Origin of the sequence: uncultured Roseobacter sp., from assembly GCF_947501835.1 — a bacterium.
GTDB lineage: Bacteria > Pseudomonadota > Alphaproteobacteria > Rhodobacterales > Rhodobacteraceae > Roseobacter.
Genome location: NZ_CANMXR010000006.1, coordinates 1 through 55,081 on the forward strand (window position 1 = coordinate 1; position 55,081 = coordinate 55,081).

54 protein-coding genes, 1 tRNA gene and 2 riboswitches (1 of these 57 cut by a window edge) are annotated in these 55,081 nt (G+C 59.7%); of the genes, 26 read left to right on the plus strand and 29 right to left on the minus strand.

Going from position 1 to position 55,081, the window contains the following annotated elements:
- Positions 1-213: 213 nt before the first annotated feature.
- Positions 214-289, minus strand: a tRNA-Lys gene (locus Q1A20_RS13295).
- Between the two features lie 106 nt (positions 290-395).
- Here Q1A20_RS13295 and dapF point away from each other — a divergent pair.
- The 5 genes from dapF to Q1A20_RS13320 all read left to right on the plus strand — a co-directional run bounded on the left by dapF (position 396) and on the right by Q1A20_RS13320 (position 4,026).
- Positions 396-1,229, plus strand: coding sequence for a diaminopimelate epimerase (gene dapF / locus Q1A20_RS13300; RefSeq protein WP_299401862.1), 834 nt, complete (start codon positions 396-398; stop codon positions 1,227-1,229).
- Positions 1,226-2,479 (plus strand): tRNA (N(6)-L-threonylcarbamoyladenosine(37)-C(2))-methylthiotransferase MtaB, encoded by a 1,254-nt coding sequence (gene mtaB, locus Q1A20_RS13305; protein ID WP_299401863.1) that lies wholly within the window; start codon positions 1,226-1,228, stop codon positions 2,477-2,479. The genes dapF and mtaB overlap by 4 nt, the downstream gene beginning before the upstream one ends.
- 92 nt (positions 2,480-2,571) lie before the next feature.
- Positions 2,572-2,931, plus strand: a complete 360-nt coding sequence (locus Q1A20_RS13310; protein ID WP_298969138.1) for an antibiotic biosynthesis monooxygenase — start codon at positions 2,572-2,574, stop codon at positions 2,929-2,931.
- Between the two features lie 143 nt (positions 2,932-3,074).
- Positions 3,075-3,749 (plus strand): Crp/Fnr family transcriptional regulator, encoded by a 675-nt coding sequence (locus Q1A20_RS13315; protein WP_298969140.1) that lies wholly within the window; start codon positions 3,075-3,077, stop codon positions 3,747-3,749.
- 127 nt (positions 3,750-3,876) lie between these two features.
- Complete coding sequence (locus tag Q1A20_RS13320) at positions 3,877-4,026, plus strand: hypothetical protein (protein WP_298969141.1); 150 nt, start codon at positions 3,877-3,879, stop codon at positions 4,024-4,026.
- A gap of 432 nt (positions 4,027-4,458) precedes the next feature.
- Here the strand turns inward: Q1A20_RS13320 and Q1A20_RS13325 are convergent, their stop codons facing one another.
- The 5 genes from Q1A20_RS13325 to Q1A20_RS13345 form a co-directional block, all read right to left on the minus strand.
- Complete coding sequence (locus Q1A20_RS13325; protein WP_298969143.1) at positions 4,459-5,244, minus strand: cytochrome c1; 786 nt, start codon at positions 5,242-5,244, stop codon at positions 4,459-4,461.
- Positions 5,245-5,258: 14 nt separating this feature from the next.
- The gene (petB, locus tag Q1A20_RS13330; protein ID WP_298969145.1) at positions 5,259-6,587 is read right to left on the minus strand and encodes a cytochrome b; all 1,329 of its coding nucleotides are present in this window, start codon (positions 6,585-6,587) and stop codon (positions 5,259-5,261) included.
- Between the two features lie 14 nt (positions 6,588-6,601).
- Positions 6,602-7,162: a ubiquinol-cytochrome c reductase iron-sulfur subunit gene (gene petA, locus Q1A20_RS13335; RefSeq protein ID WP_298969147.1), complete on the minus strand. Its 561-nt coding sequence runs from the start codon at positions 7,160-7,162 to the stop codon at positions 6,602-6,604.
- Between the two features lie 198 nt (positions 7,163-7,360).
- A complete protein-coding gene (locus Q1A20_RS13340; RefSeq protein ID WP_299401865.1) occupies positions 7,361-7,972 on the minus strand; it encodes a glutathione S-transferase in 612 nt (203 codons plus the stop codon).
- 39 nt (positions 7,973-8,011) lie between these two features.
- Entirely contained in the window at positions 8,012-8,644 is a 633-nt protein-coding gene (locus Q1A20_RS13345) for an FMN-binding negative transcriptional regulator (RefSeq protein WP_299401866.1), read from the minus strand.
- A 63-nt stretch (positions 8,645-8,707) separates the two neighbouring features.
- A riboswitch (FMN riboswitch) is annotated at positions 8,708-8,866 on the plus strand.
- A 74-nt stretch (positions 8,867-8,940) separates the two neighbouring features.
- On the opposite strand from Q1A20_RS13345, the gene Q1A20_RS13350 reads away from it, so the two are divergent.
- Positions 8,941-9,384, plus strand: a complete 444-nt coding sequence (locus tag Q1A20_RS13350) for a 6,7-dimethyl-8-ribityllumazine synthase (protein WP_299401867.1) — start codon at positions 8,941-8,943, stop codon at positions 9,382-9,384.
- Here Q1A20_RS13350 and Q1A20_RS13355 read toward each other — a convergent pair.
- From Q1A20_RS13355 to Q1A20_RS13365, 3 genes are read right to left on the minus strand one after another with little or no spacing between them, the layout of a single operon-like run.
- Positions 9,381-10,073, minus strand: coding sequence for an ATP-binding cassette domain-containing protein (locus tag Q1A20_RS13355; protein ID WP_299401868.1), 693 nt, complete (start codon positions 10,071-10,073; stop codon positions 9,381-9,383). The genes Q1A20_RS13350 and Q1A20_RS13355 overlap by 4 nt on opposite strands.
- Entirely contained in the window at positions 10,060-11,616 is a 1,557-nt protein-coding gene (locus tag Q1A20_RS13360) for a thiamine/thiamine pyrophosphate ABC transporter permease ThiP (RefSeq protein ID WP_299917101.1), read from the minus strand. The genes Q1A20_RS13355 and Q1A20_RS13360 overlap by 14 nt, the downstream gene beginning before the upstream one ends.
- A complete protein-coding gene (locus tag Q1A20_RS13365; protein WP_299401870.1) occupies positions 11,592-12,572 on the minus strand; it encodes a thiamine ABC transporter substrate binding subunit in 981 nt (326 codons plus the stop codon). The genes Q1A20_RS13360 and Q1A20_RS13365 overlap by 25 nt, the downstream gene beginning before the upstream one ends.
- A gap of 34 nt (positions 12,573-12,606) precedes the next feature.
- Positions 12,607-12,708: riboswitch (TPP riboswitch) on the minus strand.
- A 92-nt stretch (positions 12,709-12,800) separates the two neighbouring features.
- Here Q1A20_RS13365 and aroC point away from each other — a divergent pair.
- On the plus strand, positions 12,801-13,901 hold the full coding sequence (gene aroC, locus Q1A20_RS13370; RefSeq protein ID WP_299401871.1) for a chorismate synthase: 1,101 nt from the start codon (positions 12,801-12,803) through the stop codon (positions 13,899-13,901).
- Here aroC and Q1A20_RS13375 read toward each other — a convergent pair.
- Positions 13,898-14,491, minus strand: coding sequence for a TetR/AcrR family transcriptional regulator (locus Q1A20_RS13375; protein WP_299401872.1), 594 nt, complete (start codon positions 14,489-14,491; stop codon positions 13,898-13,900). The genes aroC and Q1A20_RS13375 overlap by 4 nt on opposite strands.
- Before the next feature lie 143 nt (positions 14,492-14,634).
- On the opposite strand from Q1A20_RS13375, the gene Q1A20_RS13380 reads away from it, so the two are divergent.
- The 4 genes from Q1A20_RS13380 to Q1A20_RS13395 all read left to right on the plus strand — a co-directional run bounded on the left by Q1A20_RS13380 (position 14,635) and on the right by Q1A20_RS13395 (position 17,334).
- Entirely contained in the window at positions 14,635-15,015 is a 381-nt protein-coding gene (locus Q1A20_RS13380; protein WP_299401873.1) for a DM13 domain-containing protein, read from the plus strand.
- A gap of 71 nt (positions 15,016-15,086) precedes the next feature.
- A complete protein-coding gene (locus tag Q1A20_RS13385; protein WP_299401874.1) occupies positions 15,087-16,061 on the plus strand; it encodes a DMT family transporter in 975 nt (324 codons plus the stop codon).
- Positions 16,062-16,077: 16 nt separating this feature from the next.
- Entirely contained in the window at positions 16,078-16,677 is a 600-nt protein-coding gene (gene cobO, locus Q1A20_RS13390) for a cob(I)yrinic acid a,c-diamide adenosyltransferase (protein WP_299401875.1), read from the plus strand.
- Between the two features lie 42 nt (positions 16,678-16,719).
- Positions 16,720-17,334 carry a DUF6434 domain-containing protein gene (locus tag Q1A20_RS13395; protein WP_299401876.1) on the plus strand — a complete coding sequence of 205 codons (615 nt, stop codon included), beginning with the start codon at positions 16,720-16,722 and terminating at the stop codon, positions 17,332-17,334.
- Here the strand turns inward: Q1A20_RS13395 and Q1A20_RS13400 are convergent.
- Positions 17,331-18,899 carry an alkaline phosphatase D family protein gene (locus tag Q1A20_RS13400; protein ID WP_299917105.1) on the minus strand — a complete coding sequence of 523 codons (1,569 nt, stop codon included), beginning with the start codon at positions 18,897-18,899 and terminating at the stop codon, positions 17,331-17,333. The two genes, Q1A20_RS13395 and Q1A20_RS13400, sit on opposite strands and share 4 nt — an antisense overlap.
- A gap of 132 nt (positions 18,900-19,031) precedes the next feature.
- Positions 19,032-19,901, minus strand: coding sequence for a branched-chain amino acid aminotransferase (locus Q1A20_RS13405; protein ID WP_299401878.1), 870 nt, complete (start codon positions 19,899-19,901; stop codon positions 19,032-19,034).
- A 170-nt stretch (positions 19,902-20,071) separates the two neighbouring features.
- On the opposite strand from Q1A20_RS13405, the gene Q1A20_RS13410 reads away from it, so the two are divergent.
- The 5 genes from Q1A20_RS13410 to dxs all read left to right on the plus strand — a co-directional run bounded on the left by Q1A20_RS13410 (position 20,072) and on the right by dxs (position 24,487).
- On the plus strand, positions 20,072-20,584 hold the full coding sequence (locus Q1A20_RS13410) for a MarR family transcriptional regulator (protein WP_298969168.1): 513 nt from the start codon (positions 20,072-20,074) through the stop codon (positions 20,582-20,584).
- Positions 20,581-21,282, plus strand: a complete 702-nt coding sequence (locus Q1A20_RS13415) for a response regulator (protein WP_298969169.1) — start codon at positions 20,581-20,583, stop codon at positions 21,280-21,282. The genes Q1A20_RS13410 and Q1A20_RS13415 overlap by 4 nt, the downstream gene beginning before the upstream one ends.
- Before the next feature lie 148 nt (positions 21,283-21,430).
- The gene (locus tag Q1A20_RS13420; protein ID WP_298969171.1) at positions 21,431-21,673 is read left to right on the plus strand and encodes an exodeoxyribonuclease VII small subunit; all 243 of its coding nucleotides are present in this window, start codon (positions 21,431-21,433) and stop codon (positions 21,671-21,673) included.
- Between the two features lie 2 nt (positions 21,674-21,675).
- A complete protein-coding gene (locus tag Q1A20_RS13425) occupies positions 21,676-22,545 on the plus strand; it encodes a polyprenyl synthetase family protein (protein ID WP_299917107.1) in 870 nt (289 codons plus the stop codon).
- Between the two features lie 10 nt (positions 22,546-22,555).
- A complete protein-coding gene (gene dxs / locus Q1A20_RS13430) occupies positions 22,556-24,487 on the plus strand; it encodes a 1-deoxy-D-xylulose-5-phosphate synthase (RefSeq protein ID WP_299737404.1) in 1,932 nt (643 codons plus the stop codon).
- Positions 24,488-24,562: 75 nt separating this feature from the next.
- Here the strand turns inward: dxs and Q1A20_RS13435 are convergent, their stop codons facing one another.
- The 6 genes from Q1A20_RS13435 to Q1A20_RS13460 are packed head-to-tail and all read right to left on the minus strand — an operon-like array spanning position 24,563 to position 30,527.
- Entirely contained in the window at positions 24,563-25,441 is an 879-nt protein-coding gene (locus Q1A20_RS13435) for an SDR family oxidoreductase (RefSeq protein WP_299401882.1), read from the minus strand.
- Between the two features lie 53 nt (positions 25,442-25,494).
- Positions 25,495-26,274: a carnitinyl-CoA dehydratase gene (locus tag Q1A20_RS13440; protein WP_299401883.1), complete on the minus strand. Its 780-nt coding sequence runs from the start codon at positions 26,272-26,274 to the stop codon at positions 25,495-25,497.
- Entirely contained in the window at positions 26,271-28,310 is a 2,040-nt protein-coding gene (locus tag Q1A20_RS13445) for an acetate--CoA ligase family protein (protein WP_299401884.1), read from the minus strand. Before Q1A20_RS13445 ends, Q1A20_RS13440 begins: the two co-directional genes overlap by 4 nt.
- A 55-nt stretch (positions 28,311-28,365) precedes the next feature.
- On the minus strand, positions 28,366-29,529 hold the full coding sequence (locus tag Q1A20_RS13450) for an acyl-CoA dehydrogenase family protein (protein WP_299401885.1): 1,164 nt from the start codon (positions 29,527-29,529) through the stop codon (positions 28,366-28,368).
- A 46-nt stretch (positions 29,530-29,575) separates the two neighbouring features.
- Positions 29,576-29,782 (minus strand): hypothetical protein, encoded by a 207-nt coding sequence (locus Q1A20_RS13455; protein WP_299401886.1) that lies wholly within the window; start codon positions 29,780-29,782, stop codon positions 29,576-29,578.
- Positions 29,772-30,527, minus strand: a complete 756-nt coding sequence (locus tag Q1A20_RS13460) for a class II aldolase and adducin N-terminal domain-containing protein (RefSeq protein WP_299401887.1) — start codon at positions 30,525-30,527, stop codon at positions 29,772-29,774. Before Q1A20_RS13460 ends, Q1A20_RS13455 begins: the two co-directional genes overlap by 11 nt.
- A gap of 107 nt (positions 30,528-30,634) precedes the next feature.
- Between Q1A20_RS13460 and Q1A20_RS13465 the strand changes: the two genes are divergently transcribed.
- Positions 30,635-31,519, plus strand: coding sequence for a LysR family transcriptional regulator (locus tag Q1A20_RS13465; protein ID WP_367180901.1), 885 nt, complete (start codon positions 30,635-30,637; stop codon positions 31,517-31,519).
- Positions 31,520-31,521: 2 nt separating this feature from the next.
- Here the strand turns inward: Q1A20_RS13465 and Q1A20_RS13470 are convergent, their stop codons facing one another.
- Positions 31,522-31,941, minus strand: a complete 420-nt coding sequence (locus Q1A20_RS13470) for a glyoxalase (RefSeq protein ID WP_299401888.1) — start codon at positions 31,939-31,941, stop codon at positions 31,522-31,524.
- A 50-nt stretch (positions 31,942-31,991) separates the two neighbouring features.
- Between Q1A20_RS13470 and ade the strand changes: the two genes are divergently transcribed.
- From ade to Q1A20_RS13485, 3 genes are all read left to right on the plus strand, one after another.
- Positions 31,992-33,794 (plus strand): adenine deaminase, encoded by a 1,803-nt coding sequence (gene ade / locus Q1A20_RS13475; protein ID WP_299917108.1) that lies wholly within the window; start codon positions 31,992-31,994, stop codon positions 33,792-33,794.
- Positions 33,791-35,254 (plus strand): AMP nucleosidase, encoded by a 1,464-nt coding sequence (locus tag Q1A20_RS13480; RefSeq protein WP_299401890.1) that lies wholly within the window; start codon positions 33,791-33,793, stop codon positions 35,252-35,254. The genes ade and Q1A20_RS13480 overlap by 4 nt, the downstream gene beginning before the upstream one ends.
- A gap of 140 nt (positions 35,255-35,394) precedes the next feature.
- Positions 35,395-35,682 (plus strand): HU family DNA-binding protein, encoded by a 288-nt coding sequence (locus Q1A20_RS13485; RefSeq protein WP_298969197.1) that lies wholly within the window; start codon positions 35,395-35,397, stop codon positions 35,680-35,682.
- Positions 35,683-35,804: 122 nt separating this feature from the next.
- On the opposite strand, the gene Q1A20_RS13490 is transcribed toward Q1A20_RS13485, so the two are convergent.
- Entirely contained in the window at positions 35,805-36,398 is a 594-nt protein-coding gene (locus tag Q1A20_RS13490) for an ATP-dependent Clp protease proteolytic subunit (RefSeq protein WP_299401891.1), read from the minus strand.
- 188 nt (positions 36,399-36,586) lie between these two features.
- Here Q1A20_RS13490 and Q1A20_RS13495 point away from each other — a divergent pair, with 188 nt between their 5' ends.
- Both Q1A20_RS13495 and Q1A20_RS13500 read left to right on the plus strand, forming a co-directional pair.
- Positions 36,587-37,456: a DMT family transporter gene (locus tag Q1A20_RS13495; protein WP_299917363.1), complete on the plus strand. Its 870-nt coding sequence runs from the start codon at positions 36,587-36,589 to the stop codon at positions 37,454-37,456.
- A 79-nt stretch (positions 37,457-37,535) separates the two neighbouring features.
- Positions 37,536-38,519 carry a GlxA family transcriptional regulator gene (locus Q1A20_RS13500; protein ID WP_299401892.1) on the plus strand — a complete coding sequence of 328 codons (984 nt, stop codon included), beginning with the start codon at positions 37,536-37,538 and terminating at the stop codon, positions 38,517-38,519.
- Positions 38,520-38,544: 25 nt separating this feature from the next.
- On the opposite strand, the gene Q1A20_RS13505 is transcribed toward Q1A20_RS13500, so the two are convergent.
- Positions 38,545-39,042, minus strand: coding sequence for a glutathione peroxidase (locus tag Q1A20_RS13505; RefSeq protein WP_299403184.1), 498 nt, complete (start codon positions 39,040-39,042; stop codon positions 38,545-38,547).
- A gap of 160 nt (positions 39,043-39,202) precedes the next feature.
- On the opposite strand from Q1A20_RS13505, the gene msrB reads away from it, so the two are divergent.
- From msrB to Q1A20_RS13520, 3 genes are all read left to right on the plus strand, one after another.
- Positions 39,203-39,652 (plus strand): peptide-methionine (R)-S-oxide reductase MsrB, encoded by a 450-nt coding sequence (gene msrB / locus Q1A20_RS13510; protein WP_299917109.1) that lies wholly within the window; start codon positions 39,203-39,205, stop codon positions 39,650-39,652.
- Complete coding sequence (gene msrA / locus Q1A20_RS13515) at positions 39,649-40,170, plus strand: peptide-methionine (S)-S-oxide reductase MsrA (protein ID WP_299917111.1); 522 nt, start codon at positions 39,649-39,651, stop codon at positions 40,168-40,170. Before msrB ends, msrA begins: the two co-directional genes overlap by 4 nt.
- Before the next feature lie 161 nt (positions 40,171-40,331).
- A complete protein-coding gene (locus Q1A20_RS13520) occupies positions 40,332-42,353 on the plus strand; it encodes a methyl-accepting chemotaxis protein (RefSeq protein ID WP_299917365.1) in 2,022 nt (673 codons plus the stop codon).
- 18 nt (positions 42,354-42,371) lie between these two features.
- On the opposite strand, the gene Q1A20_RS13525 is transcribed toward Q1A20_RS13520, so the two are convergent.
- The 8 genes from Q1A20_RS13525 to Q1A20_RS13560 all read right to left on the minus strand — a co-directional run bounded on the left by Q1A20_RS13525 (position 42,372) and on the right by Q1A20_RS13560 (position 54,186).
- On the minus strand, positions 42,372-44,378 hold the full coding sequence (locus Q1A20_RS13525; RefSeq protein ID WP_299401893.1) for a hydantoinase/oxoprolinase family protein: 2,007 nt from the start codon (positions 44,376-44,378) through the stop codon (positions 42,372-42,374).
- 64 nt (positions 44,379-44,442) lie between these two features.
- The gene (gene queG, locus Q1A20_RS13530) at positions 44,443-45,483 is read right to left on the minus strand and encodes a tRNA epoxyqueuosine(34) reductase QueG (protein ID WP_299917367.1); all 1,041 of its coding nucleotides are present in this window, start codon (positions 45,481-45,483) and stop codon (positions 44,443-44,445) included.
- A 60-nt stretch (positions 45,484-45,543) separates the two neighbouring features.
- Positions 45,544-46,209: a glutathione S-transferase family protein gene (locus tag Q1A20_RS13535; protein ID WP_298969209.1), complete on the minus strand. Its 666-nt coding sequence runs from the start codon at positions 46,207-46,209 to the stop codon at positions 45,544-45,546.
- A 55-nt stretch (positions 46,210-46,264) separates the two neighbouring features.
- On the minus strand, positions 46,265-46,945 hold the full coding sequence (gene mtgA / locus Q1A20_RS13540) for a monofunctional biosynthetic peptidoglycan transglycosylase (protein ID WP_299917113.1): 681 nt from the start codon (positions 46,943-46,945) through the stop codon (positions 46,265-46,267).
- Between the two features lie 133 nt (positions 46,946-47,078).
- On the minus strand, positions 47,079-51,611 hold the full coding sequence (gene gltB, locus Q1A20_RS13545) for a glutamate synthase large subunit (RefSeq protein ID WP_299917115.1): 4,533 nt from the start codon (positions 51,609-51,611) through the stop codon (positions 47,079-47,081).
- Entirely contained in the window at positions 51,611-52,090 is a 480-nt protein-coding gene (locus tag Q1A20_RS13550; RefSeq protein WP_299401897.1) for a GFA family protein, read from the minus strand. The genes gltB and Q1A20_RS13550 overlap by 1 nt, the downstream gene beginning before the upstream one ends.
- Positions 52,087-52,512, minus strand: a complete 426-nt coding sequence (locus Q1A20_RS13555) for a GFA family protein (RefSeq protein WP_299401898.1) — start codon at positions 52,510-52,512, stop codon at positions 52,087-52,089. Before Q1A20_RS13555 ends, Q1A20_RS13550 begins: the two co-directional genes overlap by 4 nt.
- Positions 52,513-52,752: 240 nt before the next feature.
- A complete protein-coding gene (locus Q1A20_RS13560; RefSeq protein WP_299917117.1) occupies positions 52,753-54,186 on the minus strand; it encodes an NAD(P)-dependent oxidoreductase in 1,434 nt (477 codons plus the stop codon).
- Positions 54,187-54,406: 220 nt separating this feature from the next.
- Between Q1A20_RS13560 and Q1A20_RS13565 the strand changes: the two genes are divergently transcribed.
- Positions 54,407-55,081: the 5' portion of an undecaprenyl-diphosphate phosphatase gene (locus Q1A20_RS13565; protein WP_299917119.1), read on the plus strand. The gene runs 129 nt beyond the window's last position; 675 of the gene's 804 nt are visible here — the first part of the coding sequence; its start codon is at positions 54,407-54,409; the stop codon falls past the right edge of the window.

The window sequence follows — 55,081 nt, forward strand, 5'->3', positions numbered from 1 at the left end:
AAAATCCTCCCCCAATCTACAATAGCGAGTGAATCAAAGGACTTGCTTCAAAGCAACAAGACTTCTTCAACAAAATACGCCCATTGCACCTATCAACACGGGTCTTGCAAACTTTAATCAAGACTACCGAGTGACTAGAATTAATGACCAAAATGACCAAAAACGTGATCAAAATGGTCAACGATCATAAGTCGTCACACACACTTGATTTAGTGGTGAGCCGTGCAGGATTCGAACCTGCGACCCACTGATTAAAAGTCAGTTGCTCTACCAACTGAGCTAACGGCCCACTAGAGCGCCTACTTAGAAAGGTGGTGCGTAAGGGTCAAGCCCTTATTCAGTGTTTTCGCAAGGACATACTGGATAGTTTTGCCGCATCGGCTTATACGCGCGAAATGACCAAAGAGGATCATACCGGTTTGCCCTTCATGAAGATGCACGGGCTGGGAAACGACTTTGTCGTTCTGGACGCGCGCGCGCGGAAAATCGACGTGACCCCGGCGTTGGCACAGGCTCTTGGCGACCGGCATAACGGCGTGGGTTTCGACCAGTTGGCGATCATGACAAATGAGACCGATGATCTCCATCTGAAGTTTTACAATGCCGACGGATCCGTTTCCGGCGCTTGCGGGAATGCCACGCGGTGCATCGCCAGGCATGTGATGCAGGAAACCGGGCAGAGTTCCTTGCGACTGATCACCGAGCGCGGGGTCCTCACCGCCGAAGACGCCGGTGAGGGCCTGACATCCGTGAACATGGGTCACCCTCAATTCGATTGGGCGGATATCCCGCTGGCGCATAAGGTGGATACGCTTTCGTTGCCAATCGATGGCACGCCGGTGGCGACCGGTATGGGCAATCCGCACTGTACCTTCTTTGTCGATGACGTCGATGTGGTCGATCTGGCCACCTTCGGCGCGGCCCACGAAAACCATCCGCTCTATCCTGAACGCACCAATGTGCAGGTCGCGCAAATCATCGAGGATGATCACATCCGTATGCGGGTTTGGGAGCGCGGGGTCGGCATTACCCTGGCTTCCGGCTCTTCAAGCTGCGCCACGGCTGTCGCTGCCGCGCGCCGTGGGCTCACCGGCCGATCCGTTCAGATCGATCTGGATGGCGGCACGCTCCACGTGGATTGGCGCGAGGATGGTGTCTGGATGACGGGCCCGACGACCCATGTTTTCTCCGGCACCCTGACATCTGCTTTTCTGGCTGGTCTGACATGAACACACCCGTCTTCTCCACCATGGGCTGCCGTCTGAATGCCTATGAAACCGAAGCCATGAAAGAACTGGCAACCGCTGCGGGCCTGGAAAACGCCGTGGTGGTCAACACCTGTGCGGTGACGGCTGAAGCGGTTCGCAAAGCCCGGCAGGACATTCGGAAACTTCGGCGTGCGCACCCGGGTGCGCGGTTGATAGTGACCGGCTGCGCGGCGCAAACGGAACCGGACACCTTCGCCCAAATGGCCGAGGTCGATGCGGTGATCGGCAATACCGAAAAGATGCAGGGCGCGACGTGGCAGGGGCTTGCCGCAGATTTCATCGGTGACACCGAGACCGTACAGGTCGACGACATTATGTCGGTGACCGAGACCGCAGGCCACCTGATCGATGGTTTTGGGACCCGCAGCAGGGCCTATGTCCAGGTGCAGAACGGCTGCGATCATCGCTGCACCTTCTGCATCATTCCTTACGGGCGGGGTAATTCGCGATCAGTGCCCGCCGGTGTCGTTGTGGATCAGATCAAACGGCTGGTGGACAAGGGTTATAACGAAGTGGTCCTGACGGGCGTCGACCTGACCAGTTGGGGCGCGGATTTACCGTCCGAGCCGAAGCTGGGGGATCTGGTTATGCGGATCCTCAAACTCGTGCCGGATTTGCCGCGGTTGCGGATCAGCTCCATCGACAGCATCGAAGTCGACGATAACCTGATGCAGGCCATTGCCACGGAACCACGGCTCATGCCGCATCTGCATTTGTCGCTGCAACACGGCGATGACATGATCCTCAAACGGATGAAGCGGCGGCATCTACGACAGGATGCCATCCTTTTTGCGCAGGAGGCACGCCGGCTGCGCCCGGAAATGACCTTTGGCGCGGATATCATCGCGGGCTTCCCGACCGAGACCGACGCCATGTTCCAGAACTCTCTGGCTCTGGTGGAGGCATGTGATCTGACGTGGCTGCATGTGTTCCCCTATTCTGCGCGCCCCGGTACGCCCGCCGCGCGCATGCCAGCCGTAGACGGCAAGGCCATCAAGGCGCGTGCGGCCCGCTTGCGGCAAACAGGTGCCGCGCAGGTACAGCGGCATCTGGAAAAGCAGGTCGGACACAGCCACAGGATATTGATGGAAAGCCCGACCATGGGCCGGACAGAGCAGTTTTGCGAGGTGCGGTTTTCTACGCCTCAGCAAGAGGGAAGCATCGTCCAGGCGCCGATTACAGGGCATGATCAGACAAGGTTGCTGGCCTGATCGCGGGATCGCCAAACTCAGCTATTTTAGAAAAGCCGTGACAAATACCGGCACGGGTCGCTACTCTGAGCCTACCTTGTGGGAGAGGTACTTTGAGCGATCACATCGAATGGGTCCTGGAAATGGATGTCCAGGACGGCATGTCCGAGGCTGTTTTACCACTGATCAGTGAAATGGTTATAGCGACCCGGGAGAATGAGCCGGGGGCGCTCACATACGAATACTATCTGACGGAAGACAAATCACGCTGCACTGTGCTGGAGCGCTATGCGGACAGTGACGCGCTCATGACGCATCTGGGAAACTTCGGTACCCATTTTGCTGAAAGGTTCTTCAAAACCTTTGCCCCGGTTCGGTTCACGGTGTATGGCCCTGCCAATGACACGGTTCGATCCGCACTTTCTGAGCTTGGGGCAACTTTCGACACACGTATTGGCGGCTTTCACAGGTAAAGCCCCACTGGTTAACCATTCCAAATCCCATAGGTTACACGCAGACGGTTAACCGGCTGTGCCCGTTTTGATTGAAACTGCGTGTCTGACAAGTTACTTTGAGCGGCCATGACTGCTGAGTGGCCGGAACTGGAGAGGGTGAGATGGATACTGTATTGCTGCCGAATACCGGGTTCTTGGCACATGCCTCCAAAGACCTTTCCGATCTGATGGCCTCGGTCGCAACCGAGGTCCAGCTTTCCGAAGGCGAAGTGCTGTTTGAGCAGGGCGATGACGGGGACACGCTTTATGCGATCATCTCGGGCTCGCTGGAATTCAGCGTCCTGTCGCGTGAGGGGCGCAAGCTGTCTCTGGACGTGATGCGCCCCGGTGCCCTGTTTGGCGAGATTGCCCTTTTCGACCCCGGCACACGAACGGCCACCGTCACGGCTTTGGAGCCCACACGGCTGCGCGGTGTCAAAAACGCGGATATGCTGCGGGCGATCCGCGAGGCGCCCGATCTCGGCATTGATATGATCCAGCTCGCCGGGGAACGCATGCGCTGGATGAGCAGCCAGCTGAATGAGCAGGTCTTTCTGCCAATGCCCGCCCGTCTGGCCCGCAAAATCCTCTATCTGACCGTTGCCGGATCCGAGCAGCTTTCGATGTTGACCCTGTCGCAATCGGAACTGGCCGAGTTTGTGGGCGCGACCCGCGAAGCCGTTTCAAAAACGCTTGCCCTGTGGAAACGGGCAGGTGTGATCGAGGCGACGCGGGGCGGTGTGCAAGTGCTGGACCGTGAAGCCCTGCAGGTCATGGCGGATCTACATCAAATTTAACGCCGACATGTGATCGGTTTCACAGACCCCGATTCGATTTTGCGTCATGTTAGGTGCATTGAAGGGCGCTTTGCCTGAACCTAACGACCAGTATTTTCTGGACCAGACACGCAAAAGGGGCTGCGAAATGGAACATGAACATAGATTTGAGATGGATCGCATGCGAACCACTCCGAACACCTCCCGGGTAAAGGCCGTGATTGCATGGTTGCTGGAGGCGGACCGCGAATTTCGGGTGGCTCAATCGATGGTCGACAAGACCAAGAACCGGTTCTGAGGGCTGATCGATGTCTGTTGCCGTCAAGCTTTCAATCCGGATTGGCTCTGTCGTGTCTGAGGCCAAATTGAGAGCGGCAAATAAGGCGGCTCAGGCATCAAAAGAGCCAGCAAATGCGACGAATGTGATCCAGTTCACATACAACGATTCTACATTAATCTATTCTAAACTTATTAGTGGTGACCGGTAAAAAGTAATCGCCTTGGATTGCAAGGCACACGATCTGGTAAATCAAGACATTGTAACGATCAGGGACAGGAAAGAGATCACGGCAAAAGATGCTTACGCTGCCGATTAACCGTGAACCCTTGGACCCCCCTATTCTGACTCTCCCCAGGGTCTGTCATTAGCCTTTGTGACTGAAGGTGCAGACAGGAAACCCCCCGCGCAGATGCACGGGGGGTTTTTTAATTTCAACAGTAGGGATGAGCGTTAGAGGGTTTTCTTGCCCTTCACCGGCGCCCAGAGACGCTTGTTGGTCAGATAGAGCAGAACCGACAGCAGGGTCAGGAACACAACGCCGACGAACCCGGCCTGTTTCCGCGCCATCATCTTGGGCTCGGCCGTCCACATCAGAAACGCGGATACGTCTTCGGCAATGTGGTGCAGGTCATTGGCATGACCATCGGCAAATTCGACGTCCTCACCGTAAAGCGGCGGGGCCATGGAGATCCAGCCGCCCGGGAATGCCTTGTTCTCATAAAGCGTCACACCGGCCTCTTCTCTCTCCTCACCGGTGTATTCGGTCAGCAGGGACGCGATGTATTCAGCACCGCCGATCCCTTTGAAGAACTGGTTGATGCCCAGGCCGTAAGGTCCGTGGAAACCCGCCCGCGCCTTGGCCATCAGGCTGAGGTCCGGCGCATTCTCCAACCCGGAGGCTGGGAAGTGATCCGCGGGAAGCGCTGGGCGGAAATCATCAAGCTCTGCGTCAAAGACTTCGAAGTTCTCCGCATAAGCGCGCACCTGATCTTCTGGCAGCGATGGGCCACCTTCCTCAGACAGCGACCGGATCGGCACAAATTTCAGCCCGTGGCAGGCCGAGCAAATCTCGGTATAGACCTGAAGGCCGCGTTGCAGCTGGTTCTGGTCATATTTGCCAAAGGGGCCTTCGAAGGAGAAATCAAAGTCCTCAACATGGCCTTCGCCGCCAGCCGCCAAACCCGCGGTGGCCAGCCCGAAAGCCGCCACAGCACTAAGTGTAAGTGTTCTGAACATGATCATTTGGTCCTTTATTCAGCGGGCGTGCCGTCGGAAGACTTCGGATAGTGCGCGGTGAAGTCCTCTTCGATCGTATCCGGGCTTGCGAGCGGTTTTTCAACCACGCCCAGCAGCGGCAGGATCACGAGGAAATACGCGAACCAATAAGCCGAAGCGATCAGTGAGAAGGTCGCGTAGGGTTCTTCCGCAGGCATGGCACCCAGCCACATCAGCGCGAAGAAGTCGACGACCAACAGGGCGAACCACCATTTGAACATCGGGCGATACCGGCCCGAGCGCACGGAGGATGTGTCCAGCCAGGGCGCCAGCGCCATCACCGCAATCGCACCGAACATCGCCAGAACGCCGAAGAACTTGGCGTCGATGATGCCCGCGGTCAGGAAAGATGCAATCTGTACAACCCAGACCTCGCTCGTGAAGGCCCGCAGGATCGCGTAGAACGGCAGGAAGTACCATTCCGGCACGATGTGTGCGGGCGTCGCCAGAGCATTCGCCTCGATGTAGTTATCGGGGTGGCCCAGGTAGTTTGGCATGAAGCCCACCACAGCAAAGAACACAGCCAGGATCACCGCCAGTGCGAACAGGTCCTTGATCACGAAATAGGGCCAGAACGGCAGCGTGTCTTTCTCGGCTTCTTCTTTCGAGGAACGGCGTACTTCAACGCCCGTGGGGTTGTTGTTGCCGGTGGTGTGGAAGGCCCAGATGTGCACGATCACAAGGCCCGCAATCACGAAGGGCAGCAGGTAGTGCAGCGAGAAGAAACGGTTCAGCGTGGCGTTATCCACCGCAGGTCCGCCCAGCAGCCAGGTCTGGATGCTCTCCCCCACAAAGGGGATCGCGCCAAAGAGGCCGGTGATCACGGTCGCACCCCAGAAGGACATCTGCCCCCATGGCAGCACGTAGCCCATAAAGGCGGTGCCCATCATCATCAGATAGATCAGCATGCCGATGATCCACGTGATCTCGCGCGGGGCCTTGTAGGACCCGTAGTAGAGACCGCGGAAAATATGCGCATAGACCGCGATAAAGAACAGAGACGCGCCATTGGCGTGCATGTAGCGCAGCATGTAGCCGCCATTCACGTTGCGCATGATGTGCTCAACGGAGGCGAAGGCCATATCCACATGCGGCGTATAGTGCATGGCCAGCACGATACCGGTGACGATTTGCAGTGCCAGACAGAAGGTCAGAACAATGCCCCAGATCCACATCCAGTTCAGGTTCTTGGGGGTCGGGATCATCAGCGTGTCATAAAGCAGGCCAACAACGGGGAGACGGCTGTGCAGCCACTTCTCGCCCCCGGATTTTGGTTCGTAATGGTCGTGAGGAATTCCAGCCATATCAGATTTCTCCCTTAACCCAATTTGATCGTGGTTTCGTCCACGAATTCTGCTGTTGGCACCGGCAGGTTAGTGGGTGCCGGCCCTTTACGAATGCGTCCTGCGGTATCGTAGTGTGACCCGTGGCAGGGGCAGAACCATCCGCCAAAATCACCCGCGTCGCCCAGGGGCACACAGCCAAGGTGCGTACAGACACCCATCATCACCAGCCATTCACCGGTCTCATCCAATGCGCGGTTCTCGTCGGAGGCATCGGCATCCGCGGCGATATTCGCGTTTTCCGCGCCCTGATCCGGCAGATCGGAGAGGGCAACGTCACGTGCCGCGGCGATCTCTTCCTCGGTCCGGCGGCGGATGAACACCGGCTTGCCCAGCCATTTCACCGTCAATTGCGTGCCTGGCTCGACATCGCTCACGTCAACGCGAATGGATGACAGGGCACGCACGTCAGCAGAGGGGTTCATTTGATGGACCAGAGGCCAAATCGCGGCACCTGCGGTAACAGCACCAGCACCAGCCGTGGCGTAATAAAGGAAATCCCTCCGGGTGCCTTCGTGATCTTCTGCGTGGGACACGGGTTTACTCCATTTCCGGGGCCGGTGATCGGCCAAAAGACAGATCGGCCGCAAAATAGCAGCCACACTCATGCGGGTATGTAGCGTCGTGCTGACGCGCCGTCCAGTGATCAAACGCGCGCAAACGGTCGCAGGCATGCCCGGCAGCCGCGATTTCTAGGCGTAACCCGCGTCGATTCGGTTAAGCTTTGGCGGTTTCTAAGCTTCTGGCGGTTTTGTCGCATGCATTGAGGCGCGCGAATCAAATTCGGCATGCCATGCCGCCAGGGCCTCGTTGCCCTTGCGCCAGTTGCGCGCGCCGTGGCGAAAATCGACGTAGGACAAGGCACAGCCGACCGAGATGTGGCCCATGTCCATGGGGCCGGACAGATGGCTCATCCAACGTGCATTCAAAACAGAAATGGCCCGCGCGACTTTTGCCCATTGGGCTTCGATCCAGTCGCCATATTGCATCTCCGCCGGACGCAGGCGCGCCTCATACGACATGGAAACCGCCGCATCCATGATACCGTCGCCGGTGGCTTCAAGCGTCAATGTCTCCCACCGCGACGTGCCGGTCGGGTACATGTTGCCGCCGTAAAGATCGTTGAGAAACGCGGTGATCACCCGGCTGTCATAGAGCGTGGTGCCGTTGTCGCGCACAAGGGATGGCAGTTTCGCCAAGGGGTTGCTGGCCGCCAGGGCGTCATCCGACGCAAAGGCCGTCGACGCGACATCGAGCAGTTCAACGTCATCTGCTTTGTCCAACTCATGCAGCAGGACAACAACTTTGCGCACGAACGGGGACGCCGAGGAATGAAACAGCTTCATGAGATTTCCTTTCACGATTCGCTCGCGACCCTAACAGAGCTAACCGCCCTGTCTATCGGCGCCGCGCATCAGAGCCGCCAGCACCGCCAGATCCGTGCCCTGACCGTAGGCTTCCACATGATCGGCGGTCCGCAGGCGCACCGCGTCGGGTTTGTTCTGGTTGAGTTTCCAGGTGCCATCAACGCCCGTGACCGACATCCGGCAGGGCACGATGGCGCGCATCATCTTCTCCATCACCCCCTCCGACATCTTTGACGGGGTCCAGGGGGGTTTCGGCAGCAGCCGGTCTTCGAAGAATGCCGATTGGCGATCCAGCAGGTCATGCAATTCTTCCTGTGGCCGCACCTCCAGGGTCCCCGTCACATGCACAGCGATGTAGTTCCAGGTCGGGACCTGATCATCAACGCCGTACCAATCGGGCGAGATATAGCTGTCAGGACCGGAAACGGCGATCCGGGCAGGCAGGGGTGCTGCCTTCAAGGCACGTGCAATGGGGTTGGAGCGCAGCAAGTGCAGCCAAAGGGTCTGGCCATCCTCATCCAGCAGAAACGGAATATGCGACATCCACGGCCCATCTGCGCCACTTGCCGCCAGAACACCAAAGGCGCGCTCCCGTGCATAGGCCAGGTTGGCGTCATCTTCTTGAGTGTGGAAAATCGGATTCGGGTGCATCGTTTTGCCTTTGCGATGTGTCGTATTTTCTCTTGCAGGCTTTGATACAGATTGGCAAGCTGGCGGTATTCTCAGGGCGGGGTGAAATTCCCCACCGGCGGTATGCAGCCTTGTGCTGCGAGCCCGCGAGCGCAAGGGATTTCCGCTGGAAACCCCCTTGGTCAAGCAGATCTGGTGAGACGCCAGAGCCGACGGTCACAGTCCGGATGAAAGAGAATGCGGATGCACGCGGGTCTTGGCCCGTGCGCAATCGTGATCGCCTTGGGTGGACGTGTCTGAACCTAAAGGAGATCACCATGACACACACCCGTTTCGCCTTTGTCAAAGCACAGTGGCACGCTGATATCGTGGACCGCGCCTATGACGGCTTTACCCAGACCATTGCCCCCGCGCAGGTGGATGTTTTTGACGTGCCGGGCGCCTTTGAAATGCCGCTGATGGCGCGAGACCTTGCGGCGTCGGGGCGGTATAGCGCGGTGATATGCGCCGCCTTTGTGGTGGATGGCGGCATCTACCGACATGATTTTGTGGCTCAGAGCGTGGTTGACGGGCTGATGCGCGCCGGCCTTGAGACGGGCGTGCCCGTGTTGTCGTTGTCGCTCACGCCACATAACTATCAGGAAACCGATCACCACACTGCCATCTACCGCGACCATTTTGTCACCAAAGGCAAAGAGGCGGCAGCTGCAGCGCTTGGCATTCTCAAAGCGCGCGAGGGGCTGCAGGCAAAAGCGGCCTAGCCCAGATAGGCCTGCAAGGCAGGCGGCGGGTTCTCCAACAGAGCGCCCGCCGGTTGCGGTGCTGCCGCCCGACCACCCTCGACAAAGATCACGTCATCGGCAATACGGCGCACATCCTGCGGGTCATGCGTGACCATCAGCAAGGTGGCATTGGCCTCCTCGCTGAGGTCATGCACAAGATCGAGCATCTCATGGCGCAACGCGGGGCCGAGCGCCGCGAAGGGCTCGTCCAGCAAGACAACGGGTCGATCCTGCACCAATACCCGGGCCAGCGCCGCGCGGCTTTGCTGACCGCCGGAGAGTTCACCGGGTTTGCGGTCGGCCATACCCACCAGGCCGACACGCTTCAGGGCCTGTTCCACCCGCAGGTGATCCTCCGGTGTGAGTTTCAGGTCGGACCGGATGCCTAATCCTATATTCTTGGCAATGGAGAGATGCGGAAACAGGTTGTTATCTTGAAACAGCATCGCAATCGGGCGATCCCCTGGTGTGGCATCGGTGATGTCGACATCGTTCCACCAAAGCTTGCCGCCGCCCAAAGGCAGAAAACCACCAAGCGCTCCAAGCAAGGTAGATTTCCCGGCGCCCGAGGGGCCGATGACAGCGGTCTTGCGCCCTTGTTGAACCTCGAAGTCGGCACGCAACAAGAATCCACCTTGCGAAATGGTGACGTTTTCAAGCCTCAGCATGCCAGCGCCCCGCTTTGTCAAAAATCCAGAACAGCGCAAGCGCCATGACCAGCAGCAGCAGGGCGGCGCCGGCGGCAGCCTCGGTGCGGTAGGCGCCCATCAAGCGGTACATTTGCAAGGGCAGCGTGGCGCGATCCGGATCTGCAAAGAGCGCAATCACGCCAAGATCGCCAACCGAGAGTGCACCGGTCAGCCCGGCGGTAAAGCCGATTTGCGCCCGCAACCGCGGCAGCACCAGCCAGCGCCACGCGGGCCAGCCGTTCAACCCCAGAGATCGCGACAAACGGTCATAGGTGGTCAGCACATCGCGCATCGGCGGCGCAAGTATGCGCAGGGCAAAGGGCAAGGCCATCAAAGCGTTGATCAGCGCGGTGACCGGCAATGCCAGCGGCACCGGATCGGCAATCGGGTTGATCAGGATGAACCAGCCGGTGCCGATCATCAGCGGCGAGGCAGAGAGGCCGATCAGACCAATAGCCTCTGCGCCGCCTGCCCGCCGGGTGCTGATCCAGCCCGCCATCGGCAGGGCTATGGCAAGGAGCAAGGCAATGCTGAGCATGGCCACGCCCAGCGAATTCCCCGCTGTTTTCCACACACCGATGGGCATTTGCGGCAGACCCTGCACGCCCGCCAACGTGATCGCGAAAAGCGGCAGCAACAGAAATGCGCTGCCCAGGGCGATTACACAGGCGTCGATTGCCGATTGGAGACCCCCGCGCGCATCCCAACGCCGTACCGCGCGGTCAAGACCAGCGCTCAGCGGAATGTTCGGGATCACCCAAAGCGCAACAAGGGCCGCGCTGCCCGCCAGAAACAGCTGAATAAAGGACAAGAGAGCGGCCCGCGCGAGATCGAAGTCGAAGCGAAACGCCTGATAGATGGCCAGTTCGATGGTTGTCGCGCGCGGTCCGCCCCCAAGCGTCAACGCGACGGCGAAGCTGGTCAGGCAAATGACAAAGATCAACGCGGCGGCCCCCGGTACAACCTGCACCAACAAGGGCATTTCCAGAGTGCGGCAGACCATCCGGGGCGGCAGGTTGAGCTGCGCGGCCAGCCGAAACCGTTCCGCGGGAATGCTTTGCCACCCTTGCAACAAGAGCCGCGTGGCCAGCGGGAGATTAAAGAAGACATGGGCCAGAACCACACCGTGCAGCCCGTAAATCGACAGGGTCGGCAACCCGATGGCCTCAAAGGCTGTATTGACCCACCCGGTGCGCCCAAAGACGGTGAGCAGGCCCAGAACCGCGACGATAACCGGCAAGATGAAAGGGGCGCCCAGCAGGGTGATCAGCACCCCGCGCCCCATAAAGCGACGCCGGGCCAGGGCACGCGCCAGGGGAATCGCGCAGGCGACGGATATGAGGGCGGAGAGGGCCGCCTGCAGCAGGGTAAACCGTATTGCCGCCCATTCCGCGGGCCCGATGCCGCGCCCCACTTCCGCGCGCAGGCCGATGCCGAGAAAGGACAAAAGGACCGCCACGACGACAAAGCCTCCCGCGGCGATCCCTGTCGTGCCGACTATTGGCTGAGCGCGTTGCGCCATGTCTCAATCGCCTGATCCTTGCGGCTTTCAGCCTCTTCTTCCGAGTAGAAGAGAACTTTTTCCGGCAGCGCCAGTTGCGCCCAGCCGTCGGGCCATTGATCTTCGGGCAAGGCGGCGGGCAGCGACCAGTTCGCGGTTGGGATCATTTGCTGAAAATCCTGGGACAACACATAGGCCATGAAGGCGTCAGCGAGTTCAGGCTCCTGAGTTTGTGCAATCTTGCCCACGGTTTCGACCATGAAATAGTGCCCTTCGGGGAAGATCGCGGCCTTTTTGGTGAAATCCTCTTCGGCGAACATGTGATAGGCGGGCGAGGTGGTGTAGCTCAGCACCATATCGACTTCACCATCGGTGAACATGCCGTAGCTGGCGGACCAGTCCTTGGTCACAGTCAGGATTTTCGGCGCAAGTTTGGTCCAGACTTCACCGGATTTTTCACCGTAAACAGCCTCGACCCAGAGCACCAACGCGAGACCGGAAATCGACGTGCGTGGGTCCTGAATGACCAGCTTCACATCATCATCCATCTCCAGCAGCGCATCAAAGCTCGCGGGCGGCGCGTCCATCGTTGTCTCATTATAGATAAACGCCGTGTGGCCATAGTTGAACGGCAGGAAGGTGTCGTCTGTCCAGTCAATCGGCAGGGTGAGGGCGGAATTATCCTGACCGTGCGGGGCAAAGAGCCCGGTGGCGCGCGCCTTGGCGGTCACGTCGGAGGTCAGACCGATGACCACATCTGCCTTGGTGCGCTCCCCTTCGAGCAGCAGGCGCGGCAACAGATCGCCCGTAGCAAATTGCAGATCGCAGGCGCAGGTTTCTTCAAACCCCGCTTCGATCATCGGGCCGGGGCCCCATTCAGACGTGAAGTAATCGCCTGCATAGACAGTCAGCACGGGGGTATCGGCCCCGGCCTGCGTGGCCAGCAGCAGCGTTTTAGCAAGTAGGGTTCTCCGCATGATCAATCCTTTCAAATGCGACGAACGGATGAGAGGATGATCAGCTCACCTTCCCTCCGCCGGTCTTAACCGGTTCAGGTTCTACGGGTCCGCGATACATCGCATCTCAGCCGGAAAGGCCCCCCGAGGTATGCCCAGACCTAAAGCCGCGCCCGGAGATTGGCAAGCGATAAGCTCTTGAGGCGGCAGGCCCGCCCGGCTAAGCACCGTCGCAAAGGAGCGTTTGCGATGTCGATCAACAGTTTTGGCCATCTTTTCCGCGTGACCACATGGGGGGAAAGCCACGGGCCTGCCCTGGGCGCGACGGTAGATGGTTGCCCGCCCGGTGTGGCGATTGACGCGGCGATGATCCAGCATTGGATGGACAAGCGCAAACCGGGACAGAACAAATACACCACGCAGCGCCGCGAGGCGGATGAGGTGCGTATTCTGTCAGGTGTGTTCGAAGGGGTGACGACAGGCACCCCGGTGCAGCTGATGATCGAGAACACGGATCAACGCTCGAAAGACTATGGAGATATCAAGGACAAGTTCCGCCCGGGTCATGCGGATATCACCTATTACCAGAAGTACGGGGTGCGTGATTATCGCGGGGGCGGTCGGTCAAGCGCGCGCGAAACGGCGGCGCGCGTTGCTGCGGGCGGTCTTGCGCGCGCGGTGATTGCGTCGCTTGTCCCGGGCGTCTGGATTAAGGGGTATATGACCCAGATGGGGCCGCACGCCATCGACCGGGACCGGTTTGATTGGGATCAGATTGATCAGAACCCGTTCTGGGTGCCCGATGGGCAGGCGGCGGAGGACTGGGCCGGTTATCTGGATGGGTTGCGCAAATCCGGCAGTTCCGTGGGTGCGATCATCGAAGTTGTCGCACGGGGTGTGCCCGCTGGCTTGGGCGCCCCGGTCTACGGCAAGCTCGACACCGATCTGGCCGCGGCGATGATGAGCATCAATGCCGTCAAGGGCGTGGAGATCGGCGAGGGCATGTCCGCTGCCATGCTGACGGGTGAGCTCAATGCGGATGAAATCACCATGGGGCCGGACGGGCCAATCTATTCATCCAATCATGCGGGCGGCATCTTGGGCGGGATCAGCACCGGACAGGACATCGTGGTACGGTTTGCGGTGAAACCGACTTCGAGCATCCTGACCACACGGCGTACGATCACGACATCAGGCGAAGAGACCGAAATCATCACCAAGGGTCGGCATGACCCCTGTGTCGGCATTCGCGCGGTGCCAGTGGGTGAGGCGATGATGGCCTGCGTTCTGCTGGACCACATGTTGCTGCACCGCGGTCAGGTTGGCGAAAATCAGGGGCTTATCGGCTAGGTGCTTTCAACGTCGAGAAGCCGCGCGATGCTCTCGATACTTTGCTCAACAATGCCCAGCGGCATGCGGGACCGGGCCAGCACACGCAACCCGATGTATTGCGTGAGCAGGACGTTGGCCAGGGCACGCTGCTCCGCTTCCGGCAGGCCGGCATGCACCGGCGACGCACGTAAAGCCGCCTCCAGACCTTCGCGAATACCGCTCATCCCCTTTTCAACCGCCGCCGCGATGTCCGGGTCCGACATTTCAAACCCAGCGGCGGCTGAGCACAGCAGACACCCGCGCGTGTCCCCCGCCGCCACGGCGGCATAAAGGGCGGCGAAAAGGCTGACAATTCGGTCACGACCGTCCGGTACGGATGCATTGGTCAGCCGCGCTTTGGCTGCCCCTACCGCTTCGTCGTCGTAATGGGCGAGCACCAGCAGGAACAGGTTCTTCTTATCCTTGAAAGCCTTGTAAAGACTGCCCCGGGTCAACCCCATGCCCTCCAGCAGGTCAGGCAAGGACGCGTCAAGATAGCCCTTTTCCCAGAAAACGGCTGTCGCCTTCCTAATCGCATCATCCGTGTCGAATTCTCTGGGTCGGGCCATCTGCGTCTCCTTCCGATAGGCATGATATAGTTCGGAACTGATTGTTACACAACTCACGCAGACGTGTATTGTACTGTTCGGTTCCAAACCATAGTTTGCCTGCATCACCAACCGCAACCGCACAAAACAGAAAGACCGACCCCATGAAAATCCTCATCAACGCTTTCCTCGCCTTGAGCCTCACAGTGCTTGCCACCTTTGGCGCATCCGCGGGCACTTCCGGCAGCTTTATCGGCAAGAGCGATCACATCACCACCGGTGGTGTCACCATCGTCAAAAACGCCGACGGCACGGCAACGGTCACGCTGGACGAAAATTTCTCGCTGGACGGTGCGCCAGACCCCCGTGTCGCCTTTGGCAAGGACGGCAGCTACGCCCCTGAGGCGGATCTGGGTGTGTTGCAAAAACTGAACGGCAAGCAGGTCTATACCGTGCCCGCATCCGTGAACATCGAAGACTACAACGAAATCTACATCTGGTGTCTGAAATTCTCGGTGCCGCTTGGCGTCGCCGCTTTGAACTGATGTGACGAAAGGTCGGGCGCGGCTTCCCTTGCGCGCTTGATCTTTCCCTTCCAGGGGCGCAAGAGATGCCCATGGCCCAAGACCTCACCGAACATCGTCCCGGCCGCGCAATTGCCCTCAAGCTTTGCGCGGTTTTTCTGTTCATGGTCATGGCCGCGATCATCAAGAGCGTGTCGGGCAAGGTCCCACCAGGTGAAGCCGTCTTCTTCCGATCGTTCTTTGCCATTCCGGTGATCGCGGTCTGGCTGGCGCAACGGGGTCAGCTGCGCCAGGGCCTGATCCCCTCAAACCTCATGGGCCACGTGTGGCGCGGCATCTTCGGCACCTCGGCCATGGGATTGACCTTTGCCGGGCTGGGGTTGCTGCCACTGCCGGAAGTCACCGCCATCGGCTACGCCACACCGATGTTCGCAGTCCTTTTTGCCGCGCTCTTTCTGGGGGAGCGGGTGCGTCTGATCCGCCTCTCTGCGGTAGCACTTGGCCTTGTTGGGGTGATGATTGTCATCGCACCACGCCTGAGCGTGGGGGCCGATGAGATGTCGCGCGCCGCGACTTTGGGTGCGGCGATGGTTCTGATCGCATCGATCCTGCGCGCGATGGTACAGATCCACGTACGCCGGCTGGTGCAAACCGATCATACCGCAGCCATCGTGTTTTACTTCTCCGTGACAGCGACCGGCCTTGCGCTTTTGTCCGCGCCGATTGGCTGGGTTGTGGATCATCCCGCATTTGTCTGGGTCTGGCCGGAGACCTCCGTGGTGCTGATGCTGATCGCTGCCGGTCTCATCGGCGGCATTGCCCAGATCATGGTGACTTCCTCCTATCGCTTCGGTGGTGCGTCTATGCTCGCACCCTTTGACTACGCGTCGATGATCTTTGCGAGTATCATCGGGTATGTGGCCTTTGACGAAGTGCCGACCGGGCCCATTGTGCTTGGCGCCAGCCTTGTGATTGCAGGCGGTGTTCTGATCATTTGGCGCGAACGCCAATTGGGGCTGGACCGCAGCAAATCGAAGCCCAATATGCCACCCTCAGGTGCCCCTTAACCAAAGGATGATCAGGATGAGTGACGCGGAGACCCACAAGGAAGAAATGAAGAAGGTGCAGGCCAAGCACCGCGCCAAGGTTGCCGAAGCCCAGGATCCGGAAAAGGGTCTTGTGCTGGTGCACACTGGCAAGGGTAAGGGCAAATCCTCCAGCGCTTTTGGCGTGGTCATTCGCGCGCTGGGCTGGAAACAGACTGTGGGCGTGGTGCAGTTCATCAAAGGCAAGTGGATCACCGGCGAACGTCGGTTTTTTGACCAGTTGGGGAATGTGACCTGGCACACCATGGGCGAGGGTTTCACCTGGGATACGCAGGACAAGGAGCGCGACATCGCTGCGGCCCAGGCGGCTTTTGCCAAGGCGGTCGAGATGATGGAGAGCGGGGATTACGACCTGGTCGTGCTGGATGAGATCAACATCGCACTGCGGTATGACTATCTCGACGTGCACGAGGTGATCAACAACCTGAAGGGTCGCCACAAACGCACTGGCGTGATCCTCACCGGACGCGATGCCAAGCCCGAGTTGATGGAATATGCCGATCTGGTCACCGAGATGACCGAAGTCAAACATCCCTACCAAGCTGGCATAAAGGCACAGCGCGGGGTGGATTTCTGAGGCTGGCGAAACATCTTGCCCTCAAAATCCAGGATGTGAGCGATGCCAAGGAAAGCAGAAAACCGACCTGACATCGCGTCGATCACCAGCGGTGCGGAATTGCGCCGCTGGTATTGGCTGAAGGCCGAACTCGACGTGCAAGCCAAGGCCTGTGGGCTGCGCCGATCGGGCGGCAAATTCACGATACTGGAGCGTTTGGCGCATTTTCTCGATACGGGTGAGACCTCCTGGCCCGGTGACGTGAAGCTCACGCCCAGGTCAAAATTTGACTGGCACAGCGCCGATCTGACGCCGCAGACGGTGATCACCGACAGCTACCGAAACTCACAGAATGTGCGGCGGTTTTTTAAGCAGCATGCCGATCCCAAATTCAAGTTCAACATCGCTTTCATGGCGTGGATGAAAGAAAATACCGGCAAAACGCTTGCTGACGCCGTTGCCGAATACAAACGGCAACGGGTGGAGGTCGCGAGACCGGGCTATCAAAGCGATATTGCCCACCACAATCAGTTCAACCAATACACGCGTGATTTTCTGGCGGATAACCCGGATATGGGCATGTCCGACGTGCGCAAATACTGGGCCCTGAAACGCGACATGCCGTCCGAGAATGGACGGCATGCCTATTCGAGGTCGGACTTGGACCTTACTGATTAAATGCTGACCCCTTTCGGATCCAGCGTCACCGCGTAAAGCTCTGTGTCTGCGCGATCCATCAGCCGTACTTTCATCTGCTGCGTCTGCGCATCGATATCCACCAACCCGAAAAACTGCAGGCCAGCGCTGGGCGGCAGGTTGACACCTTGCTCTTCTGTCGGCGCTTTGATGAATTTCACTTCGGCGCCAAAGGTGCCGTCCATCTCATTCGGCCCGAAGGTGCCCGCGTGCAGTGGGCCGGACACGAACTCCCAGAAGGGCTCGAAATCCTGGAACTGCGCCTTGTCCGGATTGTAGTAATGCGCGGCGGTGTAATGCACATCCGCGGTGAACCAGACCGTATTGTCGATCTTGGCGGTCTTGATAAAGCGCAGCAGTTCTGCGACCTCAACCTCGCGCCCCATCGCCGGGCCGCTGGTACCATCCGCGATGCCTTCCGCGCCCGCCTGTTCGCGGAAATTGTCCCAGACAATCAGGCCGATGGGTTGGTCGGAGGCGATCACCTTCCACGTGGCCTTGGATGCGGCCAGTTCGCGTTTCAGCCATGCCATCTGCTCCGCGCCCAGTACCCGCTGATCATCGGTCAATTCGGTGGTCGGCGTGGCCGTGTTCGGCCCCCGGTAGCTGCGCAAATCGAGGAAGAAGACATCCAGCATCGGGCCATAGTTGATCTTGCGATAGACGCGGTTCGGCTCTTCGGGTGTGATCCGCAGCGGGGTCATCTCATGGAAGGCGCGTGTGGCGCGGGCCTGCAACAAATGCACCGATTTCTCGGTGTAGCGGTCATCGGCCATCATGTCCTTGCTGTCGGACCAGTTGTTCACCACCTCATGGTCGTCCCACTGCATGAAAGTTGGCACGGTTGCGTTCATCTGACGGACGTGTTCGTCGAGCAGGTTGTACTTCCATTGACCGCGGAATTCGTCCAGCGTCTCGGCCACCTTGCGCTTTTCATCGGGCAGCACGACGTTTTTCCAGATGACCTCGCCGTCTTTTTCCACCTCGTCCTGCATCGGCCCATCGGCATAGATGGTATCCCCGGAATGGATGAAGAAATCGGGCTGGTGTTGCGCCATCGTGGTATAGGTGGCCATGCCCTGATCGTCGATGCCCCAGCCCTGACCGGCGGTATCGCCGGACCAGGCAAACCGGATGTCACGCCGGGCCATCGGTGCGGTGCGGAAGCGCCCGACCAGCGGCTCAGAGACCGCGTTCACATCACTGAGATCGGTCGCGACAAAGCGGTAAAAGATGTCCTGATCCGATGGCAGGTCACGCACCAGGCGTTTGATCGCCATGTCGCTGGAGGGGATGGCGTCCATTGAGGCCAGGCGCCGCACATCGGCAAAGCTCTCCGTGGTGGACACCTCCATGCTGACGCGCGCGGGTCGATCCGTGCGCGTCCAGATCATGCCTGACGACGTATCGACGTCCCCCGATTGAACACCATGCGTGAAAACCGGGCGTGACCCTGCACGGCTGAGGCTGGGCATGGCGAGGCTGGCGGCAAAGGCGGTGGAGCCGGCCAGAACGGCGCGGCGGGTGGGACGAATGAGTCGTGTCATGAAGGTCTCCATGTGGCGATTGGCTACCGCGACATGGGACACCTTCTCTGTGACGTCCGTGGCACACCCGTGTAACGGGTATGAAAAACTTTTGTGACGCCTGCGTTTGTGCACAGGCGTCACAGTGTTCCATTAGCTGCGCACGAGCGTCTCATAGCTTTCGGCAATCTCGCGGGTGATGCTGCCGACCTCGAAGTTATAGTCGCCGATCTGACCCACGGGTGTGACTTCAGCCGCCGTCCCGGTCAGCCAGCATTGCTCAAACCCTTCCAGCTCTTCCGGCATGATGTGGCGCTCATGCACCTTGATCTGACGGTCCTTCAGCATACCGATCACGGTCTGCCGGGTGATCCCGTTGAGGAAGCAATCCGGGTCCGGCGTGTGCACTTCGCCGTCTTTGACAAAGAAGATATTGGCGCCCGTCGCTTCGGCCACATAGCCGCGGTAGTCGAACATCATCGCGTCCGAGCACCCCTTGGCTTCTGCCGCGTGCTTGGACATGGTACAGATCATATAGAGGCCCGCAGCCTTGGCATGACTGGGGATCGTCTCCGGGCTTGGGCGCTTCCATTTGGAGATGTCGAGCTTGGCACCCTTCATCTTGGCGTCCCCGTAATAGGCGCCCCATTCCCAGGCGGCGATGGCCAGTTGCACCGGGTTGCGGGCGGAGGCAACCCCCATGTCCTCACCGGCACCACGCCAGGCGATGGCGCGCACATAGGCATCCTGCAGGCCACTGGCGGCAAGCACCTCGACCTTGGCCGCCTCGATTTCATCCACGGTGTAGGGGATTTCGAAGTCGATCATCTGGGCCGATCGGACCAAACGTTCGGAATGCTCGCGGCTTTTGAAAATCTTGCCGTTATAGGCGCGCTCCCCCTCGAAGACCGAGGAGGCATAGTGCATTGCATGGGTCAGAATATGGACGTTGGCCTCGCGCCATTCGGTCATTTGACCGTTCATCCAGATCTTGCCATCGCGATCATTGTAAGCGCCTGCCATCGTCTTTCCTTCCTGGGTTCGTCGCAAACTTTTCAAATATTGCGCAAAATACGTCCGATACGGTCATAAAGTTGCGCAAAAGATGCGATTCGATAGCCCTTCACCCTTGGAATGTCAACAACACTGACATATGCTGACACAGATTAGAGCGATAGTTATTGAGGCATGGTATGGCAGACGGTCGGAGCACGACGGCCCAGAGCGGTGAAAACCTTCTGTTTTTGACCGACGAACAATTGCGACAGGGGATCGAGGCGATGTTCTTTGCCTATCGTGGTTTCACCGCCGACCCGGATCGCATTCTGGCCGATATGGCATACGGCCGCGCACATCACCGTGCCGTGCACTTCATCAATCGCGCGCCGGGCACCACGGTCAATAATTTGCTCAACATTCTTGGCGTTACGAAACAATCGCTCAACCGTGTCTTGCGCACGTTGATCGAGGATGGTCTGGTAGAGAGCAAAGTTGGCAAGCTCGACAAACGCGAGCGGCATTTGTTTTTGACAGAGGAAGGGCAGGCGCTGGAACAGAAACTCTCGGATGCGCAGCGCGCGCGGATGCGGATGGCCTTTCGCGATGCGGGGCCGGACGCGGTTGCCGGCTTTCGGCAGGTGCTGGAAGCCATGATGGACCGCGAAATGCGCTATGCCTATACGCGGCTGCGGGATAGCGGCACATGAGCGACATGGATGCACATCTGCTGATCGTTGACGACGATGAACGTATTCGGACCTTGTTGCAGAAATTCCTGATGCGGAGCGGTTTTCTGGTGACTGCCGCACGAGATGCAGCCCATGCGCGGCGCATTCTGTCGGGTCTGGATTTCGATCTGATCGTCCTGGACGTGATGATGCCGGGCGAAGACGGTCTGACGCTGACGAAATCGCTGCGGGAAACCCGCGCCGTGCCGATCCTTCTGCTGACGGCCAAGGGGGAGACCGGCAATCGGATCGAAGGGTTGGAGGCCGGGGCAGATGATTACCTCGCCAAACCGTTCGAGCCCAAGGAGTTGTTGTTGCGGATCAACGCCATCCTGCGCCGTATGCCGGAGGCGCCTGTTGACCAGACAGCGCCCAAGGTGCTTACGCTGGGCACCATCCGCTACGACATGGAGCGCGGCGAGATGTGGCAGGGCGAGGATCTTGTGCGGTTGACCGCAACCGAGATGCAGTTGATGAAAATCTTCTCCGCCAGCTGCAATGAACCCATCAGCCGCGCGAAGCTGGTGGAAGAGCTGGGGCGTGACCGCGGGCAGGCGCAGGAACGTGCGGTGGATGTTCAGATCACCCGGTTGCGGCGCAAGATCGAAGAAGACCCCAAGCAGCCGCGCTATCTGCAAACCGTGCGCGGCGCGGGGTACATGCTGGCGCCGGAATAGGAGGCCGGGGGCATTGGGGGCTGTCTGCCCCCGGCCCTGACGGGCCTCCCCCGAGGATATTTCTGGCCAGAAGAAAGGGGCGGTGGGCTGGCACCGCGCTGAAATACCCGCTAGAAAACTGCCAGCGCACAGACAGGACGTTCCAACCATGACCGATACACCCGTAGATCAGATGAGTTTCGAGCAGGCGATGGCCGAGCTGGAAAAAGTGCTGGGTCAGTTGGAGCGCGGGGATGTGGCGCTGGATGAGAGCATCGCACTTTATGAACGGGGCGCGGCCCTGAAAGCGCGCTGCGAGACGAAGCTGAAAGAGGCCGAAGAAAAGGTGGCCGCCATCACCCTGGACGGTGAGGGTACCCCGACGGGAACAAAACCGGCTGAAGGGCTCTGAGCATGTTTGCCGACCGTCTGGGCGACGCCGCCCAGACCATTCAACACCACTTTGATCTGATCCTTGGCGCTTTGGACGCTCTGCCCGTGGTGGAGGCCATGGCGCATGCAACACATGGCGGCAAACGCTTGCGCGGTTTTCTGGTGTTGGAAAGCGCGCGGCTGCATGGGATTGATGCGTCACGGGCGATCTGGCCCGCGACCGGTATCGAAGCCTTGCATGCCTATTCTTTGGTGCATGATGACCTGCCCTGCATGGACGATGATGATCTGCGCCGTGGGCAACCGACGGTTCACAAGAAATGGGACGAGGCGACAGCGGTGCTGGCAGGGGACGCGCTGCAAACGCTGGCGTTTGAATTGGTCAGCCGGGAAGAAACCAGCCCCAACGCTGCGGTACGCGCGGAATTGGCGCTGCGCCTGGCACGGGCAAGTGGGGCACAGGGGATGGTGCTGGGGCAGGCGCTGGATATCGCCGCTGAAACCGCGCAAACACCACTGACATTGCAGGAAATCACCGCACTGCAACAAGGCAAGACCGGCGCATTGATCGAATGGTCGGCAACCGCAGGCGCTTGCATGGCGCAGGCTGATACGACCGCGTTGCAGGCCTATGCGCGCGCGCTTGGGCTGGCCTTTCAGATTGCGGATGATGTTCTGGATGTCACGGGCGATACTATCACGGTCGGTAAAGCGGTGGGCAAAGACGCGGATGCGGGCAAAGCAACCTTCGTGTCCCTTTTGGGCCTTGAAGCGGCGCGCAAACGCGCGTCTGAACTGGTGGAGACGGCCTGCGACAGCCTGGCGGGTTACGGAAAAGACGCAGACACTTTAAAAGAGGCTGCGCGCTTCGTTGTGACACGCGCGCATTGAGAGACAGATCATGACGTCAAAGCGACCCGATACCCCCTTGCTCGACACCGTTCAGCGGCCTGCCGATATGAAACAGCTGACGGACCGGCAGTTGACGCAGCTGGCGCATGAATTGCGGTCCGAGACGGTGTCGGCGGTCTCCGTCACCGGTGGCCATCTGGGCGCGGGGCTTGGCGTTGTGGAACTGACCGTGGCGTTGCATGCGATCTTCGACACGCCGCGCGACAAGATCATCTGGGACGTCGGCCACCAGTGTTACCCACACAAGATCCTGACGGAGCGCCGGGATCGCATCCGAACCCTGCGCATGAAGGACGGGTTGAGCGGATTCACCAAGCGTAAAGAATCGCCCTACGATCCCTTTGGCGCGGCGCATAGTTCGACCTCGATCTCGGCGGCTTTGGGGTTTGCCGTGGCACGGGATCTGGGCGGGGTGGTGCCCGAAGGTCTGGGCGACGCCATCGCGGTGATTGGTGATGGTTCGATGAGCGCGGGCATGGCCTATGAGGCAATGAACAACGCAGGCCATTTGGGCAAACGTCTGATCGTGATCCTGAACGACAATGAAATGTCCATCGCGCCACCGGTGGGCGCGATGTCGACCTATCTCAGTCGGCTCTATGCGGAAGAACCGTTCCAGGATCTTAAGGCCGCAGCCAAAGGCGCCGTGAGCCTGCTGCCGGAACCCTTCCGCGAAGGGGCCAAGCGGGCCAAGGACATTCTCAAGGGCATGGCCGTAGGCGGGACTCTGTTTGAGCAACTGGGGTTTTCCTATCTGGGCCCCATCGACGGACATGACATGGACCAGCTGCTGCCGGTCCTGCGCACGGTCAAGGCGCGCGCCACGGGTCCGATCCTCATCCATGTGCTAACCAAGAAGGGCAAAGGCTACGAACCCGCCGAAACCGCCCGCGACAAGGGCCACGCCACGGCCAAATTCGATGTGGTAACGGGCGAGCAGAAAAAAGCCCCCTCCAATGCGCCAAGCTACACCCGCGTCTTTGCCGACAGCCTGCTGCAGGAGGCTGCGGAGGACGACAAGATTTGCGCGATCACTGCGGCAATGCCGGATGGAACTGGCCTGAACCTCTTTGCTGAACGCTATCCCAGCCGCTGCTTTGATGTGGGCATCGCGGAGCAGCATGGTGTGACCTTCTCCGCCGGGCTGGCGGCGGGCGGTATGAAACCCTTCTGCGCGCTTTACTCGACCTTCTTGCAGCGCGGGTACGATCAGGTGGTGCATGACGTGGCCATTCAACGGCTGCCTGTACGCTTTGCCATTGACCGTGCCGGATTGGTCGGGGCGGATGGGGCCACCCACGCGGGTGCATTTGATGTGGCCTATCTGGCCAATCTGCCCGGCTTTGTGGTGATGGCGGCTGCGGATGAGGCGGAACTCAAACATATGGTGGCCACTGCCGCCGCCTACGACGACGGACCCATCGCCTTTCGTTTCCCCCGTGGCGAGGGTCAGGGTGTGGAAATGCCGGAGCGCGGCACGCCGCTTGAGATTGGCAAGGGGCGGATCATCTCTGCGGGCGCCCGCGTTGCGCTCTTGTCTTTTGGTACCCGTCTGGCAGAAGTCGAAAAAGCGGCCGAGGCGTTGTCGGCGCGTGGAATCACCCCGACCGTCGCCGATGCGCGGTTTGCCAAGCCGCTGGATCGCGAGTTGATCCTCAATCTCGCGGCAGAGCATGAAGCGTTGATCACCATCGAAGAAGGGGCGGTGGGCGGTTTCGGCAGCCACGTCGCCCAATTGCTGAGCGAGGAGGCGGTTTTCGACACCGGCCTGAAATACCGCTCCATGGTGCTGCCCGATATTTTCATTGATCAGGCGAGCCCGGCGGACATGTACGCGGTGGCAGGCATGAATGCCTCGGATATCGAGAGCAAAGTTCTGGACGTTCTGGGTGTCGCGCAGATTGGCGAAGCGCGGGCCTGAGAGCAACCGCCCGGAAGGTGATGCGAGGAGGCGCCGACGCCACCCCTGTTCACCCAACGCCCATTTTAAACACGCTCACGCTTTTCCAGCAGACTCGTTCTGGCTTTCTGCACGCAGTAAAGCCGCCAATCCGGCGCGGTAATCCGGGTACAGCAAGGTCACGCCAAGTTCGTGTTTGATCCGGTCGTTCCGCACCTTCTTGCTTTCGGCATAAAAGCTGCGCGCCATCGGCGTCATATCCGCAGTCTCGAAATCCACCGCTGGCGGCAAGGGCAGTCCCAGAAGCTCAGCCGCATGGGCGATGACATCCTGCGGCGGCGCGGGATCGTCATCACAGAGGTTATAGACCGCGCCGGGATTGGGCTGCGCCAGCGAGGCCTCCAGCACCTGGGCGATATCTTCAACATGAATGCGCGAAAACACCTGCCCTTTCTTGATAATCCGGCGCGCCGTGCCATTGCGGACCTTGGCAAAGGGGCCACGCCCGGGCCCGTAGATGCCAGCAAGCCGAAAGATATGCAGCTTCAGGCCCGGGACCCCCTGCCACGCGGCCTCTGCCTCAACGCGTGCCAGTCCGCGCGCCGTTGAGGGGGTCAGCGGGGAGGTTTCATCCACCCATCCCCCCTGGTGATCGCCGTAAACGCCGGTGGTGGAGAGATATCCAGCCCAATCCAACCGGCGCGCTGCGGCCTCGATTTCGGGGCGCATCACGGCCAGTGTCGGATCGCCCTCCGGCCCCGGCCCGGCGGAAACCAGCAGGGCATCTGCCTGTTCCAGCGCGGCGTTCAAATCCGTGCCGGGCCAAATCACCGGCTCAACCCCCGTTGCGGCGATCTCTTCGGCCTTGTCTGCGCTGCGGGTTGTCCCGATCACGCGCCATCCGTTCGGGATCAATCGCGCCGCAAGCGCGCGCGCACTAAAACCGTGGCCAATGGAAAGAAGTGTCTTTGTCATGCGCTCAAAGTGAACGTCTCAGCGGCAAGGTTCAAGCGCGGAACGCGAGGAGGCTAACGCCCTTTCCACACGGGATCGCGTTTTTCGGCAAAGGCGCGCGCGCCCTCAAGCTGATCCTCGGAGGCATAGAGGCGATCCACCGTTTCCAGCTGACGTTTGGTGATACGGTTCATCGCGTCCTGGAACTTCGCATCTTCCGCATCACGCACGATTTCCTTGATCGCCGCATAGACAAGCGGCGGCCCGGAGGCGAGCAATTCCGCCAGCGCCCAGGCGCGGTCCATCAGCGCATCCGCAGGCAGGATTTCATTGACCAGCCCCCAGTTTTTAGCCTCGGAAGCGTCAAACCAGCGCCCGGTCAGCAAAAGCTCCATCGCAATGTGATAGGGGATGCGTTTCGGTAATTTCACAGAAGCAGCGTCAGCCACGGTCCCGGAACGGATCTCGGGCAGTGCAAATGTCGCATGGTCTGCGGCCAGAATCATATCCGCACTCAGCGCCAGTTCCAGCCCGCCGCCACAGGCAATACCGTTCACCGCCGCGATCACGGGTTTGTTCATCCCGCGCAATTCCTGCAATCCGCCAAAGCCGCCGACACCGTAATCGCCATCCACCGCGTCGCCCTCCGCTGCCGCCTTCAGGTCCCATCCGGGACAGAAAAACTTCTCACCACCGCCGGTCAGGATGGCGACGCGCAGGTCGGGATCGTCCCGAAAATCTGCAAAGACCTGCCCCATGATGCGGGAGGTTTCCAGATCAATGGCGTTCGCTTTGGGCCGGTCCAATGTGACCAGCAAGACGGCCCCTTTTCGGGTGGTTTTGATCGGGTTCATTTAAGCCTCCTTGGACGTGTGGGGGGGGACATTAGGACCAGCGCATCCGCCGCCACGGCGCGTTCCGGGGTACATATGAGCGGATTGACCTCAACCTCGCTGATTGCGTCTGCATGCGCAATGACGCAAGCCTGCACAGCCATGACGGCGGCGATGATTGCATCCATATGCGCAGCGGGCCTGCCCCGATATCCGGTTAGAAGCGGATAGGTTTTGAGCGTTTTCAGCGCGTCTGCGACCTGCGCTTCCGTCACGGGCAACAAGAGCGATACGCTGTCCTGCCACAGTTCGGTCAAGACACCGCCTGTCCCGAGGGTCAGCACAAAACCATGGGCCGCATCGCGCGTCACTCCAACGAGCAGTTCCGCAACCGCCCCCTGCACCATTTCCTCTACGAGAAAGCTGTTGGCCGACATTTCCCGGGCGGCCTTGGTCAGCGCCTCGTGGGTCAGATTCAGCCGAACCGCCCCCGCTTCGGATTTATGCGCGCTACCTTGCCCTTTCAAAACCAGCGGCGCTGCCAGCCCGCGTGCCTTGCTTGCATCCGGGGCGCGATCAGAAACGATGCTGTTCGGCGTTGGCAAACCGTATCGCCGTAGCAGCGTTTTGGCCTCGGCCTCGCTCAGCATGATGGACGCCCGTTCAGCCCCCGGGGGTACGGGCGGAACATCATCCGGTGGCCTTATGCTGGCGGCTGCCTCGGCGGCGCGCATGGCCTCGCACAGACCGCATATCGGTGTCACACCCGCAGCCATCAGGCGATCCGACACATCCGGTGGCATCAGCTCAGGCAGTGTCGCGACCACGGCCACGGGGCGTCCGCTGCGCGCGCGCACGGCAATGGCCGCTTGCGTCGCACTTTCCCAATCACTTGCGTCGGTGTGCGGGTAATCAATGACCAGCATCAGCAAACCGATGTGGGATGCCGCCATCGGCAGCCAGGCCGCCGTCATTTTTGCGACATCTCCCCAGATATAAGTATGATAATCCAAGGGGTTGGAAAGTGCCACCATTGGACCCAGCGCATCAGACAATTCAGTCTTTTGCACCGCCTCTAGGGGTGGAAAATGCAGGTGCATATTGGTCGCCGTATCTGCCGCCAGACTGGCCTCACCCCCCGAGCAACTGATGCAAGACAGCGCGTTGGTCTCAAGCGGGCCATTGCAGTGCAGCAGCTTCAAGGTCTCCAGAAAACTGGGCAGATCGTCCAGACGGGCGATGCCGAGCCGCCGCAAAAGTGCGGTGGCGCCCGCATCGCTCCCAGCCAAAGACGCGGTATGGGAGACGGTTGCGGTTTGCGCCTGCTCCGATGCACCAACCTTCAGCGCGATCAATGGCACCGCCTTATCGCGCGCCTTCAGCGCCAGGGCATGCCATGCACTGGGATCCCCAAACCCCTCGACATGCAGGCCGATGGCCGTGATCCGTGGATCATCCAGCAGGGCCATCGCGATCTCGGCCTGGCCGATCTGCGCCATGTTTCCGCAGGTCACGACGGCGGCAATCGGCAGCCCCCGCCGCTGCATGGTCAGGTTGATCGCGATGTTGGAACTTTGCGTCAGGATGGCGACGCCCCGATCGACCCGCTTGCACCCGTGCTGATCCGGCCAGAGCAGCGCGCCATCCAATGCATTGATGAACCCATAGCAATTGGGGCCAAGGATTGGCATGTCGCCCGCTGCGGCAACAAGCTCGGCCTGCAATTTTTTGCTCTGCGCATCTTCAGATGCCGCTTCGGAAAAGCCCGAGGCGAAACACACCGCCCCGCCTGCCCTCATGTCCGACAGAGCTTTTACGGTCTGAATGGTGGCATTCCGGTTGACCCCAATAAAAACCGCATCGGGCGGTCCCGGCAAATCTCTAACATCCACAACTGCCTTGACGCCTGCAACCTCGATCCGCTCCGGATGCACCAACCAGATCTGTCCCGAAAAGCCTATTTTCTGCGCCTGCATGATGACCTGACGACACCACGCACCACCACCAATCACCGCAATGGACTGCGGCGCCAGCAACCGCGAAAGATCACGCCTCATCACGGCCCTGCCGGTTTCTTCTGGCCCAAAATATCCCCGCCGGAGGCATAAAACCTCATGCGCCCAGCGCCCGCAGCAAATCGCGGCTGATGATATGGCGTTGAATCTCAGATGTCCCGTCCCAGATCCGCTCGACCCGCGCATCACGCCAGAACCGTTCCAGCGGATAGTCATCCATCAGTCCCATGCCGCCATGGATCTGGATCGCGGCGTCGGTTACCCGTGCCAGCATCTCCGAAGCATAGAGCTTGGCACTCGCAATCTCCCGGTTTGCAGGCAGCCCTTTGTCCAACCTATCCGCGCTGGCCAGCGTCAACAGATCTGCGGCATCGATTTCGGTGACCATATCGGCAAGCTGAAAACTGACGCCCTGAAACTTGCCTATCTTCTGGCCGAACTGCTCCCGCTCCGCGGCATAAGTCAGCGCATAGTCAAACACGCGACGCGCACGGCCCACCGACATGGTCGCAACCGTGATCCGCGTGGCATAAAGCCAAGTGTTCATCACCTCGAAACCGCCGTCCACCTCCCCAAGAACCTGCGCGTCCGGTAGCCTGCAGTCATCGAAATCGAGGATCATGTTCTTGTAGCCGCGATGGCTGACGGATTTATACCCGTCGCGGATGGTGAACCCCGGCGTGCCACGATCGACCAGAAACGCTGTGATCCGTTTTTTCGGCCCTTTTGGCGTCTGATCCTCACCGGTTGCGATGAAAACGATGATGAAATCGGCATGCTCCGCGCCCGAGATGAAGTGCTTGGTCCCGTTCACCACCCAGTCGCCGCCGTCGCGCACGGCGGCGCATTTCATGCCCCGCACATCAGATCCGGCCCCGGGTTCGGTCATCGCCAATGCGTCCATCTTCTCGCCGCGCACCGCCGGCATCAGGTAGCGCTCCACCTGTTCACCTTCACAGGCCATCAGGATGTTCTGCGGACGACCAAAGAAGTGATTGAGCGCCATGGAACCACGGCCCAACTCCCGCTCCACCAACGCAAACTCAAGGTGGTTCAGCCCCGCACAACCGACGCTTTCGGGGAAGTTGCAGGCGTAAAACCCCAACTCAAGGGTCTTGCGCTTGATCTCCTGCGCGATTTCGGCGGGCACTTCACCGGTGCGTTCGACGAGCTCTTCATGCGGGTAGATTTCGTTTTCGACAAAGCTGCGGACAGTCTCCGCAATCATCTGGTGTTCGTCAGTCAGGCCGTAGGCGGTCATGGGATCAGGTCTTTCATAAACATGGGAAAAAAGCGCAGGGATGCGCTTATCTCCCCAGACGCCGTGTGCTCGTCCAGACCGACAGATCGTCAATGACCACCCGATGCCCCATCACGTATACATCTGCTTCTTTATGCGTGCGCGCTTCATCCCGTGGGTGCAGCGGCGATTGAAACAGCGGGGTCTGCACCAGTGGCGTCGGGGGGCGGTAGTTCAGGCACCCGGCTTCCCGGGCTTCGGCGTCATTGGGCATAGGTTGACCCTTCTTCATCCAGAATGGCCTTGAGTTCCGCCAAATGACGCGCGTCCTGTTCGGGATAGGTCTCCAGCTCCTGCGCTGTCTTCTCGGCCACATCATCCGACAATACGCGCAAGGGCTGTCCGGTTTGCAGGGCCATGATATAGGTCATACAGGCCCGCTCGAAGTAATAGAGCCGGTTGAAGGTGTCCGCGACGGTGTCCCCGATGATCATGATCCCGTGGTTGCCCATGATCATGACCTTCTTTTTTGGATCATCAAAGAGTTGCGCGCAGCGCTCCCCTTCCTCTTCAAAGGCCAACCCGCCGTAGTTTTCATCGATGACATAACGATTGAAGAAGGTGCAGGCGTTCTGATCCACCGGCGGCAGGCGGCTGTCGGCCAGGGCTGCCAAAGCCGTGGCATAGGGCGAATGCACATGCATCGCGCAGCGGGCGTGGGCGCAGTGCCTGTGCAACCCGCCGTGCAACCCCCAGGCAGTCGGGTCGGGCGCATCCGGCCCTTTCAGTGTTTCCGGATCATTGGCATCCACCACGATCAGATCGGACGCCCTGATGCGCGAAAAATGCATTTGGTTGGGGTTCATCAGGAATTTGGTACCATCGTCATTGATCGCCAGGCTGAAGTGGTTTGCCACCGCCTCGTGCATGTTCAGCCGCACCGTCCAGCGGAAGGCGGCGGCAAGGTCCACGCGTTCCTGCCAGTGTTCCATATTCGGGCGCATCTCGGTCACAGACATGGGGCTTCCTCCGCTCAGGCTCGACCATATGACAACACCGCCACGCCTTGCTTGACCAACGAAAAAAACGCAATCTGTCCATAAGTTAAACTAATGCACGAGTTATAATGGCTGACTTGCCGCCCCTGAACTGGCTGCGCGCTTTTGAGGCTTCCGCCCGGAACCTCAGCTTTACCGGCGCCGCACGGGATCTGAACATGACGCAAAGTGCCGTGAGCCAGCAGATCAAATCGCTTGAGGCCTTTCTGGGGCGTCCCCTGTTTCACCGCCGAACCCGGGCGCTGGAACTGACCCAGACCGGCATCAGTTACCTGCCCGTGGTGCGCGACGCCTTTCGCACGCTGGCCCATGGCACCCGCGCGCTGACGCGGAAGGAAGGCGACGTGCTGCAGGTGCAATCCAACCTCAGCTTTGCCATTCATTGGCTGGCACCACGGCTGATCGATTTTCGCCGCAAGCATCCTGAGGTTCAGATCAACATCGAAACCGAGCTTTGGGAGCCGCGCGAGATGGCCGAGGGCGCGGATGTCGAGATCCGGTTTTCCCTGCGCCCCTCCGACCGCGTGCACGCCGAGTTGCTGCTCACGGATCACTACTATCCCGTCTGCGCGCCCGGCTATCCTGTCACGCTGGACACGCTGGCTGCACAGCCGCTCTATGATTGCTCCAACATGATGGGGACATGGGCGGTTTGGGCCGAAGAACAGGGATTGCGATGGCCCGACCCGCCGGTCACCTATGCCACCACCTATTCGGTTCCCCTGTCTGTTGCGATGACGGGAGGTGGCATGGCGCTGGGCCATGACGCCATAGCGCAGGGGCCGATCAAAGCGGGACACCTGATCGCACCTTTCGCGCATCGCGCGGAGATGCAGGAAGCCTACTATCTGATCCTATCGCCCCGCGCGCAGGAGATGAGCGCGGCAGATGCCTTTACCAGCTGGCTGAGAGCGGAAATCGCACAACAGAAAGCGGCCCGCACCTCGCCTTAGGTTCAAAGCGGACGGCTCGGCACCCAGGCGTAGCCATCGTTGCACAGGATATAAGCCTCGCGCAGGCCATGTGGTTTGTCGGTGGGCGGTTGCAGGATCATGGCACCCTGCGCTTTGGCCCGGGCGACGGCCACTTCTGGGTCGCTGTCGTAGAGGCGGATTTCGATCCCCGCCCCGCGCGGCGGGTTTTCCGGCAACAGACCCAGGAGCGGGTTTTCAGCATAGGTGCCGTCGCTGTGCAGTTGAAACACCTCTGCGCCATAGGTGATGATCGCAAAATCATCGCTCAACCGGTGCACGCCCACTGCAAAGACCGCCTCCAGAAACGCGCAGGTTGCCCGCACATCCCGCACCAACAGGTTCAGCCCGATGCCGCGCAGGCTTTTGCCGAAATCATCCGCCGAGACCGTTTCATAGTCCATCCGTTGCGCTCCCCGCTTGAACATCCCCAAAACCCGTGGCACCTAGGGACATGACGCATGCATCTTTCCCTTCATGGCCCTCATCCGCAGCTCAGCTGGTCGCCGTCGCCACGGGACGCAGCCCAGCCGATACCGTCATTCGCGCAGGCAAATGGGTCAATGTCCATACCCGCGAAATCCTGCCCGATCATGATATCGCGATTGTCGCCGGGCGCATTGCCTGCGTGGTGCCCGATGCCTCTCATTGTCTGGGTCCTGAAACGCAGATGATCGAGGCCGATGGCCGCTACATGATCCCCGGCCTGTGCGACGGGCATATGCATATTGAATCCGGCATGCTGACCCCGGCGGAATTCGCCCGTGCGGTGATCCCGCATGGCACGACCAGCATGTTCACCGACCCGCATGAGATTGCCAATGTACTGGGCCTCGACGGCGTGCGCATGATGCATGATGAGGCGTTGATGCAGCCGGTGAATATCTTCACCCAGATGCCCTCCTGCGCGCCTTCGGCGCCGGGGATGGAGACGACAGGGTTTGAAATCACGGCTGAAGATGTCGCCGAGGCGATGCAATGGCCGGGGATCATTGGATTGGGCGAGATGATGAATTTCCCCGGCGTATCCAATGCCGATTCAAAAATGCTGGCCGAGATGGCAGCAACGCAAAACGCAGACAAAACCGTGGGTGGGCATTATGCCTCGCCCGATCTGGGGCCCGCCTTTGCGGGCTATGTGGCGGGCGGCCCGGCGGATGATCACGAAGGCACTTGCGAGGCCGATGCGATTGCGCGGATGCGGCAGGGCATGCGGTCGATGATCCGCCTGGGCTCAGCCTGGTATGACGTGGAAAGCCAGATCACCGCGATCACCGAAAAGGGCCTCGATCCGCGCAACATGATCCTCTGCACAGATGACAGCCACTCCGGCACGCTGGTGAATGACGGGCATATGAACCGCGTGGTGCGCCACGCCATCGACTGCGGCTGCGACCCGCTGGTGGCACTGCAGATGGCCACGATCAATACGGCCACGCATTTCGGGCTGGAACGCGAGATCGGCTCCCTGACGCCCGGCAGGCGGGCCGACGTGATCCTGACATCCGACCTGAAAACCCTACCCATCGAGACCGTGATCGCCCGCGGCCAGATCGTCGCGGAAAATGGCACCTGCCTCGTTGAGTGCCCGCATTACGACTGGCCCTCCGCGGCGCGACAGACCGTGCACTTGGGCAAGACCCTCGCCGCAGATGATTTCACGATCGCGGCGCCCACGGGGGCCAATGCCGTACGCGCCAATGTCATCGGCGTGGTAGAGAACCAAGCGCCTACCAAAGCGCTGCAGTTCGAACTACCGGTCACCGAAGGCCACGTGCAGGCCACGGGTGAGGTCTGCCAGATCGCGCTGGTCGAGCGCCATCGCGCCACTGGAAAGGTTACCAACGCCTTTGTGTCCGGCTTCGGCTATGACGGGCCGATGGCCATGGCCTCCACGGTGGCTCATGACAGCCACCATATGATCGTTGTGGGGACCGATGCCGATCATATGGCGATGGCCGCGAACCGGCTGGGCACGGTCGGCGGCGGTATCGTGATCTTCAAAGACGGTGCCGAGCTGGCGCTGGTAGAGCTGCCCATCGCGGGCCTCATGTCCGACCGTCCGGCGGCGGACGTCGCAGCCAAAGCCGACCAGATGATGCAGGCCATGCGCGCCTGTGGCTGCACCCTAAACAATGCCTTTATGCAGCACTCGCTGCTGGCGCTCGTCGTCATCCCCGAGCTGCGCATCTCCGACCTCGGATTGGTCGATGTCCGCAGCTTTGAATTCATTCCCGTGGTGGAACCCCTCTCATGACCGATATCCTGACCCCCGATGCCCCAGCGGCCGAAGAATTCCTCGATGCCAAAGCCGCCGTCGCGCGATTGGAGGCGCTCTATACCCAGGCCACCGAGTTTCTGTGCAGCCATTTCATGAAGGCGATGTCAGACGGCGCACCCGCCGCGCGGATCCGGGCGTTTTATCCCGAAGTGCTGTTCAAGACCTCCAGCTATGCGCAGGTCGACACCCGCCTCAGCTTCGGTCATGTCTCCGCGCCGGGCAGTTTCCGCGCCACGATCACCCGGCCCGACCTTTTCCGCAGCTACCTGACCCAGCAGATTGGCCTGCTCATCGAAAACCACGGCCAGCCGGTCAGTATTGGCGCCTCTGCCACCCCGATGCCGGTCCATTTCGCCGTGGCCCATGATGCCAGCATGACCGTCCCGCAAGAAGGCGCGGCGGATTTCACGCTGCGCGACGTCTTTGACGTGCCGGACCTGACCACCACGAACGATGACATCGTGAATGGTACCTATGTGTCGCCAGATGGTATCGGGCCGCTCGCCCCCTTCACCGCGCAACGGGTGGATTATTCTCTGGCCCGGCTTTCGCATTACACGGCGACGGACGCCGCGCATTTCCAGAATCATGTGCTCTTTACCAACTACCAGTTCTATGTGGCCGAGTTTGAAAGCTACGCCCGCGCGCAACTGGATGACCCGCAATCGGGCTACACCGCTTTTGTCTCGACCGACAACGCCACGATCACCGCCGGGGACGCGCCGCTGGCCGCCCCGGTCAAGACGCCACAGATGCCGACCTACCATCTGAAACGCGAAGATGGGTCTGGTATTACGCTGGTGAACATCGGTGTGGGTCCCTCCAACGCCAAAACTGCGACGGACCACATTGCCGTGCTGCGTCCGCACGCTTGGCTGATGGTCGGGCATTGTGCGGGATTGCGGAATTCCCAGGCGCTGGGGGATTTTGTGCTCGCCCATGCCTATCTGCGTGAAGATCACGTGCTGGACGATGACCTGCCCGTCTGGGTGCCGATCCCGGCGCTGGCGGAAATTCAGATCGCGCTGGAGCAGGCCGTGGCGCAGGTGACCAACCTGGAAGGCTACGAGTTGAAACGCATCATGCGCACGGGCACGGTTGCCACCCACGACGACCGCAACTGGGAGCTGCGCGACCAGTCCGGCCCGGTGCAGCGGCTCAGCCAGTCCCGCGCCGTCGCACTGGATATGGAAAGCGCTACGATCGCCGCCAATGGCTACCGGTTCCGCGTCCCCTATGGCACGCTGCTCTGTGTCTCCGACAAGCCTTTGCACGGCGAATTGAAGCTCCCGGGCATGGCCTCTGACTTCTACAAAACGCAGGTCGCGCGGCATTTGATGATCGGAATTCACGCGATGGAACATCTGCGCACCATGCCGCTGGAGCGCATCCACAGTCGGAAATTACGCTCCTTTGAGGAGACAGCCTTCCTTTGAGACCGGAAAACCCAATAAAATAGGTTAATTTTGCATGTTTTTCCTTGCATTGCTCTACTAATCGTTGTGTTCATACACAACATCCGGGTAGATTTCGGTTATGAGGCCCTACTGTTCGGGCAGCGAAGGAGAATAAGAACATGGCAAAACCAATGACAAAGACACAACTCGTCGCGGCACTGGCCGATGAAATGGGTGGTGACAAGAAGTCTGCAGGTGCGGCGCTGGAAGCGGTCTGCAACCTGATCACACGTGAAGTTTCCGGCGGTGGTGCTGTCACCCTGCCCGGCGTTGGCAAAATCTACTGCCGCGAACGCCCGGAGCGCATGGTGCGGAACCCTGCCACTGGCGAGCAATTCAAAAAAGACGCGGACAAGGTGGTCAAAATGACCATCGCCAAAGCGCTCAAGGACAGCGTGAACGGCTAATTGCCGGTCATGTGAGACTACGTCAGGGTCGCCTTCGGGCGACCCTTTTTTGTGCGTTGAGCCGGGGTTTCCAAGGACCGGGTACCGGGGCAAATGCCCCGCCCGATACCCGCAGCGTTTTGTCAGGACAGCTCGTTTATCGACGAAACCACCCGCCCGACCAGGCCATAATCCAGCGCTTCCTGTGTCGTCAGCCAGAAATCGCGACGGATATCGGCTTCGATCTTTTCGCGTGTCTGGCCGGTGGCCGCTGCGAAAAGCGAATAAAAGCGTTCCGTCATGATGCGGATTTGCTCTGCCTGAATCATCATGTCGGTGGCCTGCCCACCGATGCCGCCCCGCGGTTGGTGCAACAGAAACCGTGTGTTGGGCAGGCAATAGCGGTTCTCCTGCGCGGCACCGACAAAGATGAGCGCACCGGCACTGGCCACCCAACCCGACCCGATGGTCCGCACGGTGGGGCGGATGAATTTGATGACGTCATGCACCATATCACCGCTTTCCACATGCCCGCCTGGCGACGAGATATAGACATTGATCGGATCGTCGCTTTCCTCGGCCAGCGCCAGCAGATGGGTTACCGTGCGCTGCGCCAGCTTGTCGGTGATCTCACCGGTGATGATCACATTGCGGCTTTTGAAAAACAGCGCCTCAATGCGCCCGTCACCGGGCTTTTCAGGCTCCTGACTTGTGTCGTCGAGCATCTTTTCGGACATGGCAGTTCTCCGCAAAATTAAACCTATGCGGGAAGTCTAGCCAGCTCTGCAGGATTGTCCATCGACCGCGTGACATTGCTTTGCGCTGATGGGGCGACATGGCGCATCCGCTTACCCGGATCCGCGCCTTGCCCTTGCCGGGGATTTGGGAAATGGTCCGCCGCGCAGGCAGGCACGAAAGGCACCCCATGGACATACGCGCGATACTTGCCGGGCTGGCCTTTGCCCTGATGTGGTCTTCTGCCTTTACCTCGGCGCGGATCATCGTGGCCGATGCCACGCCCTTGGCGGCGTTGACCCTGCGCTACCTGATTTCCGGGCTGCTGGGTGTGGCGATTGCGCGGATGCTGGGCCAGACGTGGCATCTGACGCGCGCGCAATGGCGCGCCACCATCATTTTCGGCGTGCTGCAAAATGCGGTCTACCTGGGTCTGAACTTCGTGGCGATGCAGACCATCGAAGCCTCCTTCGCCGCCATTATCGCCTCCACCATGCCGCTGCTTGTCGCGCTCGCGGGCTGGGTTTTTCTGCAAGAGGGCCTGAAGCCGCTCAGCATCGTGGGCCTGGTTGCCGGTGTGATTGGGGTAGGGCTGATCATGGGCGCGCGGATCACCGGGGGGGTCGATCTCTTTGGTTTGATGCTCTGCGGTATTGGTGTCATTGCGCTGACGATTGCGACACTGTCGGTCCGGGGCGCCACCTCTGGCGGCAACTATCTGATGATTGTCGGATTGCAGATGCTGGTGGGCTGCATCGCGCTGGCCATCGCCACAGCACTCTTTGAAACCCCCGCATTTACGCCAAGCTGGCCTCTGGCTGCGGCCTTCGCCTACACCACCCTTGTGCCGGGGTTGGCGGCAACCTTTGTCTGGTTCTGGCTGGTCAACCGTATCGGCGCCACCCGCGCCGCCACCTTTCATTTTCTCAACCCCTTCTTCGGGGTGGCCATTGCCGCGTTGCTTCTGGGCGAGAGCCTTGGGGCGCGGGATGCTTTGGGTGTTGCCATCATCACGCTTGGCATTCTGGCCGTCCAGCTCTCCCGGCAGTCCAAGGGCTGATTTCTCCTCTTCACGTGCAAGAGAATTTGGGTAGTGTATTTTTCAGCCCGCCCGGCGGCCAGTCTCGGACCCATGAAACATGACCCTTCAGGACGCTCCAAAACCATATGCATTTGTGCTGGTGCCGGGATATTCGCAACTGGGGTTCGCCTGCGCGCTGGAAGCCCTCAGCCTGGCCAACCGGCATCCCTCATGCAAAACCTACTATCACTGGCGGCTGCTGAGCGAAACCGGAGAGCCCGTCGCCGCCTATAACGGCATGACCACGAATGTCGACGGGCCGCTGGATGAGCTCGACCGCCATGAAACCATCGTGATTTGCGCGGGCGAAGACGTCAGCAACGGGGTCAGCAAGGCATTGTTAAATTGGCTGCGCCGCGAGGTGCGCCGCGGGATGGATTTCGGAGCGCTGTCCTCAGGCACCTATATTCTGGCGCTGGCTGGGTTGCTGTCCGGCAAACGGGTGACAACCCATTGGGAATACCGCGCGGCCCTGACCGAAGTGCTGCCCGACGTCATCATGGAAGATGCGATTTTCACCATCGACGGGCGTGTCTTCACAACTGCGGGCGGGGCCGCATCCATGGACATGATGCTGGAGCGGATCAGGGCGGATTATGGCGCTGATCTTGCGAAATGGGTGGCCGATCAGATGGTCTATACCGATCCGCGGCTGCCGGATCACGCGCAGCGCATGACGCTGCAAGCGCGCACGCAGGTGCGCAACGGCAAGCTCGCTATGGCCATGCAGATCATGGACAACAACATCGAGGACCCGCTGACCCCGGATGAGATATCGCAGGTGATCGGTCTGTCGACGCGGCAATTGGAGCGCCTTTTTGCCAAATATGTCGGCATATCACCGAAACGGCATTACCTGCGCCTGCGGCTTGAAAAGGCGCGCGATCTTTTAAGGCAAACCGATTTTTCCGTCACGGACGTCTGTATCGCCTGCGGATTTAAATCGCTCTCGCATTTTTCCAAAAGCTACCGTGCTGCCTATGGGATCAGCCCCGGTCTTGAGGGCGGTAGCAGCAAACTGGTGTGGCGCGGCGGGATCTAAAGCCGGGCACATGGCCCAGAGGCACCTAGTTCAGCAGGCCTTCAATGGCGCTGGTGATCTTTGGCGATTGCGGCTTTGTGGCCGATCCCCAGGTTGCGACAACCGCGCCATCCGGTCCGACCAGCACCTTGTTGAAATTCCAGCGCGGCGCAAATCCGGTTTCATCGGCCACCTCGCGGTAAAACGGGTGGGCATCAGACCCTTTGACCCGTGTGATATCCGTCATGGGCAAGTCCAGGCCAAAGGTCATCTCGCAGAACTCTTTCACTTCTGCGGCGCTGCCAAGTTCCTGGTTGAAATCATCAGATGGGACCGCCAGCACCACCAACCCCTGATCGCGGTAGGTATCATAGAGCGCCTGCAACCCTTCGTATTGGCCGGTGAAGCCGCATTGCGACGCGGTATTGACAACCAGCACAGGCTGGCCCGCCCAGTCGGACGTGTTCAGTGTGCCGCCGTCAATCGATGCAAAGCTGTGCGCCGAGATGCCAGCCACCGCAGTTGTGGCGGACATCAGGCCCATGAGTAGTGCAAAAAGACGTGTCATCGAATGCTCCTCATCGTTACGATTACACATATAGGGCGTCTGTCGGCCAAGACACGTCTGTGTGCACGAATGAGTTTCCCCTTTAATTCAGCCGCTTTTGACCCATTTACTAGGCAAAGGACAAAAGGAGTGTCTCATGCCCAAATATGAGAAAACCGACGCGGCGATATCGAAGCTGTCGCTGGAGGAATATCGCGTCACCCAGCAAAACGGGACAGAACGCCCCGGCACCGGCCCGTTGCTGAACAATAAGGAGCCGGGCATCTATGTGGATATTGTATCGGGCGAGCCTCTCTTCGCCTCTGCGGATAAATACGAAAGCGGCTGCGGCTGGCCCAGTTTCACCAAACCCATTGAGCCCGCCCATGTCACGGAATTGCGCGATGCGACCATGGGCATGATCCGCACCGAGGTCCGCTCAACCCATGGCGACAGCCATTTGGGCCACGTATTTCCCGATGGCCCGCGTGACCGCGGGGGGCTGCGCTACTGCATCAACTCCGCCTCTTTGCGGTTCGTACACCGTGACGACATGGTGGCCGAAGGATACGGCGATTACATCGATCAAGTGGAGGACGTGGCATGAGCCATCAACGTGCAGTTCTGGCAGGAGGATGTTTCTGGGGCATGCAGGATCTGATCCGCAAGCGCGCAGGTGTAATTTCGACGCGGGTCGGCTACACCGGTGGCGATGTGCCGAATGCGACCTATCGCAACCACGGCACCCATGCCGAGGGGATCGAAATCATCTTCGACCCGGAGGTTGTCAGCTATCGTGAGCTCCTGGCGCTCTTCTTTCAAATCCATGATCCGACGACACCGAACCGCCAGGGCAATGACATCGGCCTCAGCTACCGGTCTGCCATCTATTATGTCGATGACGCGCAGCATCAGATGGCGCTGGAAACGATCGCGGATGTGGAGGCGTCCGGGCTTTGGCCGGGTAAGGTTGTCACCGAGGTTGAGCCGGTAGGGGCCTTTTGGGAGGCAGAGCCGGAACATCAGGACTACCTTGAGCGCATTCCGAACGGTTATACCTGCCACTTCCCGCGCGCCGATTGGGTGCTGCCCAAACGCGAACAGGGCACCCAGGCGGCCGAATAGTCCGGGCGATTACTCGGTCAAAAAAGGGCGGGCAGCGGTACCTGTAAAGAGGTTCTTAAGCCTACTTGTCCTACACCTTCTGATACGTGAATCAGGAGGCTCCCATGGCATCATTCTTCGGACTCAAAACCCGCAAACAAGAAGAAACCAACGAATCAAGGATGCTCTTGAGTGCACTGGAGACAAGCCACGCAATGCTGTGGCTTGACCCCGACGGCGTGATCAACGACGCCAACACGGTGTTCTGTGAGCTCATGGGATATGCGAAAGACGAGGTCATCGGCCAGCGTGAGGCGATGTTTCTCGACCAGGATGACCCGTCACATCAGGATTACACGACGATCGCGGCGAGCCTCGCACAGGGAGAAGTGCATGCCGAAACGGTGCGACATGCTGCCAAAAGCGGCAAAGAAGTCTGGCTTGCGGCCACCTATCTGCCGATCACGGATGCGCAGGGTGATCTCGTAAAAATCGTTAAAATCGCACGAGAGGTAACGGATAGCAGGGCGACCTCGTCACCGGAAACCGAACGAATGGTCAGCCAGATGGAGGCATTCACCCGCGTTCAAGGGAAGGTCGTCTACGATCTTGACGGCACAATTGTCGAAGCGAACCAGCAGTTTCTGGACACGCTGGGGTATTCCGAGGCCGAACTGGTGGGGCAAAAGCATCAGATCTTGCTGAATCCTATCCATGCAAAAACGGATGAGAGCGCGAAATTCTGGGCTGATGTCTCTGGCGGTAAATTCGTCTCCGGCCGGTTCGAACGTCACACCAAAGATGGCCAGCAAAAATGGCTGCAATGCGGCTACGCGCCGATCCTTGACGCCGACGGGATACAAACCGGCATCGTCGAACTTGCCTTTGACGTTTCTGATCGTCGTCGGTCGAACGAAATGGTGGATGCAATCAGCCGGGTGCAGGCCTGTATCGAATTCACGCCAAGTGGCGAAATCATGACCGCGAACGAACTGTTTCTGAATACGGTCGGTTACACATTGGATGAAATCAAGGGCAAACATCACAACATTTTTATGCCGGATGATCAGGTTAACGGCGATGAATACGCGACGTTCTGGGATCGTTTGGCAGCTGGCGAAATCATTGCCGGCGAAATCAAGCGCAAATGCAAAGATGGCTCTGAGGCCTGGCTGGTGGCGTCGTATAACCCGATCTTGGGGCCCGACGGAAAGCCCTACAAGATCGTGAAATACGCGCAGAACATCTCAAACCGCAAATCGGCGATTGCCGCATTGCAAAATGCGCTATCACGACTTTCAGAGGGGGATCTCAGTGCGGGGATCACCGAAGAATTCTCAGATGATTACGAAGAACTGCGCCAGGATTTCAACCGCACGCAATCGCGTCTCAAGGAGACGATTCAAAGCGTTTTGCGCAGCAACGACGAGATCAGATCCGGCACGCAGGAGATCACAAACGCTTCCAAAGAGCTGAGCCGTCGCACCGAGGATCAGGCTGCCGCATTGGAGGAGTCATCGGCTGCCATCACGGAAATGGCGGCATCTGTGAAATCGACGGCGGAAATTGCGGAGAACACTCGGACATTGGTCGACAAAACCAAATCCCGCGCTACCGCAGGCTCAGGGGTGATGAGCGAGGCGCGCAGTGCAATGGATGCGATCTCGAACAGCTCGTCCGAAATCTCCAACATCACAACCGTCATTGACGATATCGCTTTCCAGACAAATCTCCTCGCGCTCAACGCAGGCGTCGAGGCCGCGCGGGCAGGCGAAGCCGGACGTGGGTTTGCGGTGGTGGCCTCAGAAGTGCGTGCCCTGGCGCAACGCTCGTCCGAAGCGGCGACGCAGATTGCAAGCCTGATCGCCACATCAGCGAACCAGGTTGAGGAAGGTGTGGCGCTTGTCTCCAAAACTGGCGAAGCACTCTCCGAAATCGATGGCTTTGTCTCTGATGTCGCGAAAATGGTGGGCGACATTGCATCCGCCGCAAAGGAACAATCAAGCGGCCTGGAAGAAATCACCACCTCCATCAGCAATCTGGACGATGTCACGCAAAAGAATGCAGCGATGTTCGAAGAAACAAATGCCGCAACACAATTGCTGGCAAACGAAGTGATGTCATTGGGGCAAATCACATCATCTTTCAAAATTCTTCCGGGCGAAAAAGAATACGCAATGGATCACCAAAAACTGGCCTCCTGAGCCCTTGATGCACCGGTGCTAGCCAGACGCCACGCGCGGCCGACCCGCGGCCTCAACCGTCAGAACGGCTTCGACAAAAACATTGCGCGCCTCGACGCCTGCGGTGCGTATATCTTTTGTGACGCTAAACTGGATATCAGCGGCACCTGCGGCAAGCGCATGATCACGCGCCTCGTTCCTTAACGTGTTTTCCAGCAGTTGCATCGCTGCATCCTGGGTGGTCAGATCCTGTGGCCCGGTCTCTAGATGCACGCGGAACTTTCCTTCGCTGGGTGATGTTATTGTGCCGGTCCGACGCATTGTCACACGGCCCACCACCGCGCCGATGGCATTAGCCACATCAGCGTGGCGCGGCAAAATCATTTCCGTGCCAAGGACTGCCCCGGCAGCGGGGTAATAACTCCCCGCCGACGCACCCAAACCCACCACAGGCACGTTTAAACCTGTATTCAATCGAACCAGATCGGCGCGCGCGGACAATCCGCGTTGCATCAATTCATGACGCGCCAACTCCTGCGGTTCAGATGCAAATGGCTCAGCTTCCTCCGCGAAGGCAGCTTCCAGCAATGCCAATACCGTCTGCTGCGTGAGTTGATTGACAACCATCTCGGCCATTGATGTTGCATCAACGGCCAGCACATTTCCCGAACCCGTCCGCTTCCGGGCAAGCAGACCCAGTGCTTTTTCAGCAGCAGCCTGGTCCCAAACAGCGGTCTTTCCCAGAATATGACTTGCGTCGGAGGGGGTGACTCCCGACATCTGGATCAACCCATGCGCCATCAGACGCTGCAAAGCACCCTGTTCTATTCTGGCTCGCTGCACATCTGCCAGCGGGCGAACGCCCGTGCCGATCCGTTGCAGCAGGACCATTTCGCGCGTACCAAGACCTTCGTGACTGCCACCCGCAACCACCTGCACAAAGCGCGCATCGTGCTCTCCCGGTACGGAAGCGCGCAATTGTTGGTCGAGGGTAGCATGCACGATGTCGGGGGCTTGTGTCGCAAGCAGTGAGATCGGCAAAACCCGGCGCGGACCAAGGTTCAGGCCACCGCTGAGACCGTCGGCAACGACATGAACTTCGCTATCGCCGCCCAGCCCGGTGGTGCGCATGGCGACGGCCTCAACCATCGTGCGGTAGGGACCGACACGCGCGCCCGCTGGATCAATTGAAGGCTTTCCATCTTTGAGCAGCGCAATATCCGTCGTCGTCCCGCCAATATCACTGACCAATGCGCGATCCGCCCCGGTCAGCCAACGTGCGCCAACGATCGAGGCCGCGGGACCGCTCAGGATTGTCTCAATGGGCCGCGCGCGCGCCTGATCCGCGGAGATCAACGCGCCATCTCCGCGCACGACCATCATCGGTGCTGTGATTTCCAGGTCTTTCAGGACCTGCTCCGCACGACCAATCAGCCGGTCAATCATGCCGATGAGCCGCGCATTCAAAACAGCGGTCATCGCGCGTTTTGGTCCATTCAACCGGGCAGACAGCTGATGCGATGCGGAAACCGGCCTGTCGGTGATCTCCGCCACCAGTTCAGCCGCACGCAATTCATGTGCCGGGTTCCGGGTGGCAAATTGCGCAGCGACAGCAAACCCACTGACATCGTTTTTGTGATGAAGCAAAAACGCGGTGATTGCCGCCTCATCCAACGCGACGACCTCAGCGCCCGCATGATCATGCCCTCCGGCACAGACAAGACAGGGGTCGCCGTTCAGCGCATCGCTCAGCCCATGTGCGGCCAGGTCGCGCTCGCGAAACCCGATGTAGATCAATGCCACGCGACCGCCCTGTCCCTCGACAAGTGCATTCGTCGCCAGAGTGGTGGACAAAGACGCCATGGACACATCGGCAGCAGGTATTTTCGACGCCTTCAGGACGGCACTGACGGCTGCGCCCACGCCAATGGCAAGATCGTCTTTCGTGGTCAGCGCCTTGGCCGAGGCGATGACGGTCTTCTCATCTCTGACCAGCACCGCATCCGTATATGTGCCACCCGTGTCGACCCCCAGCAATATTGCCATGACGCGTCCTCCTATCGCGTTCCGGGGTGTAGACGGGTTTGCCGAATTTGCCAGCCTTTTTCGGTCATTGTGTGTCCAGTTGCGCCACCGCCCATGTGGCGGCATCCGCAACCGCGGCATCCGGATCCCCAATGAGGTCCGCCGCGGCGCTCCGCAATTCGGGCAGACCTGAATTCCCGATCGCATACAGAACGTTGCGCACAAAACGATCCCGGCCGATTCGCTTGATCGGGGAGCCAGAAAACAACGCGCGAAAGGCTGCATCGTCCAGCTGGGCAAGGTCGGCCAAGGCAGGGGTCTTGAGATCGTCGCGCGCATGAAGCCGGACATCCCGCGCCGCGACTGCAAATTTGTTCCAGGGGCAAACGGCCAGGCAGTCATCGCACCCGTAGATGCGATTTCCCATAGGTTTACGCAGGTTTTCAGGCACCGGGCCCTTGTGCTCAATCGTTAGGTAAGAAATGCACTTCCGTGCATCCAGTTGATAAGGGGCCGGAAAGGCATCTGTGGGGCATACATCCAGACACGCCCGGCATGACCCGCAGTGGTCGATCTCGGCTGGATCGGTTGGCAACTCCAGCGTCGTGAATATCGCGCCGAGAAAGGCCCAATTGCCCCAATCCCGGCTTACAAGGTTGGTATGCTTGCCTTGCCACCCCAATCCGGATGCTGCACCCAAGGCTTTCTCGGGCACCGGCGCGGTGTCGACAAAGACCTTCACCTCGGCGGCATCCCCCGCTTCGGCGATCACCCAACGGGCCAATCGTTTCAAACGCTTTTTGACCACATCATGATAGTCTCGCCCCTGTGCATAGACCGAAACCGCCCCGCGATCAGGATGCGCAAGAATGGCCAGCGGATCCTGTTTTGGGGTATAGCTCTCCGCCAGCATGATGACGGAACGCGCCTCCGGCCAGAGCGCCGCGGGATTGCCACGCCAGGTCATGCGATCAGCCATCCAGGTCATCTGCCCGTGGAACCCGGCGTCCACGAATGCCGCCAATCGCTTGGGCACTTCCGGCACAGCGTCGGGGCGACAAATCCGGCACGCCACAAAACCGATGGTATCGGCTTCCTTAATCAGACGTTCTTTCAGATTGTGCATCATTGCCTTTGACCGAACGCACCCAACAACATTCCGGGCGCAGTACAGCGAACCATTCGATCAAAAATCGAGGTCATTGTAGTGTTTCGGCGGCGGAAATCCTGGCACCTGATCCGCCAAAATGGACCGAAACGCCGGGCGGGATTTGATTTTGGCGTACCAATCCTTGACGACCTCGGAGCGGTTCCAATCCACATCGGAGATGTAATCCAGAGCGCTCAAGTGCGATGCGGCAGCGAAATCCGCCAACGTCATCACATCGCCAGCCAGCCAACGCCGGTGATCAAGCAGCCATGTCATGTAGTCCAGGTGATACTTGATCGCCTTCGCGCCCGCTTTGACGTTGCCGCTGTCGGGGTAGCCCTTGCCCATGACCTTCTTGTTGACCCGTTCATAGAGCAGTTTGGAGGTCACCTCGTGGTGAAACTTGTCATCGAACCAGTTCACCAAACGGCGCACTTCCAGCCGTGCCACCGGGTCCTTGGGCATCAACGCGGGCTCGGGCCGCGTTTCCTCGATGTATTCACAAATCGCGCTGCTCTCGGCCATCATGATGCCGTCCAGCCGCAAAACGGGTACTTTGGCTGCCGGATTGCGGCGCAGGAAATCCGCATCCTCTTCCCAATACCGTTCTTCAACCAGTTCAACCTCCACCTTCTTTTCAGCAAGGCTCAGGCGAACCTTGCGACAGAATGGGGACAAAGGGACATGAAACAGGCGCGCCATGGGAAATTCCGGTTAAATGGTGATCGTTATTCAATGCCCGCAACGGCCTGCGGATTCAACTCTCGAAACAGGCGGATCGGCCATCTTTGCCGATTGTCGCTGCTCCGGACAGGATTGAACGTGTCCTTTTACGTACAAAATCTGAGGGGCGGCTGGCCGAGCGGCCCTTGGGATCCGGCAGGATCGCTGCAAGTCGCGCCGCCTGAACATCGGATAACTGATCTGGCGCGACGCCGAAATAATGCCGCGCGGCCGCCTTCACGCCAAACACGCCCTCATCGAATTCGGCGACATTCAGATAGACCTCGACAATCCGTTCCTTGGACCAGACCGCTTCCAACACAGGGGTGAGCAGCGCCTCAAACGCCTTGCGGGTGTAATTTCGCCCGTGCCAGAGGTAGACATTTTTCACCGTTTGCTGGCTGATCGTAGAGGCGCCGCGATTGCCGCCATCCGCGATGGCCTTCTTGATCGCTGGCAGATCAAATCCCCAATGCTGGCAAAAATTCGCATCCTCTGCCGCCACAACAGCGCGCGCCATGGTCGGCGTCACATCGGACAGGGCCACCCATTCCTGAGAGACACCACCGAGCCGCCGGGATTCTGAAAGCATGTAAGGCGTTGTGGGCGGGTTCAACACGCTGCCCAGGCCAATTAGGGCAAAGACAATCAATGCAACAGCCAGAAGGCCACGAAACAGGTATCGCCTCGCCCGTTTCAGGGGTGCCTGCCACATTGGCGAAGATTTTCGAGACCTCCTGGCCTTCTTTTTGCTGCGCGTTGCCATGGGCCAGCTATAGGGCGGCAATCAAGACTTGTGAACCGCAATAGATGGTATGGGCCAGGTCAGAAGCGACCCGGCCACAGGATCATTCGGCAGGCATCGCGGCCCCTTCCAGGCTCAAGGGGGCGGGCAGATGCACCAGCATCTCCTTGGGGCAAATCTGCAGGAAGTGCTGCTTTTCGCTCTCCCAGTGCTGCAGAATATCGGCCGCGCGGCGGCTGCCGGTCTCCCCGAGGTGCGCTTCGAGCAGTTCTTCCAGCTCGCCCATCCAATGGTCCACGGTCACCGGGCAGGTGACCAGCGTCTCCATGTTCATCAGCGCCGGCGCACGTCCTTCGGGGTCATAAAGATAAGCCATGCCACCGGTCATACCGGCCCCGAAATTGGCGCCGATATCGCCAAGGATCACGGCAACCCCGCCGGTCATATATTCACATCCGTTTGACCCGCAGCCTTCAATGACGACCTTTGCGCCGGAGTTGCGCACGGCAAACCGCTCCCCCGCGCGCCCGGCAGCAAAGAGATATCCATCCGTCGCGCCATAAAGCACCGTGTTGCCGATGATGGTGTTCTTTGCCGCCTCAATGGGGGACGCCATCGGCGGGCGCACGACAATCATGCCACCCGACAGCCCCTTGCCGACATAGTCGTTGGCATCGCCCGAAACCTCAAGCTTCAGCCCCGGCGCCGCAAAGGCCCCCAGGGACTGGCCAGCAGAGCCGCTCAGTTTCACGGTCAAATGATCAGGCTGCAACGTATTGCGCATCCCGAACTTCTTGACGATATGGCTCGACGTGCGCGTGCCTACGGTGCGGTGGGTGTTTTGCACGGCATAGCTCAGCTGCATCTTCTCGCCGTCCTGCAGGAAGCGCGCCGCGTCGCGCACGATCTCCGCGTCTAACGTGTCGGGCACGGCGTTACGCTCCTTGGCTCGGTCATAGACGATATCCGCCGCGCCATCGACGGTGATCAGCAGCGGGTTGAGATCGAGATCATCCAGATGCGCAGACCCACGTGACACCTGCGCCAGCAAATCCGCCCGCCCGATCACGTCATCAAGGCTGCGTGCACCGATGCGCGCGAGGATTTCGCGCACTTCGGTGGCATAGAAGGTGATCAGGTTCACCACCTTATCGGCATTGCCGGTGAACTTCTCGCGCAGGGATTCGTCTTGCGTGCAAACGCCCACCGGGCAGGTGTTCGACTGGCACTGGCGCACCATGATGCAGCCCATGGCGATCAGCGCCGCGGTGCCGATGCCGTATTCCTCGGCGCCCAGCATCGCGGCCATCACGATGTCGCGCCCGGTGCGCAATCCGCCATCGGTGCGCAGGGTCACGCGCTCGCGCAGATTGTTCATGCTCAGAACCTGGTGGGCTTCGGTCAGGCCCATCTCCCACGGCAGACCCGCGTATTTAATCGAGGTCGCAGGCGAGGCCCCGGTGCCACCATTATGCCCTGAAATCAGAATGATATCGGCCTTGGCCTTGGCCACACCGGCGGCAATTGTACCCACGCCGGAGGAAGCCACCAGTTTGACCGTCACCTTGCAGCGCGGGTTCACCTGCTTGAGGTCATAGATCAGCTGCGCCAGATCTTCGATGGAATAGATATCATGGTGCGGCGGCGGTGAGATCAAGGTTACGCCTTTGGTCGAGTGCCGCAGCCGTGCAATCAGGTCGGTCACTTTCATACCCGGCAGCTGGCCACCTTCGCCGGGCTTGGCCCCTTGCGCGACCTTGATCTCCAGCTCTTCGCATTGGTTGAGATATTCCGCCGTGACGCCAAAACGCCCCGAAGCGACCTGTTTGATCTTGGCCGAGGGGTTATCGCCGTTCGGCTCCGGGACAAAATGGGCCGGGTCTTCGCCCCCTTCGCCACTGTCGGATTTCGCACCGATCCGGTTCATCGCCACGTTCAGCGTCTTGTGCGCCTCTGGGGAAAGCGCGCCCAGCGACATGCCCGGCGTGACAAAACGCTTGCGGATTGAGGTGATGCTTTCCACTTCCTCGATTGGAACCGGCGCGCCCAGCGGCTTGATATCCAGCAGGTCGCGCAGATGTATTGGCGGATTGCTCTGCATCTTGGCCGAATATTGCTTCCACATCTCGTAGGACGCGCGGTTGCAGGCCATCTGCATCATATGCATCGAGGTCGCTTCCCAGGCGTGGGTCTCACCGGATTGGCGTGCTTTGTAAAACCCGCCGATGGGCAGAACCGAAGCGGGCCCGGACCACGCTTTGGCATGAACCTCTTCCGCTTTGCGCTGGATGCCACTCACCCCGATGCCGGAAATCCGGCTGGTCATGCCAGGGAAATACTCCGCCACCATCGCGCGCGAAAGGCCCACGGCTTCGAAGTTCAGCCCGCCGCGATAGGAGGAAATCACCGAAATCCCCATCTTGGCCATAATCTTCAACAAGCCCTGATCAATCGCAATCCGGTAACGGTCGATCGCTTGTGTCAGGGTCATATCCAGCAGCCCACGCTCAATCCGGTCTGCCAGAGAATCTTCGGCCAGATAGGCGTTCACGATGGTCGCCCCGGCGCCGATGAGCACGGCAAAATAATGCGGATCAACACATTCCGCAGACCGCACGCTGATCGATGTGAAAGTCCGCAGCCCTTTGCGCACCAGATGGCTGTGCACCGCAGAGGTCGCCAAGATCATCGGCATCGCAACCTTATCGGTGTCGGATGTCTGATCGGTCAGCACAATGTGCCCGGCGCCAGAGCGCACGGCATCTTCGGCTTCGGCGCGGATGCGTTCGAGGCCAGCGCTCAGGCTGCCCGCCCCGGAGGCAAAGGTACAGTCGATGGTGACCACATCGGCATTGAAATGCCGGATCAGCTCGTCGAATTGCGCGTTGCCCATAAAGGGGCTGTCGAGGGTGAAAATTTCGGTCTGGCTGCTGTCTTCATCCAGCACGTTCTTGAGATTGCCGAACCGTGTTTTCAGGCTCATCACCCGGTATTCGCGCAAGCTGTCGATGGGCGGGTTTGTCACCTGGCTGAAATTCTGACGGAAGAAATGGCTGAGTGGGCGGTATTTTCCCGACAGCACCGCCGAGGGTGTATCGTCCCCCATCGACGCCAAGGTTTCCTTGGCATCCTCGGCCATAGGCGCCAGGATTTGCTCCAGCTCCTCTACGGTATAGCCTGCCGCCACCTGCCGTTTCCGCAGTTCAGCGCCGGCGAAGAGGGGCCGTTCCGTGACGTGATCCAACGCTTTTTCAAGATCGTTGATCTTGCCGACCCATTCGCCAAACGGTTGGCTGGCGGCGAGCTTGTTCTTGATTTCCTTGTCGTGGAATAGCTTTCCCTCGGCCATGTCCACGGCAAGCAATTGCCCGGGGCCCAGCGCACCTTTCTCTACCACGGTCGCCTCATCAAGCGGGACCATACCAGCCTCGGACCCGGCAATCAGCATGCCGTCGGAGGTCACCACATAACGCATCGGACGCAACCCGTTCCGGTCGAGACCCGCGCAGACCCACCGGCCATCGGTCATCGCCAGCGCCGCCGGGCCATCCCAAGGCTCCATCACCGAATTGCAGTAGGAGTACATGTCGCACCACGCCTGCGGCAGTTCCACTGCCTGTTTCGACCAGCTTTCGGGCACCAACATGGTCTTGGCCATGGGGGCATTCCGCCCCGCGCGAACAAGCACTTCGAAGACCGCGTCCAGAGCCGCGCTGTCACTGGACCCGGCGGCCACGATGGGCTTGATGTCTTCCGCCATATCACCGAACGCACTCGACGCCATGCGGATCTCGTGGCTTTTCATCCAATTCAGGTTGCCTTTGAGCGTGTTGATCTCGCCATTATGCGCCAGCATGCGGAAGGGTTGCGCGAGCCACCACTGCGGGAAAGTGTTGGTCGAATAGCGCTGGTGATAGATCGCAAAGGCACTCTCGAAGCGTTCATCCATCAGATCGGGGTAGAATTCCGCCACCTGTTCGGCCAGCATCATGCCCTTGTAGATGATCGATCGGCAGGACATCGACGCGATATAGAGCGTCGGCACCTGAGCCGCCAAAGCCGCCTTTTCAATACGGCGGCGGATCACATAAAGCTCGCGCTCGAAGGTATCTTCATCCACGCCTTTGGCGTTGGAAATCAGGATCTGCTCAATCTCCGGCCGGGTCGCATTGGCTTTTTCGCCCAGACAGGAAATGTCTACGGGCACATGTCGCCAGCCATAGATGTAATACCCCATCCGCAGCACTTCGGTCTCGACAATTGTGCGACACGTCTCCTGTGCGCCGAAATCTGTGCGGGGCAGGAACACCTGGCCCACCGCGATCATCTCGTCCGTGCGCGGGTCGTGCCCCGTGCGCTTCACCTGATCGTAGAAAAACTCCACGGGAATTTGTACGTGGATGCCCGCTCCGTCGCCGGTCTTGCCGTCCGCATCCACAGCGCCCCGGTGCCAGATCGCTTTGAGCGCCTTGATCCCATTTTCGACCACGCCCCGGCTTTTCTTGCCATCGACCGAGACGACCAGACCCACGCCACAGGAGGAATGCTCCTCCGACGGATCGTAAAGCCCCTTCTCGGCCATCATCGCCCGCTTCGCTTCCTCGCGAGCCATCCAGTTGTCGTCATAGATGGTCATCAGTTGTCTCCTTCAACGAATGGGTATTTGGCCTGCACCTCGGCCCGTGTCTTGCGGCGATGCTCGCCCCTTAGGCACGCATAATTCGGCGCCAGGTCTGTGTAGATTTCTGACAGCAGCACAAAGTCCGCCGCCTCCTTGAAAAGCCCCGGAAAAAGCTCGATCTCCGGCTCATCCGGGTCGGTGGACCTCAGCCACACCGAACTTCCGCAGGTCTCGCAAAAGCCCCGCTCCGAAAAGGACGAGGACGCATAACTCCTGACCGGCCCCGTGACCGCGACCGCCTTTGTCTCCGCAACAAAGGAGCCGAACAGCATCCCGTTCCACCGCTGGCACATCACGCAATGGCAGGCGCCAACGGCCGCAACGTAGTTGCCGTCAATCTCGATCTTGACCGCACCACAGAGGCACCGGCCCGACATCTGACCTGTCCGTCTGTGCGGCGCGATCAGTGCGTCTCTTGCCGCCGCGTCCGTCATGCGTCGCCCTCGAACATCGCGATGGTCTCTTCGGTGCTTAACTTGCGGTGGTTCCCCTTCAGCGCGTAGCCCTGCGGGCACTCGTCGGCGAAGAATTCCAGCGTCATCTCACCCAGCGCCGCGCCATCAAACAGCCCCGCCGCCGGGTGGCGTACGCCATCAGCCTGCGTGCCGTACCACAAGGTTGACCCGCAGGTGCCGCAAAAGCCGCGCTCTGCCCATTCCGACGACGCATAGCTCTGCGCAGGGCCTTCGACGGTCAATGTGCCAGGCAAGGTATCAACCGATATGAACATGCCAGAGGTATGCTGGCGGCACATGTCACAATGACAGGCTCGCAAACGCGGCAGCTCCGTCTGCACAGCGATCGTAACCGCGCCACACAGGCACGAACCGCGCAGGGTTTGTGACGCGTCACTCATATCTGAGCTCCGGTTTGGTTACCCAAAACACGCCGCCCGCATTGCAATGCCCGGACACCTGAAAATCATCGGTTTTCATGCGCGCACCCGCTCTTGCGGCGCGCTGCGTGCTCCCGGTCCGATTTGCCCTGTAACCCTCTTGGGTCATGATTGCTGTCCTTAACGGTTTCTGGTCGCGCACAACGTACTGACGTTTGACCGATGCGATATCGACGCCGCATCGAGGTTGATTTGAATGCTTTATTCCGCGGCCAACGCCGCACTGTCACCGAGGCTTTTCAGGATTGCATCCGCGCAATCGCGCCCGTCCCGGATGGCCCAGACCACCAGCGAGGCGCCCCGGACGATGTCCCCCACCGCATAGACGCCGTCGAGGTCGGTCGCGCCAGTGGTGAACGCCGCCTTGATCGTGCCCCAGCGGGTCACAGGCAATTCCGGCTGATCCCAAAGTGTCGGCAGCGCTTCTGGCTCAAACCCCAGCGCCATGATCACCAGATCGGCGTCTTCCACATAATCCGCATCCTCGATCACCTCCGGCGCTTGCCGACCGGTGGCATCCGGCGCGCCGAGGCGCATCTTCTGCACCATCACACCCGTCACCGGATCGCCGACAAAACCCTTGGGCGCAGAGAGCCATTCAAAGATCACACCCTCTTCCTCGGCATTCTGCACCTCGCGCTGAGAGCCCGGCATATTCGTCCGGTCGCGCCGATAGAGGCATTTGACGCTCGTGGCGCCTTGCCGGACAGAGGTGCGCACACAATCCATCGCCGTGTCGCCGCCACCAATAACCACAACGCGCTTGCCCTCGGCGTTCAGCTCCCCGGAATCGAATTCCGGCACTGCATCGCCAAAGCTCTTCCGGTTCGAGGCGGTCAGGAAATCAATCGCCCGCACAAGACCCGTGGCACCCACGCCCGGCGCTTCGATTTCCCTTGATTTATAGACACCTGTGGCAATGATCACCGCGTCGTGACGGCTGCGCAGCTCGTCAAAGCTGATATCCTCGCCGACGTTGGTATTCAGCTCAAACGTGACGCCGCCCTGCTCCAATTGGTCGTTGCGGCGCATGACCACGTCTTTCTCCAGCTTGAAGCCCGGAATGCCGTAGGTCAGCAGCCCGCCCGCACGGTCATACCGGTCATAGACGGTCACCTGCACACCGGCGCGACGCAGCACGTCCGCGGCAGCCAACCCGCCTGGCCCGGCCCCGATGATTCCAACCGATTCCGCGCGCTCCTGTGTCGGCGAGATCGGCAGCACCCAACCTTTTTCCCAGGCGGTGTCGGTGATGTATTTCTCAACCGCGCCGATGGTCACGGTGCCGTGGCCCGATTGTTCGATAACACAATTCCCTTCGCACAGACGATCTTGCGGACAGATCCGGCCACAGATTTCGGGGAACGTATTTGTCGCCTGACTGACCTCATAAGCCTCCTTTAACCGGCCTTCCGCAGTCAGGCGCAGCCAGTCGGGGATGTTGTTATGCAGCGGGCAGTGGCTCTGGCAATAGGGCACGCCGCACTGGCTACAACGACTCGATTGCTCTTGCGCTTTTGCTTCTGCGTACTCTGCGTAGATCTCATTGAAGTCTTCGCGGCGTGCGTCAGCAGCGCGCTTTTCGGGCATGTCCCGCTCAACGGTCACGAATTTCAACATCGGCTGTCCAGACATCACCCAATTCCTCCACCAAAGCTCAGAAGCGAACGCATACGCGAACTCAGACCGGAAATAAAGTCAGTTATACTTACCTATAATGAAAAAAAATAGGTCATCCAAGCTTTCGCTCGCAGGGATTCTCTAAAATAAGGTCCGAATCGGACTTTCTTTGGTGCTTTCCATTTGATTCCCTGACTTTATACCACAGTCACATACTGCCGGTATTGGACTAAACATGACGCTCTTTCAGCTCTTTGTCGTCGCAGCCCTTCAGGGTCTGACCGAATTCTTACCGGTCAGCTCTTCCGGACATCTGGTGCTGCTGCCGGCGCTGACCGGTGGGCCAGATCAAGGGCTAGCCATTGATGTGGCCGTTCATGTCGGAACGCTCTTCGCCGTTGTATTATATTTCTGGACGGACGTGAAAACTGCTCTCCTTGGCACCACCCGACTAATGCGCGGCCGCGTTGACACCCAAGGCGCATTTCTCGCGCTTTGCCTAGCAGTTGCGACTGTGCCTGTCGTAATTGCGGGGGCTGTGATCAAACTGGCAGGTCTGGACGAGATGCTACGATCGGTGGCCGTGATCGGATGGACCATGCTGGGCTTCGGTATCGTGCTCTATTGGGCAGATAAATCCGGTGGCACGGAACGCACCGCGTCGGATTGGCGCCTGCGGGATGCGGTCGCCATGGGCCTGGCGCAAATGCTTGCTCTGATCCCCGGCACCTCACGCTCCGGCATCACCATCACCGCAGCCCGCAAGCTCGGGTATGAGCGGGAGGGTGCTGCCAAACTCTCCATGTTGATGTCGATCCCGACAATTGCCGCCTCCGGCCTTTTGCTGGGCGTTGATGTTGTACAGGAGGCAAATTGGGCCGTCGCGCGCGATGGGATGATCGCAGCGGTG

What these genes read in the sequence shown, in the direction of transcription:
- dxs (WP_299737404.1), top strand. Translation starts at nt 22,556, where the DNA reads ATGACGTCAAAGCGACCCGATACCCCCTTGCTCGACACCGTTCAGCGG.
- Q1A20_RS13380 (WP_299401873.1), top strand. Translation starts at nt 14,635, where the DNA reads ATGAAAATCCTCATCAACGCTTTCCTCGCCTTGAGCCTCACAGTGCTT.
- Q1A20_RS13440 (WP_299401883.1), bottom strand. Translation starts at nt 26,274, where the DNA reads ATGAACCCGATCAAAACCACCCGAAAAGGGGCCGTCTTGCTGGTCACA.
- Q1A20_RS13500 (WP_299401892.1), top strand. Translation starts at nt 37,536, where the DNA reads ATGACCCTTCAGGACGCTCCAAAACCATATGCATTTGTGCTGGTGCCG.
- Q1A20_RS13410 (WP_298969168.1), top strand. Translation starts at nt 20,072, where the DNA reads ATGGCAGACGGTCGGAGCACGACGGCCCAGAGCGGTGAAAACCTTCTG.
- Q1A20_RS13355 (WP_299401868.1), bottom strand. Translation starts at nt 10,073, where the DNA reads ATGCTGAGGCTTGAAAACGTCACCATTTCGCAAGGTGGATTCTTGTTG.
- msrB (WP_299917109.1), top strand. Translation starts at nt 39,203, where the DNA reads ATGCCCAAATATGAGAAAACCGACGCGGCGATATCGAAGCTGTCGCTG.
- dapF (WP_299401862.1), top strand. Translation starts at nt 396, where the DNA reads ATGACCAAAGAGGATCATACCGGTTTGCCCTTCATGAAGATGCACGGG.
- Q1A20_RS13385 (WP_299401874.1), top strand. Translation starts at nt 15,087, where the DNA reads ATGGCCCAAGACCTCACCGAACATCGTCCCGGCCGCGCAATTGCCCTC.
- mtaB (WP_299401863.1), top strand. Translation starts at nt 1,226, where the DNA reads ATGAACACACCCGTCTTCTCCACCATGGGCTGCCGTCTGAATGCCTAT.
- petB (WP_298969145.1), bottom strand. Translation starts at nt 6,587, where the DNA reads ATGGCTGGAATTCCTCACGACCATTACGAACCAAAATCCGGGGGCGAG.
- aroC (WP_299401871.1), top strand. Translation starts at nt 12,801, where the DNA reads ATGTCGATCAACAGTTTTGGCCATCTTTTCCGCGTGACCACATGGGGG.
- Q1A20_RS13445 (WP_299401884.1), bottom strand. Translation starts at nt 28,310, where the DNA reads ATGAGGCGTGATCTTTCGCGGTTGCTGGCGCCGCAGTCCATTGCGGTG.
- ade (WP_299917108.1), top strand. Translation starts at nt 31,992, where the DNA reads ATGACGCATGCATCTTTCCCTTCATGGCCCTCATCCGCAGCTCAGCTG.
- Q1A20_RS13550 (WP_299401897.1), bottom strand. Translation starts at nt 52,090, where the DNA reads ATGACGGACGCGGCGGCAAGAGACGCACTGATCGCGCCGCACAGACGG.
- Q1A20_RS13345 (WP_299401866.1), bottom strand. Translation starts at nt 8,644, where the DNA reads ATGCACCCGAATCCGATTTTCCACACTCAAGAAGATGACGCCAACCTG.
- Q1A20_RS13395 (WP_299401876.1), top strand. Translation starts at nt 16,720, where the DNA reads ATGCCAAGGAAAGCAGAAAACCGACCTGACATCGCGTCGATCACCAGC.
- Q1A20_RS13365 (WP_299401870.1), bottom strand. Translation starts at nt 12,572, where the DNA reads ATGCGGAGAACCCTACTTGCTAAAACGCTGCTGCTGGCCACGCAGGCC.
- Q1A20_RS13495 (WP_299917363.1), top strand. Translation starts at nt 36,587, where the DNA reads ATGGACATACGCGCGATACTTGCCGGGCTGGCCTTTGCCCTGATGTGG.
- Q1A20_RS13375 (WP_299401872.1), bottom strand. Translation starts at nt 14,491, where the DNA reads ATGGCCCGACCCAGAGAATTCGACACGGATGATGCGATTAGGAAGGCG.
- Q1A20_RS13480 (WP_299401890.1), top strand. Translation starts at nt 33,791, where the DNA reads ATGACCGATATCCTGACCCCCGATGCCCCAGCGGCCGAAGAATTCCTC.
- queG (WP_299917367.1), bottom strand. Translation starts at nt 45,483, where the DNA reads ATGCACAATCTGAAAGAACGTCTGATTAAGGAAGCCGATACCATCGGT.
- Q1A20_RS13470 (WP_299401888.1), bottom strand. Translation starts at nt 31,941, where the DNA reads ATGGACTATGAAACGGTCTCGGCGGATGATTTCGGCAAAAGCCTGCGC.
- cobO (WP_299401875.1), top strand. Translation starts at nt 16,078, where the DNA reads ATGAGTGACGCGGAGACCCACAAGGAAGAAATGAAGAAGGTGCAGGCC.
- Q1A20_RS13460 (WP_299401887.1), bottom strand. Translation starts at nt 30,527, where the DNA reads ATGTCTGTGACCGAGATGCGCCCGAATATGGAACACTGGCAGGAACGC.
- Q1A20_RS13360 (WP_299917101.1), bottom strand. Translation starts at nt 11,616, where the DNA reads ATGGCGCAACGCGCTCAGCCAATAGTCGGCACGACAGGGATCGCCGCG.
- Q1A20_RS13525 (WP_299401893.1), bottom strand. Translation starts at nt 44,378, where the DNA reads ATGGCAATATTGCTGGGGGTCGACACGGGTGGCACATATACGGATGCG.
- Q1A20_RS13350 (WP_299401867.1), top strand. Translation starts at nt 8,941, where the DNA reads ATGACACACACCCGTTTCGCCTTTGTCAAAGCACAGTGGCACGCTGAT.
- Q1A20_RS13315 (WP_298969140.1), top strand. Translation starts at nt 3,075, where the DNA reads ATGGATACTGTATTGCTGCCGAATACCGGGTTCTTGGCACATGCCTCC.
- Q1A20_RS13405 (WP_299401878.1), bottom strand. Translation starts at nt 19,901, where the DNA reads ATGGCAGGCGCTTACAATGATCGCGATGGCAAGATCTGGATGAACGGT.
- Q1A20_RS13465 (WP_367180901.1), top strand. Translation starts at nt 30,635, where the DNA reads ATGGCTGACTTGCCGCCCCTGAACTGGCTGCGCGCTTTTGAGGCTTCC.
- gltB (WP_299917115.1), bottom strand. Translation starts at nt 51,611, where the DNA reads ATGACCATCTATGACGACAACTGGATGGCTCGCGAGGAAGCGAAGCGG.
- Q1A20_RS13415 (WP_298969169.1), top strand. Translation starts at nt 20,581, where the DNA reads ATGAGCGACATGGATGCACATCTGCTGATCGTTGACGACGATGAACGT.
- msrA (WP_299917111.1), top strand. Translation starts at nt 39,649, where the DNA reads ATGAGCCATCAACGTGCAGTTCTGGCAGGAGGATGTTTCTGGGGCATG.
- Q1A20_RS13340 (WP_299401865.1), bottom strand. Translation starts at nt 7,972, where the DNA reads ATGAAGCTGTTTCATTCCTCGGCGTCCCCGTTCGTGCGCAAAGTTGTT.
- Q1A20_RS13400 (WP_299917105.1), bottom strand. Translation starts at nt 18,899, where the DNA reads ATGACACGACTCATTCGTCCCACCCGCCGCGCCGTTCTGGCCGGCTCC.
- Q1A20_RS13320 (WP_298969141.1), top strand. Translation starts at nt 3,877, where the DNA reads ATGGAACATGAACATAGATTTGAGATGGATCGCATGCGAACCACTCCG.
- Q1A20_RS13555 (WP_299401898.1), bottom strand. Translation starts at nt 52,512, where the DNA reads ATGAGTGACGCGTCACAAACCCTGCGCGGTTCGTGCCTGTGTGGCGCG.
- Q1A20_RS13490 (WP_299401891.1), bottom strand. Translation starts at nt 36,398, where the DNA reads ATGTCCGAAAAGATGCTCGACGACACAAGTCAGGAGCCTGAAAAGCCC.
- Q1A20_RS13425 (WP_299917107.1), top strand. Translation starts at nt 21,676, where the DNA reads ATGTTTGCCGACCGTCTGGGCGACGCCGCCCAGACCATTCAACACCAC.
- Q1A20_RS13505 (WP_299403184.1), bottom strand. Translation starts at nt 39,042, where the DNA reads ATGGGCCTGATGTCCGCCACAACTGCGGTGGCTGGCATCTCGGCGCAC.
- Q1A20_RS13560 (WP_299917117.1), bottom strand. Translation starts at nt 54,186, where the DNA reads ATGTCTGGACAGCCGATGTTGAAATTCGTGACCGTTGAGCGGGACATG.
- Q1A20_RS13455 (WP_299401886.1), bottom strand. Translation starts at nt 29,782, where the DNA reads ATGCCCAATGACGCCGAAGCCCGGGAAGCCGGGTGCCTGAACTACCGC.
- Q1A20_RS13420 (WP_298969171.1), top strand. Translation starts at nt 21,431, where the DNA reads ATGACCGATACACCCGTAGATCAGATGAGTTTCGAGCAGGCGATGGCC.
- Q1A20_RS13450 (WP_299401885.1), bottom strand. Translation starts at nt 29,529, where the DNA reads ATGACCGCCTACGGCCTGACTGACGAACACCAGATGATTGCGGAGACT.
- Q1A20_RS13485 (WP_298969197.1), top strand. Translation starts at nt 35,395, where the DNA reads ATGGCAAAACCAATGACAAAGACACAACTCGTCGCGGCACTGGCCGAT.
- Q1A20_RS13520 (WP_299917365.1), top strand. Translation starts at nt 40,332, where the DNA reads ATGCTCTTGAGTGCACTGGAGACAAGCCACGCAATGCTGTGGCTTGAC.
- mtgA (WP_299917113.1), bottom strand. Translation starts at nt 46,945, where the DNA reads ATGTGGCAGGCACCCCTGAAACGGGCGAGGCGATACCTGTTTCGTGGC.
- Q1A20_RS13325 (WP_298969143.1), bottom strand. Translation starts at nt 5,244, where the DNA reads ATGTTCAGAACACTTACACTTAGTGCTGTGGCGGCTTTCGGGCTGGCC.
- Q1A20_RS13435 (WP_299401882.1), bottom strand. Translation starts at nt 25,441, where the DNA reads ATGACAAAGACACTTCTTTCCATTGGCCACGGTTTTAGTGCGCGCGCG.
- Q1A20_RS13535 (WP_298969209.1), bottom strand. Translation starts at nt 46,209, where the DNA reads ATGGCGCGCCTGTTTCATGTCCCTTTGTCCCCATTCTGTCGCAAGGTT.